Source organism: Streptomyces sp. NPDC096310, from assembly GCF_044763125.1.
GTDB lineage: Bacteria > Actinomycetota > Actinomycetes > Streptomycetales > Streptomycetaceae > Streptomyces.
Window position 1 is genome coordinate 56952 of record NZ_JBIWFO010000026.1, and the last position, 50223, is coordinate 107174.

Sequence of the window (50223 nt, forward strand, 5' to 3'; positions counted from 1 at the left end):
GCCCCGCGGCGCCCGCACCAGACGCCTCTACGAGCGGCTGAGGCGGGCCTGGGACCGGCCGCTCACCGCCTACTACCTGATCCTCGGCAGCGGACTGCTGATCACCGTGCTGGGCCTGGTGATGGTCTACTCCGCGTCGATGATCTACGCCCTCCAGAACTCGCTGCCGGCGACCTACTTCTTCCGCAAACAGTTCCTCGCGGTGATCCTCGGCGCCGGACTGCTGGTGGCCGCCTCCCGGATGCCCGTCAAACTGCACCGGGCCCTCTCGTACCCCATGCTGGTCTCCAGCGTCTTCCTGATGGTGCTCGTCCAGGTCCCCGGGATAGGGCGGTCCGTCAACGGCAACCAGAACTGGATCTACCTCGGCGGCCCGTTCCAGCTCCAGCCCAGTGAGTTCGCGAAACTCGCCCTCGTCCTGTGGGGCGCCGACCTGCTGGCCCGCAAGAACGACAAACGGCTGCTGACCCAGTGGAAACATCTCCTGGTGCCGCTGGTCCCCGGCGGCTTCCTGCTGCTCGGGCTGATCATGCTCGGCGGCGACATGGGCACCGCGATCATCCTCACGGCGATCCTCTTCGGGCTGCTCTGGCTGGCCGGCGCCCCCACCCGGCTCTTCGCCGGGGTCCTCGGGGTCGCCGGGCTGATCGGCGTCATGCTCATCCAGACCAGCCAGAACCGACTGGACCGGTTCGGCTGCATCGCCGCGAAGGACCTGGGCCCCGAAGGGGAGTGCTGGCAGGCGGTCCATGGAATCTACGCCCTCGCCTCCGGCGGATGGTTCGGTTCCGGCCTCGGCGCGAGTGTGGAAAAGTGGGGTCAACTGCCCGAACCGCACACCGACTTCATTTTCGCCATCACCGGGGAGGAACTGGGGCTGGCGGGGACGCTGTCGGTACTCGCACTGTTCGCGGCTCTAGGCTATGCGGGTATTCGCGTGGCCGGACGCACGGAGGACCCCTTCGTGAGGTATGCCGCGGGAGGTGTGACCACCTGGATCACGGTGCAGGCCGTGATCAACATCGGTGCGGTGCTCGGCCTGCTGCCGATCGCCGGAGTCCCGCTCCCGCTGTTCTCCTACGGAGGGTCGGCCCTGCTGCCGGCGATGTTCGCGGTCGGGCTGCTGATCGCGTTCGCACGGGAGGATCCCGCCGCGAAGGCGGCCCTGGCCATGCGGCAGCCTGTCTTCGGCAGGAAGCGGCCCGGGGTGAGTTGGAAGACGATGAGACGGCGCGTCAAGAAGCGTCCGTCCGGAGAGCGGTGAATTTCGGTGCATGTCGTACTCGCCGGTGGGGGGACCGCCGGCCACATCGAGCCCGCGCTCGCCCTCGCGGATGCCCTGCGCAGGCAGGACCCCACCGTGGGGATCACGGCCCTCGGCACGGAGCGCGGACTGGAGACCAGGCTCGTACCCGAGCGCGGATACGAACTCGGGCTCATCCCCGCCGTACCGCTGCCGCGTAAGCCCACCCCCGAACTGATCACCGTTCCGGGGCGGCTGCGCGGCACCATCAAGGCCGCCGAGCAGATCCTGGAGCGCACCAAGGCGGACTGTGTCGTCGGCTTCGGCGGCTATGTCGCGCTGCCCGGCTACCTCGCCGCCAAACGGCTCGGGGTGCCGATCATCGTCCACGAGGCCAACGCCAGGCCCGGACTCGCCAACAAGATCGGCTCGCGGTACGCGGCCGCGGTGGCCGTCTCCACCCCCGACAGCAAGCTGCGGGACGCCCGCTACATCGGCATCCCGCTGCGCCGTACCATCGCCACCCTCGACCGCGCCCGGGTGCGCCCCGAGGCGCGCGCCGCCTTCGGACTCGACCCCAACCTGCCGACGCTGCTGGTCTCCGGCGGCTCGCAGGGCGCGCGCCGGCTCAACGAGGTGATCCAGCAGATCGCCCCCGTGCTCCAGCGCTCCGGGATCCAGATCCTGCACGCGGTCGGACCGAAGAACGAAATGCCGCGCGTGGACAACATGCCCGGTATGCCGCCCTATATCCCGGTACCGTATGTCGACCGGATGGACCTCGCGTACGCCGCGGCCGACATGATGCTCTGCCGCGCGGGCGCGATGACCGTCGCCGAACTCTCCGCCGTCGGACTGCCCGCCGCCTACGTCCCGCTGCCCATCGGCAACGGTGAACAGCGGCTCAACGCCCAGCCGGTGGTGAAGGCCGGCGGCGGACTGCTGGTCGACGACGCGGAACTGACGCCCGAGTGGATCCAGGGCCAGGTGCTTCCCGTGCTCGCCGATCCGCACCGGCTGTTCGAGATGTCGCGCGCGGCGGCGGAGTTCGGCCGCAGGGACGCCGACGATCTGCTGGTCGGCATGGTGTACGAGGCGATCGCCGCACGCCGGAGGGCGTAGGCGGGAGGCAGGAGGCAGCAGCGTGGCCGGAGGGACGACCGCCGAGCGCGGCGCACGACCGAAGCCGGCCTCCGGCCACCCTGGCGAAGGGGGCGGGGGCGGCCGGTTCCGGCTGCCGCGACCCCGGCTGCTGATCGCGGTGGCCGCCGCCGCGCTGGTGGCCGGCGGGGCCCTGTGGGCGCTCTACGGCTCCCAGTGGCTCCGGGTCGGGAAAGTGACCACCTCCGGCATCGAGGTGCTCTCCCGCGCCGAGGTCGAGTCGGTGGCGGCGGTCCCCCTCGGGGAGCCGCTGGTCTCCGTCGACACGGACGCGGTGCAATCCCGGCTGCGGCAGAAACTCCCCCGGATCGACTCCGTCGATGTCACCCGGTCGTGGCCGGACGGGATCAGTCTGAAAGTGATCGAACGTAAACCCGCGCTGCTCATCGGAAAAGGTGCGAAGTTCATCGAAGTGGACGCCGATGGTGTCCGTTTCGCGACCGTCGACAAGGCGCCCGCCGGAGTTCCCGTACTGAGAATGACGGTCGGTCGATCGGCCGGTTCCGGTCGGTTCGGAACGGAGCGGCTGATGCGTGAGGCGGTGGCCGTCCGCGGCGAACTCCCCGCCCCGGTAGCCAGGGAGACCAGGGCCGTCCAGGTCCGTTCGTACGATTCCGTCTCCCTGGAGCTGACCGGCGGTCGTACGGTGATGTGGGGAAGCGGCGAGGACGGCGCGGCCAAGGCGCGTGCGCTCACCGCCCTCATGAAAGCGGTCCCCAAGGCGGCGCACTTCGATGTGAGCGCGCCCACGGCACCTGCCGCCTCGGGGAGTTGACGGGCATATGCGCTGGCCAGCACCCTGGTTGGTCAGCGCTATGGGTGATCACATAGGGTGAAAAGAAAAACGGGAGGTTCGGCGTGTTCGTTGAACGCGCGCCACTTGTCGACTTAGTGTCCTGTTCGGAAGAGTCCAAGAAGCGGACACACTGGTAACCCTGAACTTCAACGTGAGGGTTTGGGTCGGCGTTTCGGACCGTCCCATCGGCATCAGTCGCCGCGGCGCCACATCAGCGCCGCGACGACACGTAAATCGAGGCGAGAGGCCTTCGACGTGGCAGCACCGCAGAACTACCTCGCAGTCATCAAGGTCATCGGTGTCGGCGGCGGTGGTGTCAATGCCATCAACCGAATGATCGAGGTCGGTCTCAAGGGCGTCGAGTTCATCGCGATCAACACGGACGCGCAAGCCCTGTTGATGAGCGACGCCGACGTCAAGCTCGACGTCGGCCGGGAACTCACCCGTGGCCTCGGCGCCGGCGCCAACCCGGCGGTCGGCCGCAAGGCGGCGGAGGACCACCGCGAGGAGATCGAGGAGGTCCTCAAGGGGGCCGACATGGTCTTCGTCACCGCGGGCGAGGGGGGCGGCACCGGCACCGGCGGCGCGCCCGTCGTGGCCAACATCGCGCGCTCGCTCGGCGCCCTGACGATCGGTGTGGTCACCCGCCCGTTCACCTTCGAGGGCCGGCGCCGCGCCAACCAGGCGGAGGACGGCATCGCCGAACTCCGCGAAGAGGTCGACACCCTCATCGTCATCCCCAACGACCGGCTGCTGTCCATCTCGGACCGCCAGGTCAGCGTGCTCGACGCGTTCAAGTCCGCGGACCAGGTGCTGCTGTCGGGTGTCCAGGGCATCACCGACCTCATCACCACCCCCGGGCTGATCAACCTGGACTTCGCCGACGTGAAGTCCGTGATGTCCGAGGCCGGCTCGGCGCTCATGGGCATCGGGTCCGCCCGCGGCGACGACCGCGCGGTGGCCGCCGCGGAGATGGCGATCTCCTCGCCGCTCCTGGAGGCGTCCATCGACGGCGCCCGCGGGGTCCTGCTCTCCATCTCCGGCGGATCCGACCTCGGTCTCTTCGAGATCAACGAGGCCGCGCAGTTGGTCAGCGAGGCCGCCCACCCCGAGGCCAACATCATCTTCGGCGCCGTCATCGACGACGCCCTGGGCGACGAGGTACGGGTCACCGTCATCGCGGCCGGCTTCGACGGCGGACAGCCGCCGACGCGGCGCGAGACCGTGCTCGGCGCGGGCTCCGGCAAGCGCGACGAGCAGCAGGCCCCGAACCGCTCCGCCGACACCGGCCGCTCCGCGAGCGGGCTCGGTACGGTGCCGCCGCGTGAGGAGAGCCAGATCCGGGTCGACCCCACCCCGGTCGGCGAGAAGCCGCTCTCGACGGTCAACCCGCCGCAGGTTCCCCCGGCCCGTCCGTTCCCGGACAGCCAGGCCGAGGAGCTGGACGTACCGGACTTCCTGAAGTGATACGACAGTACGAAGAACTGAGCGGCGCGCACTTCGCCTTCACCGACCGGTGGGGCGGAGTGAGCGCCGCTCCGTTCGGTGAGCTCAACCTCGGCGGCGCGGTCGGTGACGACTCCGCCGCCGTACGCGCCAACCGCGACCTCGCGGCGAAGTCCCTGGAGATCGACCCCGCCCGGGTCGTCTGGATGAACCAGGTGCACGGCCGCGACGTCGCCGTCACCGAAGGACCGTGGACGGACGGGGAGATCCCGGCCGTCGACGCGGTCGTCACCGTACGGCGCGGCCTCGCCCTCGCCGTACTCACCGCGGACTGTGTCCCCGTCCTGCTGGCCGATCCGGTCGCCGGGGTCGCCGCCGCCGCGCACGCGGGGCGTCCCGGACTGGTCGCGGGCGTCGTCCCCGCCGCCGTCGAGGCGATGGTCTCGCTCGGCGCCGAACCGGCCAGGATCACCGCCCGCACCGGCCCCGCCGTCTGCGGGCGCTGTTACGAAGTCCCGGCGGCGATGCGGGACGAGGTCGCCGCCGTCGTACCGGAGGCCGCGGCCGAGACCGGCTGGGGGACCCCGTCCGTCGATGTCGTCGGCGGAGTCCACGCGCAGCTCGCGTCCCTCGGCGTACGGGACCGGCGCCGCTCGGAGATCTGCACCCGGGAGTCGGACGACCACTACTCGTACCGCCGCGACCGCGTGACCGGCCGGCTCGCCGGCTATGTCTGGCTGGCCTGATGGACAGCACAGACATGACGGATATGAAGGACATGACGGACCGAAGGGTCGAACTCGCCGGAAATCTGGCGACGGTGGAGCGGCGGATCGCCGCCGCCTGCGCCGCCGCGGGCCGCGCGCGGGAGGAGGTGACCCTGATCGTGGTCACCAAGACCTATCCCGCGAGCGATGTCCGGCTGCTCCATGAACTCGGGGTGCGGCAGGTCGCGGAGAACCGCGACCAGGACGCCGCCCCCAAGGCGGCGGCTTGTGAAGATTTGTCGTTGACCTGGCATTTTGTGGGTCAATTGCAGACGAACAAGGTCCGTTCCGTAGCCAGTTACGCCCATGTGGTGCAATCTGTCGATCGTGTCAAGCTTGTCTCCGCGCTCTCCGCCGCGGCGGTACGTACGGAGCGTGAGGTCGGGTGCCTGCTTCAGGTCGCCCTCGACGCCGGTTCCGGTGAGCGTGGGGCGAGGGGCGGTGTGGCGCCCGACGGGATCGAGGAGTTGGCCGCCGCGGTGGCCGGCGCACCGGGGCTGCGGCTGGACGGTCTGATGACCGTGGCGCCGCTCGCCGGTCCGTACGCGGGCCGGCAACGGGCCGCGTTCGACCGGTTGCTGGAATTGGCATCCCGCCTGCGGGCGGACCATCCGGCTGCGAACATGGTCTCGGCGGGGATGAGCGCGGACCTTGAGGACGCGGTAGCGGCGGGAGCGACACATGTACGCGTCGGTACTGCGGTACTCGGAGACCGACCTCGGACCGGGTAACGTCGCGAAGCGAGTCGGACCACAGCAGAAAATATGGTCATTTCCGCCGAAAGGCGGTCAGACCCAGTGGATCGAGGGCACTTGGTGACGAGGCCGATCCACCACAGAGCGGAGGACCCAGAGCATGGCCGGCGCGATGCGCAAGATGGCGGTCTACCTCGGCCTCGTGGAGGACGATGGGTACGACGGCCGGGGCTTCGACCCCGACGATGATTTCGAACCCGAGCCGGAGCCGGAGCGTGAACACCGGCGTCACCAGCCCGTACACCAGCCCGAGCGGGAAGAGCCCGTGCGCGTGCCCCAACCGCCCGCGCAGCGCGAGCGCGAGCCGGTTCCGCTAGCGGCGGAAAGCGGACGTCCGGCACGAATCGCCCCCGTGGCATCCATCACACCTGAACGTCCCAGCCTGGAGAAGAACGCACCCGTGATCATGCCCAAGGTCGTGTCGGAGCGGGAGCCTTACCGCATCACCACGCTGCACCCGAGGACCTACAACGAGGCCCGTACCATCGGGGAACACTTCCGCGAGGGCACTCCGGTGATCATGAATCTCACGGAGATGGACGATACGGACGCGAAGCGACTTGTCGACTTTGCCGCGGGACTCGTCTTCGGTCTCCATGGCAGCATTGAGCGCGTGACGCAGAAGGTGTTCCTGCTCTCTCCTGCTAACGTCGATGTCACGGCGGAGGACAAGGCCCGCATCGCAGAGGGCGGGTTCTTCAACCAGAGCTAGAACACAGCACCGGGAACGACCCGGTCGCACAGCGGGAACGGCCCGCCGGAGCGACCGGAACCAGAGTGAGCCAGGGGAGAGGGAAACAGCGGGATGGGCATCGCACTACAGGTGGTCTACATCGCGCTGATGTGCTTCCTCATCGTGCTGATTTTCCGGTTGGTCATGGACTACGTCTTCCAGTTCGCGCGCTCATGGCAGCCCGGCAAGGCGATGGTGGTCATTCTGGAGGCCACCTACACTGTCACCGATCCACCGCTCAAGCTTCTGCGGCGGTTCATCCCGCCGCTGCGTCTCGGGGGCGTGGCACTCGACCTGTCCTTCTTCGTTCTGATGATCATCGTTTACATCCTCATCGCGGTTGTCAGCAACCTTGCGAGGGGAATGTGAACGAAACGGTCTTGCCGACTGCCGACGACTACGTAGAGGTGAAGAAGAGATGCCGCTGACCCCCGAGGACGTGCGGAACAAGCAGTTCACAACCGTCCGCCTCCGAGAAGGCTACGACGAGGACGAGGTCGATGCCTTTCTCGACGAGGTCGAGGCCGAACTGACCCGCCTGCTCCGCGAGAACGAGGACCTGCGGGCCAAACTGGCCGCGGCGACGCGTGCCGCCGCGCAGAACCAGCAGCAGCAGTCCATGCGCAAGCCGCCCGAGCAGCAGGACCGACCCGGGGCCCCGGTACCCGCCGCCATATCAGGTCCGCCGCAGCAGCAGCAGCCCCCGCAGATGGGCCCGCCCCAACTGCCCGGTGGCGCACCGCAGCTCCCCGCCGGGCCGAGCGCCCACGGCCAGGGCCCGCAGGGCCACGACCCGCGCGGCCAGCAGCAGCACGGCCAGGGCCCGATGGGCCAGGGCGGTCCGATGCAGCAGGGCGGCCCGATGGGCCAGGGCGGACCCATGCAGCAGGGTGGCCCCATGCAGGGCGGACCCATGGGCCAGGGCGGTCCGATGGGCCAGGGTGGCCCGATGCAGCAGGGCGGCCCGATGGGCCAGGGCGGACCCATGCAGCAGCAGGGCGGCCCCATGGGCGGTCCGATGGGCGGCCCCATGGGCGGTCACGGTCCGCAGATGGGCCAGCCCGGTCAGGGGCCCGGCGGTGACAGCGCCGCGCGTGTTCTGTCGCTCGCCCAGCAGACCGCCGACCAGGCGATCGCCGAGGCGCGTTCCGAGGCCAACAAGATCGTGGGCGAGGCCCGTAGCCGCGCCGAGGGCCTGGAGCGCGACGCGCGCGCCAAGGCGGACGCGCTGGAGCGGGACGCGCAGGAGAAGCACCGCGTGGCGATGGGCTCCCTGGAGTCCGCGCGCGCGACGCTGGAGCGCAAGGTCGAGGACCTGCGGGGCTTCGAGCGCGAGTACCGTACGCGGCTGAAGTCCTACCTGGAGAGCCAGCTCCGGCAGTTGGAGACCCAGGCGGACGACTCGCTGGCCCCGCCGCGCACCCCGGCGACCGCCTCGCTGCCGCCGTCGCCCTCGATGGCTCCGGCCGGCGCGGGCGCGATGGGGCACAGCATGAGCGGGGGCCCGTCCATGGGCGGCCCCTCGATGGGTGGCCCGTCGCAGGGCCCGTCGTACGGTGGCCAGCAGCAGATGTCGCCCGCGATGACGCAGCCGATGGCACCGGTACGGCCGCAGGCGCCGCAGCCGATGCAGCAGGCGCCGTCGCCGATGCGGGGCTTCCTGATCGACGAGGACGACAACTGACGGGTTCACGCGTGCGGAACGCGTAGCCGTCGGCAGAACGAAGGGCCGGGCCCGGGACATGTGTCCCGGGCCCGGCCCTTTTCCGTGCGGGTGTCTGTGCGGGTGCCTGTGCCTGTGGCGTTCGGGCGCCCCTTCCCGAACCGGAGCTCCGCCCCGGGCCCCGGTCCTCAAGCGCCGGACGGGCTTGAGGGCCGGGGGCGGGACAGGCCGCGCGGGTGTTACGCCTTGCGGAGGTGGAACGTGAGGGTCAGGCCCTCGTCCTCGAAGGGAGGGCCGTACGTGTCGTCCGGCTCGCCCGCGGTGAAGTCCGTGGCCAGGACCTCGTCCGCGATCAGAGGCGTGTGTGCCGTCAGCGCTTTCGCCGTCGCCTCGTCCGGCGACGCCCAGCGCACCGCGATCCGGTCCGCCACGTCCAGGCCGCTGTTCTTGCGGGCCTCCTGGATCAGGCGGATCGCGTCACGGGCCAGGCCCGCCAGGCGGAGTTCCGGGGTGATCTCCAGGTCCAGGGCGACCGTCGCGCCGGAGTCGGAGGCGACCGACCAGCCCTCGCGAGGGGTCTCCGTGATGATCACCTCGTCCGGGGCGAGCGGGACGCTCTCGCCGTCCACGGTCACCGACGCCGTACCGTCGCGCAGCGCCTCGGAGAGCGCCGCCGCGTCGGCGTCGGCGACCGCCTTCGCCACGGCCTGGACACCCTTGCCGAAGCGCCTGCCCAGCGCGCGGAAGTTCGCCTTCGCCGTCGTGTCGACCAGCGAGCCGCCCACCTCGGAGAGGGTCGCCAGCGTGGAGACGTTCAGCTCCTCCGTGATCTGGGCGCGCAGCTCCGGCGACAGCGCTTCGAAGCCCGTCGCGGCGATCAGCGCCCGCGACAGCGGCTGGCGGGTCTTCACCCCCGACTCGGCACGGGTCGCGCGGCCCAGCTCCACCAGCCGCCGTACCAGCGCCATCTGACGGGAGAGCGCCGGGTCGATCACCGACAGGTCCGCCTGCGGCCAGGACGTCAGGTGCACCGACTCGGGCGCGTCCTGGGTGACGGTGACGACCATGTCCTGCCAGACCCGCTCCGTGATGAACGGGGTCAGCGGGGCCATCAGCCGGGTCACCGTCTCGACCACGTTGTGCAGCGTGCGCAGCGCCGCCTTGTCGCCCTGCCAGAAGCGGCGGCGCGAGCGGCGCACGTACCAGTTGGACAGATCGTCGACGAAGGCCGAGAGCAGCTTGCCGGCCCGCTGCGTGTCGTACGACTCCATCGCCTGCGTGGTCTGGTCGACCAGCGCGTGCAGCTCGCTCAGCAGCCAGCGGTCGAGCAGCGGCCGGTCGGCCGGGGCCGGGTCGGCGGCGCTCGGCGCCCAGCCGGAGGTACGGGCGTACAGCGCCTGGAAGGCGACCGTGTTCCAGTACGTGAGGAGGGTCTTGCGCACGACCTCCTGGATCGTGCCGTGGCCCACCCGCCGCGCCGACCAGGGGGAGCCGCCGGCCGCCATGAACCAGCGGACCGCGTCGGCGCCGTGCTGCTCCATGAGCGGGATCGGCTGGAGGATGTTGCCCAGGTGCTTGGACATCTTCCTGCCGTCCTCGGCGAGGATGTGGCCGAGGCAGACGACGTTCTCGTAGCTCGACTTGTCGAAGACGAGGGTGCCGACGGCCATCAGCGTGTAGAACCAGCCGCGCGTCTGGTCGATCGCCTCCGAGATGAACTGCGCCGGGTAGCGCTTCTCGAAGAGGTCCTTGTTCCGGTACGGGTAGCCCCACTGCGCGAACGGCATGGAACCCGAGTCGTACCAGGCGTCGATGACCTCGGGGACGCGGACGGCGGTCAGCCGGCAGCCGTCCTGCGGGCAGGTGAAGGTCACCGCGTCGATGAACGGGCGGTGCGGGTCGAGGCCGCTCTGGTCGGTGCCGGTCAGCTCCGTCAGCTCGGCGCGGGAGCCGACGCAGGTGAGGTGGTCGTCCTCGCAGCGCCAGATCGGCAGCGGGGTGCCCCAGTAGCGGTTGCGGGAGAGCGCCCAGTCGACGTTGTTGTTCAGCCAGTCGCCGTACCGGCCGTGCTTGACCGAGTCAGGGAACCAGTTCGTCCGCTCGTTCTCCTCCAGCAGGCGGTCCTTGACGGCCGTCGTACGGATGTACCAGGACGGCTGCGCGTAGTAGAGGAGCGCGGTGTGGCAGCGCCAGCAGTGCGGGTAGCTGTGCTCGTACGGCACATGGCGGAAGAGCCGGCCGCGCTCCTTCAGGTCCGCGGTCAGCACCTCGTCGGCCTTCTTGAAGAAGACCCCGCCGACCAGCGGGAGATCCGCCTCGAACGTGCCGTCCGGGCGGACCGGGTTCACGACCGGGAGGCCGTAGGCGCGGCAGACCTTGAGGTCGTCCTCACCGAAGGCGGGGGACTGGTGGACCAGTCCCGTACCGTCCTCCGTCGTCACGTACTCGGCGTTGACGACGTAGTGCGCCTCCGCAGGGAACTCCACGAGGCCGAAGGGACGGTCGTACGTCCAGCGTTCCATCTCGTGGCCCGTGAAGGACGCGCCGGTGGTCTCCCACCCCTCGCCCAGCGCCTTGCCGACCAGCGGTTCGGCGACGACGAGCCGCTCCGCGCCGTCCGTCGCGACCACGTAGCGGACGTCGGGATGCGCGGCGACCGCGGTGTTCGACACCAGCGTCCACGGGGTCGTCGTCCAGACCAGCAGGGACGCCTCGCCGGCGAGCGGACCCGAGGTGAGCGGGAAGCGGACGAAGACCGAGGGGTCGACGACCGTCTCGTACCCCTGGGCCAGCTCGTGGTCGGACAGCCCGGTCTGGTCGCGCGGGCACCAGGGGGCGACCCGGTAGTCCTGGACGAGCAGGCCCTTGCCGAAGATCTCCTTGAGCGACCACCAGACGGAGTCCACGTACTCGGGGTCCATGGTCCGGTACGCGTTGTCGAGATCGGTCCAGTACCCCATGCGCGTCGTCAGCTCGGCGAACGCGTCGGTGTGCCGGGTGACGGACTCGCGGCACTTGGCGTTGAACTCGGCGATGCCGTACGCCTCGATGTCCTTCTTGCCGGTGAAGCCCAGTTCCTTCTCGACCGCCAGCTCCACGGGCAGGCCGTGGCAGTCCCAGCCGGCCTTGCGGGCGACGTGGTAGCCGCGCATGGTGCGGAAGCGCGGGAAGACGTCCTTGAAGACGCGGGCCTCGATGTGGTGCGCGCCGGGCATGCCGTTGGCGGTGGGCGGGCCCTCGTAGAAGACCCACTCCGGGCGGCCCTCCGACTGTTCGAGGGTCTTTTCGAATACCTTGTTCTCGCGCCACAGGTCGAGCACGGCGTGCTCCAGCGCGGGCAGGTCGACCTGGGCGGGCACCTGGCGGTACCGGGGGGCGGTCGCGGGCGTCGGCGAGGGTTCTGGTGTCATGGGGCGCTTCCTCCGGCGGGACTGCGGCATCTCCGTCGAAGGGACGAGAGCTGGGCTCCCGCGGTACCACCCTCCTTGGCCCCGGACGTCACCGCCCGTGGCCCCCTCATTGGGGTCGCGCTGCCGGTTCTACTCGCCCTGCGGTGACCTGGGCTTTCTTCCGGCGGCTCCGGGGTGATGCTTCACATCGCGCTCTGCCCCCGGGCTCTCACCGTCCCCGGGTCGCTCATGGCCGCGTACGACGCTACTGGTCCCCATCCACGCCTCTCGCTGGGCCCAGTGTACGGGGCGGCGCCCGGCCCGGCCGACCGGTTTCCGCGGCGGGGGCGGTGGGGCGCGCGGGAGGTGGGGAGGGGAGCGCCGTACGGCCGAGCGTATGACCCGAACGGTTATACCGGCGCGCGTGTACGGCGTGGCGCACCCGGCGGCGGATTACCCGGCGGGGAGCTGGGCACAACGGATGGAGGCCGGTCTTCTCGCGCCATGGGAGGGGCCGGAGAGGCGGCGTGCCCCGTTGCCGCGGGGCTGGTGTCGATTTATCGTCCCAGCACGATTCGCGAGCAAGATCGCGCTATGTGAAGGGGCCGCGGCCATGGTGGCGAAGAAGACCGCCGCGAAGAAGACGGCGGCGAAGAAGGCGGCCGCCAGTTCGAGCGCCAAGGAGACGCCGGCCAAGAAGACGGCGGCGAAGAAGACCACCGCCAAGAAGGCCGCGGCCAAGAAGGCGGCGGCGAAGAAGGCGGAGGCGAAGAGCACACCGGACACGAAGGCGCCGGCGAAGAAGGCTCCGGGCAGGAAGGCGGCCGCCAGGAAGACGGCCGCGAAGAAGGCACCTGCGAGGAAGACGCCGGCGAGCAAGGCACCTGCGAAGCAGGCCGCGTCCGCGGCCGAGGGGGCGGCCCAGGCCGCGGAACAGACGGGAGCCAACACGGTGGGAGCTAAGAAGACTGCGGGCGGCACGGGCGCGGCCGGCGCCGCGGTGTCCACGGCGCAGGTCGCCGCGGCACCGCCCGGGGAACTCGCGGTACGGCCCGGCGAGGACCCCTGGACGCCGGAGGAGGTCGCCGAGGCGCGTACGGGTCTGGAGAGCGAGATCGCCCGGCTGAGCGCCGAGATCACCTCGTCGGAGGCGGCACTGGCCGGGCTGATGCGGGACTCCGGGGACGGCGCCGGTGACGACGACGCGGACACCGGCACGAAGAACATCACGCGGGAACACGAGATGTCCCTCGCCGCCAACGCCCGCGAGATGCTGGAGCAGACCGAGCGGGCCCTGCTGCGGCTCGACTCGGGCACGTACGGACTCTGCGAGGTCTGCGGCAAGCCGATCGGCAAGGCCAGGATGCAGGCGTTCCCCCGGGCCACCCTCTGCGTGGAGGACAAGCAGAAGCAGGAACGGCGGGGCTGACACGTCCCGCGAGGTCGGGGCGGCCGGGTGCCTGGTGTGACGGCAGGTCGAGGTTAGGGGACGGGGGTACCGGGGTGACGTACCCTCGTCCTCAGTCAGGCACCCAGTACTCCAGCAGTTGAGGGACTCACGTGGCAGAGGCGGAGCACATCATCGGTACGCCGTCCGGTGACCGTGGCAGTGACGAGGACGCCGCGGTCCCGGCCGAGCAGCCGAAGGGCAAGCGCAAGATCGTCGCGCTCTTCGTCGTCGCCGTACTGGCGTACCTGCTCGACCTCGGAAGCAAGATGCTGGTGGTCGCCGAGCTGGAGCACCACGAGCCGATCGAGGTCATCGGCGATCTGCTGAAGTTCGAGGTGATCAGGAACGCGGGCGCCGCCTTCGGCATCGGCGAGGCGTTCACCGTCATCTTCACGATTATCGCGGCGACGGTGATCGTGGTGATCGCCCGGCTCGCGCGCAAGCTCTACAGCCTGCCCTGGGCCATCGCGCTGGGGCTGCTGCTCGGCGGCGCGCTCGGTAACCTCACCGACCGGATCTTCCGTTCCCCCGGGGTCTTCCAGGGCGCCGTGGTCGACTTCATCGCACCCGCGCACTTCGCGGTCTTCAACCTCGCGGACTCCGCGATCGTCTGCGGCGGCATCCTGATCGTGCTGCTCTCCTTCCGCGGGCTCGACCCCGACGGGACCGTCCACAAGGACTGAGCACCCGGGAGCGGAGGGCGTGCGGTCGGGGCTGTCGTAGCCACAAGGCATACTCGACAGGTGAGCTTTCCCGAGATCAGAACCCTGCCCGTGCCCGACGGCCTGGAGGGCGAGCGCGTCGACGCCGCCATAGCCCGTATGTTCGGCTTCTCCCGTACGAAGGCGGCCGAGCTGGCCGCCTCCGGGAAGGTCCAGGTCGACGGCGCCGTGGTCGGGAAGTCCGAGCGCGTGAACGGCGGGGCCTGGCTGGAGGTCGAGATGCCCGCGGCGCCCGCGCCCGTACAGATCGTCGCCGAGCCCGTTGAGGGCATGGAGATCGTGCACGACGACGACGACATCGTCGTGATCGTCAAGCCCGTCGGCGTCGCCGCGCACCCCAGCCCCGGCTGGTCCGGCACCACCGTCATCGGCGGTCTGGCCGCCGCCGGCTACCGCATCTCGACCTCCGGCGCGGCCGAACGCCAGGGCATCGTGCACCGGCTGGACGTCGGCACCTCCGGGCTGATGGTCGTCGCCAAGTCGGAGCGCGCGTACACGCTGCTCAAGGCGCAGTTCAAGGAGCGCGTCGTCGACAAGCGCTACCACGCGCTGGTGCAGGGGCACCCGGACCCGATGAGCGGCACGATCGACGCGCCCATCGGCCGCCACCCGAACCACGACTACAAGTGGGCCGTCACCGCCGAGGGCAAGCCGTCGGTCACGCACTACGACCTGATCGAGGCGTTCCGGTCCGCCTCGCTGCTCGACATCAAGCTGGAGACGGGCCGTACGCACCAGATCCGGGTGCACATGTCCGCCCACCGCCACCCCTGCGTGGGCGATCTGACCTACGGCGCCGACCCGACGCTCGCCAAGCGGCTCGGGCTGACCCGGCAGTGGCTGCACGCCGTACGCCTCGGCTTCGAGCACCCGTCGGACGGGCGCTGGGTGGAGTACGCGAGCACCTACCCCGACGACCTCCAGGGCGCGCTGGACAAGGTCAGGGCGGAGAGCAACGCGTGACCGCGCCCGGCTACACGCTGCGGGTCGCGCGGGACCCGGCGGACGTCGAGGCGTGCTTCGCGGTCCGCAAGGAGGTCTTCGTCGTCGAGCAGCGCGTGCCCGAGGAACTGGAGTACGACGGCCGGGACGGCGACGCGGTGCAGGTGCTGGCCGTACGCGACGACGGGACGCCGCTGGGCACCGGACGGCTGCTGTACGGGCCCGGCGCGGCCGACCGTACCGGCGGCGACCCGGACACCGGCTCCCTCGGACGGCTCGCGGTCTCCCCGGCGGCCCGGGGTCTCGGTATCGGCGCCGCGCTCGTACGGGCCATCGAGGACGCGGCGCGCGATCGGGGCCTGCGGGTGGTGGACCTGCACGCGCAGACACATGCGCTCGGCTTCTACGAGCGGCTCGGATACGAGGCGTACGGACCCGAGTTCCCGGACGCGGGCATTGCGCACCGGTCCATGCGCCGGGTGCTCCCGGGCAAGGGGCTCTAGCCGCTCCGGCCGGTCGCGGGACGAGGACGTACGGGGCGGGACGAGGGCGGGGTTCCGGTTGCTCCGGCCCCCTGGCCTGCGGCGTGGGAGGGCCGTGACAGGCTTGAGGCCTTGATCGCCCATTGATCACCCTTGTCTGCCGTCAAGGCTTTCGACCACCGGAGGGCCCACCGTGGACCAGTTGGCACTGCTGATCGTCCTGCTCCTCGGGGCGGTGCTCACCGTTCCGCTCGGGGACAAACTGGGGCTGCCCTCACCGGTGCTGATGACGATCGTCGGCGTCGTCCTGGCGCTGCTGTCGTTCGTACCGAATGTGCAGGTGCCACCGGACTTCATCCTTCCGCTCCTGCTGCCACCGCTGCTGTACGCGGCCGTGCAACGCACCTCCTGGCGGCAGTTCACGGCGAACCTCCGGCCCATCTTCCTGCTCGCGGTCGCCCTGGTCTTCGTGACCACGGCGGCCGTGGCGGCGGTCGCCCACTCGATCGTGCCCGGCCTGCCCCTCGCCGCCGCGGTCGTGCTCGGCGCGCTCGTCGCCCCGCCCGACCCGGTGGCCGCGACCGCCGTCGCCGGATCGCTCGGGCTGCCCCGGCGGCTGGTCTCCATCCTGGAGGGCGAAGGTCTCTTCAACGACGTCACCGCGATCGTGCTCTACCACGTGGCGATCGCGGCGGCCATCAGCGGCACCTTCTCCTGGCCGAGCGCCGTCGGCTCCCTGGTCCTCTCCGCGGTGGTGGCCGTGGCGGTGGGGCTCGGGCTCGGCTGGCTCACCAACAAGCTGATGTCGCTGCTCGGCGACGCGACCCTCCAGATCGGCCTGTCGCTGCTGGTGCCGTTCGTCAGCTACGTACTGGCGGAGGAACTGCACGGCTCCGGGGTGCTCGCCGTCCTCACCACCGCGCTCTTCCTCGCCACGCACACGGCGGACGCCGACGACGTCATGGGACGGCTGGCGGGCAACTCCTTCTGGCAGGTCGTCGACACGCTCGTCACCGGGGTGGCCTTCGGACTCATCGGGCTTGAGCTGCACAACGCGTTCGGGGCGGCCGAGAGCCGGACGTTGGAGATGCTCCGCTGGGGCGCGGTGGTCGTCGGGGTCGTCGTGTTCGTCAGGCTGCTGTGGCTGCTGCCCGCGACCTGGCTGGCCAAGCGGATGCACAAGCTCCGTGACTACGACGAGGAGATCCCGACGAGCTGGCGCGAGACCGTCGTCATGTGGTGGGCCGGGATGCGCGGGGTGGCCTCGGTCGCGCTGGCGCTGGCGATCCCGCTGGAGACGGAGAGCGGTGAGCCGTTCCCGGGCCGCGAGGAGATCATCTTCATCGCGTTCGCGGTCATCATGGCGACCCTGGTGGTCCAGGGGCTGACGCTGCCCTGGCTGGTGAAGAAGCTCGGGGTACGGGCGGACACCAAGGCGGAGCACGAACTGGAGCACATGCTCGCGCTCCGGGCCGCGAAGGCGGCGAAGGGCCGGCTCAAGGAGATCGAGACGGTGGAGGAGGTCCCGGAGGAGATCAGCGAGCGGCTGGCGCGCGTGGCCATCGACATCGGGCTGCGGATCAGCCCCGACCTGGCGGACGACGAGCGCCGCGAGTGGGCCGCGCAGCGGGTCGCCCGCGGCCGGGCCGTACAGCGCATCCAGCGCGAGATGATGTCGGCGGCCCGCCACGAGGTCCTGTCGGCCAGGAACGAGCCGGGCGCGAACCCGGAGATCGTGGACCGGGTCCTGCGCCAGCTTGACGTGCGCAGCATGCACTGACGCGCTGACGTGGGTGGCGCGATGACGCGCTGACGCCGGTGGCGCGGGCGCCGGCGTACGCGGGCAGACGCGCCCCGGCGTACGGCCCGGGAGCGTCGTCAGCCGCGCCCGGTGTCGGCGTCCCCGCCCGTCCTGACCTGCCGGTCGTCCCCGGCGGAGCCGTCGTCGTCCTCGGTGTTCTCCCTGGGCGCGGCGACCCGGCCGCGCGCGGGCGGCGCGGCGACCTCGCCCACGATCCTCGGCAGCGCGTACGGATGGTGCGCGGCCAGCCAGGCCACCATCTCCTCCCGTACCGCGCAGCGCACCTTCCAGATGTCGTCCGCGTCCTTGGCCGTGACCACCGCGCGCACCTCGATCGTGGTCGGCGTGGTGTCCGTGACCGCCAGGCTCCAGTCCCGGCCGTCCCAGGACGGGCACCCCGCCAGGATCTCCTGGAGCTTCTCGCGCATCAGCGGCACCGGCGCGGTGTGGTCGAGCTGGAGGAAGACCGTGCCGGTCATCTGGACCCCGCCGCGCGACCAGTTCTCGAAGGGCTGGGAGGTGAAGTACGAGACGGGCATGGTGATGCGCCGCTCGTCCCAGGTCCGTACGGCGAGGAAGGTGAGCGTGACCTCCTCGACCACGCCCCACTCGCCGTCGACCACCACCGTGTCCCCGATGCGCACCATGTCGCCGAAGGCGATCTGGAACCCGGCGAAGAGATTGCTCAGCGTGGACTGCGCGGCGACACCGGCGACGATGCCGATGATGCCCGCGGAGGCCAGCATCGACGTACCGATGCTGCGCAGATCGGGGAAGGTCAGCAGCATCGCCGCGACCGCGACCACCACGACGACGGCGATCACGATGCGCATCATCAGCGTCACCTGGGTCCGTACGCGGCGCACCCGGGCCGGGTCGCGTGTCGAGGTCGCGTAGCGGGCGTACGACGACTCGACGACCACGGAGACGACCCGTACGACCAGCCAGGCACCCGAGCCGATCACCACCAGGGAGAGCACCCGGCCGATCTCGGCCTGGTAGTGCGAGATGAGGGACCAGCCGGTCTCGCGGTACGTACCGCGCAGCAGTGACGCCATCACCAGCACCTGGAGCGGCACGCCGCAGCGGCGCAGGAGCCCCCACAGCGGGGTCTCGGGGTGACGCTGGTCCGCGCGGCGGAGCACCAGGTCCACCACCCAGCCGAGCGCCAGGGTGAGCAGGACCGTGCCGCCGAGCACGATCAGTGGGCGCAGTGCGTTCTCCATGACTCCCTTTTGTCCCTCTCGTGCGGGGCGGGCGTGGGCGGACTGGCAGGATGTCCGGATGGACATCATGCTCTTCCACTCCGTCTACGGTCTCCGCCCGGCGGTGCACGCCGCCGCCGACCGGCTGCGCGCCGCGGGGCACGAGGTGCGCGTGCCCGACCTCTTCGAGGGGGAAACGGTCTCGACCGCGGAGGAGGGGATGAAGCTGAAGGACCGGATCGGCAAGGAGGAACTGCTGCGCCGGGCGGTGCTGGCCGCGGCACCCTACTCCGAGCGCGGTCTGGTGTACGTGGGGCTCTCGCTCGGCGGTTCCATCGCGCAGAACCTGGCGCTGGGCGACGCGAAGGCGCGTGGGCTGCTCCTGCTGCACGGTACGTCCGACATCGCGGAGAACGCGTCCGTGGACGAGCTGCCCGTACAGCTCCATGTGGCGGACCCCGACCCGTTCGAGCCGCACGACTGGCAGACCGCCTGGTACCTGCGGATGCGGCAGGCGGGGGCCGACGTGGAGGTCTACCGCTATCCCGGGGCCGGCCACCTGTTCACCGACCCGGAACTGCCCGACTACGACGAGCGGGCCGCCGAGGAGACCTGGCGGACCGCGCTCGCCTTCATCGGCTCGCTGTGAGCCCCCGGCTCAGCCCTTGAGCGCCTTGGTGATCGCGGCGTTGAAGTCCGCCACGGTCATGGGCGGGTTGTCGCTGCCCTCGGCCGTGAGCTTCTTGCCGTCCATCTTCAGGGTGGGCGTGCCCTGCACACCGCTCTTGTCGAAGGCGGCGGACATCTTCATCGCCCAGGCGTCGTACGTACCGTTCTCGACGTCCTTCTTGAAGGTCGCGTCGCCCTTGAGCGCGCTCACGGAGTCGGCCACTTCGAGGAGGTAGCTGTCCTTGGCGAACTTGTCCTGCGACTCCTCGGGGTGGTACTTCGCCGAGTAGAGCGCGGTCTTGTACTCCAGGAACGCCTCGGGGCTCACATTGAGCGCCGCGCCCAGCGCCGACAGGGCGTTCTTGGAGCCCTCGCCGTTGTCGGAGTTGTCGATGAAGGTCGCGCCGACATACTTGATCTTGAACTTGCCGGCGTTGACGTCGTTGTGGACGGTCTCACCGACGGCCTGCTCGAAGGTGGCGCAGACGGGGCAGCGGGAGTCCTCGTACAGTTCGAGCGTCTTCTTGGCGTCCTTCTTGCCGATGACGACCGTGGTGCCGTTCGTGCCCTCGGTGTTCTTGGGGGCGACGACGGTCTTCTCGTCCTTCATCGTCTCCCAGTGGGAGGGCTTGTTGGACTGGACGACGGCGTAGCCGACGCCGCCGGCTATCGCGAGGACGGCGACGGCCGAGCCGATGACGACGAGCTGGCGGCGTACCCTGTCCTTCTTCGCCTGCCGCTCGCGCTCGGCGCGCAGCCGCTCGCGGGCGGCTGCCTTGTTGGCCTGGTTGTTGCGTGCGCTCATGATGGTTCGCTCCGTGGGGATGACGTGATGCCGCTGAGGGCGGGGAGGGATGCCGGGCCGGGACGCGGCGCGGGCCGGTGCTCCGGGCTCGGGCCCGTGCTCGGGAAGAGCCTCAGGCGACGAGGCCGAGCGCCGGTCCCGGCGGGCCCCGCCGTCCCACGGAGTGGACGAGGAGCCGGTGGCGGGAGGGGCGCGGGCGGTCCGCGGGGCGCGGGGCGCGCCGTACCGCGCGGGCGGCCGTGGAGACCACGGCGACCGCGATCAGCAGCGGCCGGAACGCACTCACGGCCGCGGCCCGGATCAGCCGGGACAGCGCCTTCTCGCCGTGCCGCAGCCAGGCCGCGGCGAGCAGCCCGACCGCCACATGGACGGCCAGCAGCAGCCAGGGCAGGGCCGGGTCGGGGGAGTCCAGCAGCGCGGCGGCTGTGGACCGCGGCGAGGCCACCCCGGGCAGCGGCGCGCCGAGGCCGCCGCCGCACAGCACGTCGAAGCCGACGGAGCGCAGCGACCCGGCCACCGGGCCGCCCGAGGGGCCGTAACAGACGCGCTGGCCGCTGGTGAAGACCGTGTCGGCGGCCAGTTCGAGCGGGACGAGCAGGGCGGCGATCCGCCAGAAGCCGCGCTCGCGGCCCGCCGCCGCGTAGGTGAGCGCGAACACGGCGGCGCCGAGCCCGGCGACCAGGGAGAGCGGCAGCGGGGTGCGGGACAGCAGCACGTGCGAGCCCGCGGACAGCGTCACGACCAGTGCCGTGAAGAGTGCTGCCCGCGCCGCTCTGAGCCGCGTCCCGGATATGTCCATCGTCGCCGAGTGTGCCATGGGTCCCTGTAAACGATCCCTAAAGCATCACGGAATCCGCCGCCGGGCGGCCCGTGCGACCTACGCCAGCCGGCCGTTGCGGAACAGGTCCACGAAGATCTGGTGGTCGGCCCTGGCCCGTGCCCCGTACATGTGTGCGAAGTCCACCAGCAGGGCGGCGAAGCCGTCCTCGTCGGCCGCGATCGCCGCGTCGATGGCACGTTCCGTGGAGAACGGCACCAGGGAGTGCCCGCTCTCGTCGTCCGCCGCCGCGTGCATCGTCGCCGTCGCCCGGCCGAGGTCGGCGACGACCGCCGCTATCTCCTCCGGGTCGTCCAGATCCGACCAGTCCAGGTCCACCGCGTACGGCGAGACCTCCGCGACGAGCTGACCCGCCCCGTCCAGCTCCGTCCAGCCCAGCCACGGGTCCGCGTGCGCCTGGAGCGCCCGCTGCGAGATCACCGTGCGGTGGCCCTCGTGCTGGAAGTAGTCGCGGACGGCCCCGTCGGTGATGTGCCGGGAGACCGCCGGTGTCTGCGCCTGCTTGAGGTAGATCACGACATCGTTCTCCAGGGCGTCGCTGTTGCCCTCCAGCAGGATGTTGTACGAGGGCAGCCCGGCCGAGCCGATGCCGATGCCCCGACGGCCCACGACGTCCTTGACGCGGTACGAGTCGGGGCGGGTCAGGCTGGACTCCGGAAGCGTCTCCAGATAGCCGTCGAACGCGGCGAGGATCTTGTACCGGGTGGCCGCGTCCAGCTCGATGGAGCCGCCGCCCGCCGCGAAGCGCCGCTCGTACTCCCGGATCTCCGTCATCGAGTCCAGCAGCGAGAAGCGCGTCAGCGAGCGGGCCGAGCGCAGCGCGGTCAGCAGCGGGCCCTGGGCCGTGTCCAGGGTGAAGGGCGGCACCTCGTCGTTCTTCGCGCCGGTCGCCAGCGCGTGGATCCGCTCGCGGTAGGCGCCCGCGTAGATCTCCACCAGCTCGGTGATCTGCGGGTCGCTGAGCGCCTTCGTGTAGCCGATCAGCGCGAGCGAGGCGGCGAACCGCTTCAGGTCCCAGGTGAACGGGCCGATGTACGCCTCGTCGTACTTTTCGTAGAGACGTTGGTCTTCGCTCGGGAGGATGCCCCCGCTCCGCTGCCTTACTCGCGGCCACCAAGCGGGGGCACACGGGGCGCTACACGCGCTTCACAGACTCCGGGGGGACCAACCACTCACGACCCCCGCCGTCAGGCCACAAGAAGGCTGTGGGGCGCTTGCGGCGCTCCCCGGGCGACTCGGCAGGGTCCTCATAGTCCCGGATCACGGCTCGTAGGACGCCGACCCGTCCCGTCGCGTCCTCCACCCGGTAGCCAACGTCTTCCACTGTGATCACTGGTGACCCTCCGGATGGCGTCGCAAGTAGACGTTGCAGTCGGACACCGTGGTCATGTCACCACCCGTACGCGCACGGTCCCGCACGTTGGCGAGTTCGACACAGCCAGGACACCCCTCAACCGGGGTCGGCTCCAACTCCATACGCAACGGCAACTCAACCGGAGCGGTCTGATACCTCGTGGGTTCGGTCATTCCGTCAGCTTCCGACCGAAGTCGATCTACGACTAGCGGCCCTGTGTCGGCCAACTGTCGGCCAGACTTGACCCATGACAGGCAGCATCGGGGCCAACATCCGGCGCCTACGCGAACAGCGCGGGTGGAGTCAGGCACGACTGGCGCGGGAAACATGCCGCGCCGCCGACGTCCAGGGCGACCCAATCGGGCGGCAGGAAGTCAGCCGGTACGAGACAGGTAAGCGCACCCCCCGCGAGTGGCTGCCGTTCATTGCAGCCGCTCTCGGCGTACCGGTGGATGCGCTCAGAGCGTCACCAGAGCCCACGGAGCCGCCTCGACCGGCACTGGCCGACTACTTGCCCGATGGTGATCCGCTCGCCCCGATCAGCGCCCGTACGGGGCGACGTGTCGGCATGGACGCTGTGAATGACCTACAGCAACGCGTACATGGGCTGAGACTTGCCGACGACGTGATTGCGGGAGGCGACTTGCTACGCCCCGCACTGCGCGAACTCCGTTCCGCCATAAGGCTGTTCAGGGAAGGAAGCCACTCGGAAGCCGTTGGCCTGTCGCTCCTCCAAGCCATCGGGGAGTTGGCGCAGATCGCGGGATGGATCGCCAGCGACGCGGGACAGCGCGAGGAAGCCGAACGTATCTACCGACTGGGACTGTCGGCGGCGCACTCTGCGGGAGACACGACCCTGGCGGGCAATCTTCTGGGCTCACTGGCCTACCAACGGACGAACACCGGGGACGTGCGCGCGGGTCTCGCCATGGCTCAAGCCGCAATGGAGAGCGCCACGGGAGCACCACCACGGGCGCGCGCCCTGTACCTCGACCGGGTGGCATGGGCCCACACTCAGGCCGGGGAAACTCAATCCGCGATGCGTGCACTCAGCGAGGCGAGCGATGCCCTGACAGAGCACGGCGAAGAGGAAGAACCCGCGTACCTCTATTGGGTGGACGCCGGAGAACTCCAAGTCATGGAATCGCGCGTCTACACAGAACTGCGCCGTCCACTCCGTGCCGTTCCTCTCCTTCGTGACGTGCTCAGCCGATACGACGCGACACACACACGGGAACTCGCGCTCTACCTGTCATGGCTTGCCGTCGCCCTGGCGGACGCCAACGAACCGGAGGAAGCGGCGGCAACGGCGGAGCGCGTCATCACGTTGTCCGCCGACGTGGCCAGCGGGCGCACGGCGGAGCGAGTAAGGGTTGTACTTGCGCGACTGGACGAGTTCCGCAATGTGCCCGAGGTACGCGCCCTACTGGAGCACGTCGCCTGAGACGGCACCGACCCTGAAACCCGTACACGGGCAGTGCTGCCATCACGTAGCGGTCCCGGTGGGTACGTTAAGGGGCAACTCCCCACCCCTTAACTGCGCCTTTCTCGTCCGCATCAGAGCACGTTTCCGCAGTTCAGCGCCGCATGGGGGCGGGAAACGGCATCACACCCAGGGCGCGCGTGTCGTGCTTGAGCCGGGATCGCCAGGCAAGGTTTCGCCTGAACTTTGATCACCCCCGCCCCAGGGGCCAGACGCGAGAAAGACCGTTCACCACCACGGGCAGACGGTCTCTCAGGTCGAGTCGGATCACTCCGTGTCCGCAAGCGCCCGATACAGCGTCGCGCGGGACACCTTCAGCGCCTTGGCGATCGCCGTCACGCTCTCCCCCTCAGCCTTACGCGCCTTGGCAGCAGCGAGCTTGTCAGCGTCCATCACGACCGGGCGCCCGCCCGTACGCCCCTGAGCCTTGGCAGCGTCCAGGCCCGCACGAGTCCGCTCAACGATCATGTCTCGCTCAAGCTCTGCAAAGGCAACCATCATCGTGAAGAAGAACTTCCCCTCCCCCTTGGGCGAGTAGCTACCGGCCAGCGTCCCCGTCAGAATCCGCAGGCTGATACCCCGCGCGTGCAAGTCCTCAGCGATCGTGAGCACGTCCTTGGTGGAGCGCCCCAACCGGTCCAGCTTCCACACGCACAGGGTGTCACCCTCCCGCATGTAGTCGAGAGCAGCCACCAGGCCCGCACGGTCGGCGTTCTTCCCGCTCGCCTTGTCCTCAAAGACGCGGGCGCATCCCGCATCGCTCAGCGCGTCCGCTTGAAGCTGCGCATCCTGTGCGTTGGTGCTGACTCGCTTGTAGCCGATCAGGGTTCCGGTGTTCGTGTTCGTCGTCATGCATCGATCGTCTCAAAACTCGTCTCAGAAAACCAGGGGTTTCCGGCATGTTTTGAGACGGGTTTTGAACGCCTCTCGGGGTCGATTCGAGCGGTCGGCGCGGGTGTCTCGCAAACCATCGTTTCTGAGACGCCCCACACTCGTCACGCTGCGCCACAGTCACTTGGTGGCAATCGCCAGACCCGTACGGACCTAGGGGGGCAGACACCTGACGGTCACTCGGGACGCGCCGACGGGTTCACCCCCCTGCCCCGCAAAAAAGACTCCAGTTGCCGTGCGAGAGTTTCCCCTACCACACGTTCAGGATGCAGCAGGGAAGGGGGTCCCTGCCTGGGGGTCACGCAGGCAGGGCGACGCCCCGCCAACCCTCGTACCCCGACAGCTTCCGGCGCGCGCCAAAGCGCTTGTCCATGGCTGCGAACAAAGCGCGCTTGCCTGTGACTGTGCCCAGTGAGCGGGCCAAGACGGGTTCAGCCGTGACGAACGCCTCCCACACCACAGAGGTACGCACATGCGTGCCGTGAGGCGCAGCACCGAGGTTCCGCACCCACGCTGCCGGATCACTCAACGACGCCCGGAAAGCATCGAACTGTGAAGCCAGCGACAGGAGTTGAGTCGCCCGCCCGTCGGAGGCCGACTCGATCTCCGACGCCACGTCACGCATGCGATGGATCATGCCGGGCGCAACGCCGGCAGGGGCGGGGATGGAGTCCAGTTGCTGACGCAGTGCCCCCAGGGAGACCAAGAGGCGTTCCTCCTCCTCTTCGGTGGCCGCATCGGGCAGCGCGTCTAGAGCTGCTTCCAAGCGGTCACGCAGCGCCCTACGACGTTCCTCGTTCGCCTCTCCGGAGTCCAGCGCATCGGCCAGACCGCGCAGCCACCCACCCATGCCGCGCCGAATCAGCGGCCAGTCCCGCCACTCTCCACCCGGCGTCGTCCACTGCGCCCCCGACCACACGAACGGCACCGGTCCACTCGCCCTGTTGGCGTACCGTGCCGCCGCTTCCAGCGCATCGCGTGCCAACGTGTCAGCTATGTATTTACTCAAAACTCCTAAACCCCCTACAGAGAGACATTGAAGCCACATCATCCCCGCTGTCCGACCGATCACTGACCAAGACAGGTGACCAAGGTGACCCGGCAACCACCCAAGAGGTGATCCCAGAGACTAACAAAATGCCAGCTCACACGCTGTTTAGGTGAAGAGAGAGCAGCAAAAACAATCCTCTCTGACGTTAGAGCGGAGACCGGATTCCAAACCGTCATTCGTCATTCCGTCACCACCCCGAGCCCCAGCGCCCCCAGGAACACCGAACGGCCCGGCACCGGGGGAATATATCCAGCAACGGGCCGCGAACGGCGCTCAGGCGGGCTTACACGCCCTCTTGCCGGGCGATGTCGCCCAAGAGGTCCTGTCGGATCACTTCATGCTCTTCCGCTGACATGATGCGCCGACGGGGCATCTCCGCAGCCTCAACGGCAGCGATACCGGCAAGCTCAGCGGCTGCGTCCTCAGAGAATTCGCCCAGGTTGATATCACAGCGTTCTGCCAAGGGAACCCGGGCGCGACGCACTTCGGGATTCCGTACGGATACAGTCGCTCCTGTCTCTCGCAGCCAATCCCCGCGTTCGGATTCTGTCCAGCCATTCCAACGGTCACGGAATTTCTCTCCGGTATCGACGGTGACCCAACCGGGGTCGGTTTCCGGTACCGCTTCAAGTTCTGCAATTCGCGTCGCCGTGTCTGCGTACTGTCGCCTGAATCGCTCAAGTGCTTCGGGCGTTGCATACATGCCCGCCTTTCGGTCGTCCTCAAGTTCGGTGAGAAAGGCGCGCATCCTATCAAGGTCGGCCCCCGTCCGATTCCCCTGTTGGTAAACGCGCTCCGTAGCGTTCATGCCTCCAACGCGATTCCGAATGTCATTATTGACGTGCTCGCTCAACTCTTCGGCGCGGACGCTCACATTCGGGTGCGGATTCTGCAACGTGCCACGGCAGCGAAGAATTACCGTGTCTGGCTGGTTCTTCCCGCCGTTGGTCCGCTTCATATTCCCTTTGCAGACACCACAGCGAGCAACGCCGTACAGCCAGTGCCTACCGGCCGTGGGCTTTCGGGGAGTCGGGGGCGCGAGAGCGAGGATGGCCGCTGCCTGTTCCTCTTCGCTGACGATCGGTTCCCAGACCTCAACGGGAAGACCCTCTTCACGGACGAGCCGCTTTGTCAGGGGGTCAATCTGATGACCGATGATTGTAGGAGATCCAACGATCACGCGAATTGCGCGACTTGACCAGGCCGCCGCTTTCGGTTCCTTCTTGCCGCTGTTATGGACCCGAGGGGAAGCGACTTTCCGAGACTGTAGGTCAGCGGCAATAGCTGTCATTGCGTCGCCTTCATTGATTCGATCTACGATTTCTCGAACGACCTTTGCCGCTATGTCATCCCGGATGAGAATCTTTCCGGCGCCATCCGGATGGGGAGCGGGTGTCAATCCGTAGGGAACGCGTCCCCCCGTCCAGCGTCCGACCTTTTGAAGGTAGCGGCGTGCATTTCGTACACGGGTTCGGATGTTCTCGCGTTCCCATTCGGCAACTGTGGCGAGAATGGACGCCTGCAACCGTCCGGCCGGAGTGCTGAGGTCGAATGCATCGTGAATGGACACGAGCACCGTTCCCGCCTTCTCGGCGGCGCGGACCATATCCATGAAGCCGAAGAGACTTCGGGCGAGTCGGTCAATCTTCCACACGATCACAACGTCGTTCCGCTGCCACTCTTCCAGAAGGCGGGAAAGCCCCGGGCGCTTCGTCGGCTCAAGAGCCCCGCTCACTCCGTCATCCACGTAGACGACTACGGGCACGCCCGCCCAACGCTGCGCCGCTAGGGCTCTTCCGTCAGCTTCCTGGCGCTCAACTGACGTGCTGTCATCGGTAGTTCGGCTCAGTCGGACGTACAGCCGGATCGTTCCTGGTTGTGTGGTCACGTGAGGACTCTATCGATAAGAGCCTCCTGGAACGTACGCCTCGTCGAAGTCGTTCACATTGAAGATCAGCCGGCCGTTGGCGTCCATGTACGTGCCGAAGTTCTCCGCGTGCAGATCGCCGTGGATCCACACCCGGCTCGTCCGCTCGTCGAGGAACGCCGCCTCCGTCCCGGCGGGCTCCCCGGCCGCCGGGTCCTCCCGCGCCAGATCCTGGTAGAAGAGGCACGCCGTACCCTGGTAGAAGGCGAACGCGGAGGCCGCCATCTTCCGGAACTTCACCCGGAAGGCCGCTGGATCAGCCGCCAGAAGTTCACCGAACGCGGTGTCGAAGACGGCGAGGATCTCCTCGGCTCGCTGCTGCTCGGCTGCTTCGACGGGTCGCGGGACCGACATCGCGGGGTGCCTCCTGGTGGCGGTGGGTGGGCGGGCCACGGAGGCGGCAACGCCCCCGAAGGGCACGGCCGTGCCCTCGCAGGGGCAACGCGCGACGCCATCCGCGAGTGCCCGCCGGGACGCCCCCGATCGCCCGCCGGGCCGACCCGGGTGCCCGCCCGTTGTCGGTCGCGCGACGTAGACTTCGGGGCTGTCTCCCCGGACTGTCCGCAGCGCCGGGAGACCCCTGGGCCCGCCCCCGGGAAACCACCGTGTCGCCCGCTCACTGGAGGCCCCCGCCGTGACCAAGCCGCCGTTCACGCACCTGCATGTCCACACCCAGTACTCGCTGCTGGACGGTGCCGCGCGGCTCGGGGACATGTTCACGGCGTGCAAAGAGATGGGCATGTCCCATATCGCGATGACCGACCACGGGAATCTCCACGGGGCGTACGACTTCTTCCATCAGGCGAAGAAGGCGGGCGTGACACCCATCATCGGGATCGAGGCGTACGTGGCGCCCGAGTCCCGGCGGCTGAAGCGGAAGGTGCAGTGGGGCCAGCCGCACCAGAAGCGGGACGACGTGTCCGGTTCGGGTGGTTACACCCACAAGACGATCTGGGCGGCGAACAGCACCGGGCTGCACAACCTCTTCCGGCTCTCCTCGGACGCGTACAAGGAGGGCTGGCTCCAGAAGTGGCCCCGGATGGACAAGGAGACCATCGCGAAGTGGTCCGAGGGCCTGATCGCCTCGACCGGCTGCCCCTCCGGTGAGCTCCAGACCCGGCTGCGGCTCGGCCAGTTCGACGAGGCGCTGAAGGCGGCCTCCGAGTACCAGGACATCTTCGGCAAGGACCGGTACTTCCTGGAGCTGATGGACCACGGCATCGAGATCGAACGCCGGGTGCGGGACGGGCTGCTGGAGGTCGGCAAGAAGCTCGGCATCCCGCCGCTGGTCACCAACGACTCCCACTACACGTACGCGAACGAGGCCACCGCCCACGACGCGCTGCTCTGCATCCAGACCGGCAAGAACCTCTCCGACCCGGACCGCTTCCGCTTCGACGGCACCGGCTACTACCTCAAGTCGACCGACGAGATGTACGCCGTCGACCTCTCCGACGCCTGGCAGGAGGGGTGCGCCAACACCCGCCGGGTCGCGGACCAGATCGACACCGAGGGCTGGTTCCAGGAGCGGAACCTGATGCCCAAGTTCGAGGTGCCCGAGGGCTTCACCGAAGTCTCCTGGTTCCGCGAGGAGACCATGCGCGGCATGGCCCGCCGGTTCCCGAACGGCATCCCGGAAGACCGTATGCGCCAGGTCGAGTACGAGATGGGCATCATCATCGACATGGGCTTCCCGGGGTACTTCCTCGTGGTCGCCGACTTCATCATGTGGGCGAAGAACAACGGCATCGCGGTCGGCCCCGGCCGTGGCTCCGCCGCCGGTTCGATCGTCTCGTACGCCATGGGCATCACCGACCTCGACCCGATCGAGCACGGACTGATCTTCGAGCGGTTCCTCAACCCCGAGCGCATCTCCATGCCCGATGTCGACATCGACTTCGACGAGCGCCGGCGCGGCGAGGTCATCCGGTACGTGACCGAGAAGTACGGCGCCGACAAGGTCGCCATGATCGGCACGTACGGCAAGATCAAGGCGAAGAACGCCATCAAGGACTCCGCCCGCGTGCTGGGCTACCCGTACGCGATGGGCGACCGGCTCACCAAGGCCATGCCCGCCGATGTCCTCGGCAAGGGCATCGACCTCAACGGCATCACCGACCCCTCGCACCCCCGCTACAGCGAGGCGGGCGAGATCCGCGGGATGTACGAGAACGAGCCGGACGTCAAGAAGGTCATCGACACCGCGAAGGGTGTGGAGGGCCTGGTCCGGCAGATGGGTGTGCACGCGGCCGGCGTGATCATGTCCAGCGAGACGATCACCGACCACGTCCCCGTCTGGGTCCGGCACACCGACGGCGTGACCATCACCCAGTGGGACTACCCGCAGTGCGAGTCGCTCGGCCTGCTGAAGATGGACTTCCTCGGCCTGCGCAACCTGACGATCATGGACGACGCCGTCAAGATGGTGAAGTCCAACAAGGGCATCGACCTGGAGATGCTCTCCCTCCCGCTGGACGACCCCAAGACGTACGAACTGCTCTGCCGCGGCGACACGCTCGGCGTCTTCCAGTTCGACGGCGGCCCCATGCGCTCGCTGCTGCGCCAGATGCAGCCCGACAACTTCGAGGACATCTCCGCCGTCTCGGCCCTCTACCGGCCGGGCCCGATGGGCATGAACTCGCACACGAACTACGCGGAGCGCAAGAACGCCCGCCAGGAGATCACCCCGATCCACCCGGAGCTGGAGGAGCCCCTCAAGGAGGTGCTCGGCCTCACCTACGGTCTGATCGTCTACCAGGAGCAGGTGCAGAAGGCCGCCCAGATCGTCGCCGGGTACTCGCTCGGCGAGGCCGACATCCTGCGCCGCGTGATGGGCAAGAAGAAGGCCGACGAGCTGGCGAAGAACTTCGTCCTCTTCGAGGCCGGCGCCAAGAAGAACGGCTTTTCCGACGCGGCGATCAAGGCGCTGTGGGACGTGCTGGTGCCGTTCGCCGGATACGCCTTCAACAAGGCGCACTCCTCCGCGTACGGACTGGTCACCTACTGGACCGCCTACCTCAAGGCGAACTATCCCGCCGAGTACATGGCCGCCCTGCTGACCTCGGTCAAGGACGACAAGGACAAGTCGGCGGTCTACCTCAACGAATGCCGCCGCATGGGCATCAAGGTGCTGCCGCCCAACGTCAACGAGTCGCTGTCCAACTTCGCGGCCCAGGGTGACGACGTCATCCTGTTCGGCCTGACCGCCGTCCGTAACGTCGGCCAGAACGTCGTCGACTCGATCATCCGGTCCCGCAAGGCCAAGGGGAAGTACGCGACCTTCCCCGACTTCCTCGACAAGGTCGAGGCGGTCGTCTGCAACAAGCGCACCGTCGAATCGCTGATCAAGGCCGGCGCCTTCGACGAGATGGGCCACACCCGCAAGGGCCTGGTCGCCCACCACGAACCGATGATCGACAACGTCGTCCAGGTCAAGCGCAAGGAGGCCGAGGGCCAGTTCGACCTCTTCGGCGGCGGCGACGAGGAGACGAGCGAACCGGGGTTCGGGCTCGACGTCGAGTTCTCCGACATCGAGTGGGACAAGACGTACCTCCTCGCGCAGGAGCGCGAGATGCTCGGCCTCTACGTCTCCGACCACCCGCTCTTCGGCCTGGAGCATGTGCTCTCCGACAAGGCCGACGCGTCGATCTCCCAGCTCACCGGCGGGGAACACGGCGACGGCGCGGTCGTCACCGTCGGCGGCATCATCTCCGGCCTCCAGCGCAAGATGACCAAGCAGGGCAACGCCTGGGCGATCGCCACCGTCGAGGACCTGGCCGGCTCCATCGAGTGCATGTTCTTCCCCGCGACCTATCAGCTCGTCTCCACCCAGCTCGTTGAGGACACGGTCGTCTTCGTCAAGGGACGGCTCGACAAGCGCGAGGACGTCCCCCGGCTCGTCGCCATGGAACTCCAGGTCCCCGACGTCTCCTCCGCCGGCACCGACGCGCCCGTCACCATCACCATCCCCACGGTGAAGCTCACCCCGCCCATGGTCAGCAGGCTCGGCGAGATCCTCAGCCACCACCGGGGCAACTCCGAGGTCCGGATCAAGCTCCAGGGCGCCAGGAAGACCACCGTGCTCCGCCTCGACCGGCACCGGGTCCAGCCCGACCCGGCGCTCTTCGGCGATCTGAAGGTCCTGCTCGGCCCGTCCTGCCTGGCCGGGTAGCGGCGACCCGTACGGCGGGGGGACCGGTTCCGTACACACGCAAGGAGGGGCGCGCCCGGAAACCGGGCGCGCCCCTCCTTGCGTGTGCTGACGCGCGTACGGGTGTCAGTTGTGGCCGAAGCGCTTCTGCCGCTTGTGGGCGACGTCCGACGGCGTGATCCTCTGCTCCACCTGGTCGGAACGGTCCTCCATCGACGAGGACCTCGACTCCTGGGTGCCGCGCTCCGACTCCGAGCGGGCGTGCTGTTTGTTGCCGCGATCCCGGTTCTTGTTCTTCGACATGGCGCTGCCTCCTGCGGTTCTGTGCGGACCAGGGGCCTCGTTCAGACTCACATAGGCCGTAAAACGCCGCATTTTGGATCATCGCCGTGTGTAGCGGGTGGCCTGCCGTCGGCCTCCGCCGTGGAGTCCGTCACCGATCCGCCACGCCGATGATCGAGTTCCGGACGTTAAGCCTCTTGCCGTCGGGCAGACTCGAAGCAAACCCGCAGTAACTCCCGATCTCCCGATCCCGAGGTTCCCGAAAGAGGGTGGAACGCGTGGACCGCTGCGTCGTCCTGGTGGACGCCGGCTACCTGCTGGGCGCCGCCGCGAGCCTGCTGGCCGGAGAGCCGGCCCGATCCCGCATCACCGTCGACCACGCGGCCCTGATCCAAGGCCTCAGGGAGCGCGCCGAGGCCGATACGGAACAGCCGCTGCTCCGGATCTACTGGTTCGACGGCGCCCCCGACCGGGTCCCGCAGCCCGAGCACCGACGGCTGCGCGTGATGCCCCGCGTCACCGTACGCCTCGGCGCCCTCACGAGAAGCGACGGCCGCTGGGCGCAGAAAGGCGTCGACGCGGCGATGCATGCAGAACTCACCGAACTGGCCAGAAACCGCGCCTGCTCCGACGTGGTGCTGGTCACCGGCGACGGCGATCTTCTCCCCGGCCTGATGTCGGCCAAGGAACACGGCGTCGCGGTCCACCTCTGGGCGGTCCAGGCCGCCGACGGTGACTACAACCAGTCCGAGGACCTGGTCGCCGAGGCCGACGAGCGCCGGGTACTGGACCGTGCCTGGATCACCAAAGCCGTACGCGCCAAGGACCTGGGCGGCGTCTGCGCGCCGCCCCCCGCCCCGCGCCCGGAGATCGCGGCGATCCTCTCCGCACCGCTGCCGGAATCGGCGCTCGCGGCCTCCGCGGAACGCGCGGCCCAGGCCCGCACCCAGGCGCCCACCGGCCGCAACGGCTCCACGGCACCGCCCGCCGACAACGGCGCCGAGCCCCACCCGGCACCCCCTGGCACCAAGACCGTCCCCACCCCCAAGGACCTCGCGGGCCTGCGCGCCCCCGGCACCGACCGGCAGCCCGCACCCTCCCAGCCCCCGGGGGGCGCGACGCTCCGCTGGTCCTCCGACAAGGGCTGGGTGGAACGCCCGGGCGGCGGCCCGTCCGGCGAACCCCCCGAGACGGCGTCCCTGCCCACACTGGCCCAGCTCACCAGCGCGGAACAGCGGTGGGCGGACCGGGAGGAGGACATCACCACGGTCGGCGGTGACCCGTTCGAGGTGGGACAGGTCTTCGCCCGACGCTGGATGGAACGGCTGCCGGAAGCCGGCCACGTACAGAAACTCTCCGTGATGTACCCACGCGTCCCGCACCGCATCGACGGCGAACTGCTCCGGTACGCGGCCCGCTTCGGGCTGCTGGCACACAAGGACGACCAGATCGACGAGCACGACCGGTACGCGATCCGGGCGGGCTTCTGGCGCGAGATCGACGTACGTGCCGCCGAATCGGCGTGATTTTTGGGGCTCGGTTCGCCTCCGGGGCGCTGGCCGCACCCATCAGCGGCCTCAGGCCGCGGGCGGCGCCGAAGTCTTCGGCCTGCCTCCTCGCCTGGCCGGCGAGTGAGCCGAAGGGGCGCGTCGGCGCCGTAAGGGAGGCTGTGCTCGATATGCGGCTCCGCCGCGTGGGCGCAGGTTCGTGAGGAACGAGCGAACCGAGCACGGTCGACCGTCGGCGCCGACTTGCAGCGCCCCGGAGGCGAACCGAGCCCCCAGAACAAGGCGCCATGGGCGCGCAACGTATGGTCGTTTCTCGTGAGTACGGTGTGTGTGGTGCGCGACTTGGTCAAGACGTACCCCGCCGCGCGCGGCAGGCGTGGGAGCCCTGGGACGCCCGAGGTGCGGGCCACCGACGGGATCTCGCTCGATGTGCGGCGTGGTGAGATCTTCGGCCTGCTCGGGCCGAACGGGGCCGGCAAGTCCACGCTCGTACGGCAGATCACCGGATTGATGCGGCCCGATTCGGGGGCCGTGGAGGTCCTCGGGCACGATCTTGTGCGCCATCCGGAGCGTGCCTCGCGGCTCATCGGTTATCTGGGCCAGGAGTCGAGCGCGCTCGACGAGTTGACGGTGGCGCTCGCCGCCGAGACGACGGGGCGGCTGCGCGGGCTCACGCTCCGGACTGCGCGGGCCGAGCGGGACCGGGTGCTCGCGGAGCTGGGGCTCACGGAGATCGCCGGGCGGGCGTTGAAGAAGCTCTCCGGCGGGCAGCGGCGTCTGGCGTGTTTCGCCGCCGCGCTGGTGGGGGAGCGGCCCGTACTCGTCCTGGACGAGCCGACCACCGGCATGGACCCTGTCGCGCGGCGCGCGGTGTGGGCGGCGGTGGACCGGCGGCGCGCCGAGCACGGGGTGACGGTTCTGCTCGTCACCCACAACGTCATCGAGGCCGAGACGGTTCTCGACCGGGTCGCCGTGCTGGAGCGCGGCAAGGTCATCGCCTGCGACACGCCGGCGGGGCTGAAGGAGCAGGTCGCCGGGGACGTCCGCGTGGAGCTGGTGTGGCGGGAGCGCGCGCCGCTCGACGTTCCCGAGGTCGCCGCGTTGCGCGGGTCCGCGCAGGAGTCCGGGCGCCGCTGGGTGCTGCGGCTCGCGCCGGACGAGGCGCGTGCCGCCGTCGCCGCGGTGACCGGGGGCGCGGCCTTCGCGGCGCTGGACGACTTCACGCTGGCGACGCCGAGCCTGGAGGATGTCTATCTTGCGCTCGGCGGCCGGGCGCAGGGGCTGGTGAAGGCATGAGCGCCAGGGGCTTTTCCGGGACGTGTCCCGTGACCGCGCGGCCCGTGGCAGGGTGGGGCCCTGCGGTGGCGCGGGGCGCCGACCGCAGCCGGCAGCCGTACGTCCGCGACCAGGCCCCGGCGGACCCGAACGTACCGAACAGGAGCAGCGCCAGGTGAGCATCGTGCCCGCGGAGGCCGTGTCCGCGAGGATCCGGGCGGCGAAGGACACCTCCACCGAGGCGGCCGGGGGCGCGCCCGCGCCTCTCGCGCCCCGGGCGCGGCTGCTGCCCTCGCTCGCCGCGGTCTACCGTGCCCAGCTCTCCCGGGCGCGGGTGGCCCGGATCCCGCTGCTCTTCGTGGCGACGTTCCAGTCCGTCGGGATCATGATCCTGATGCGGGGTGTGGTGGAGGGCGGTGCGGAGGCGCGGGCCGTCGTCGCCGGTTCGAGCGTGCTCGTCGTGGCGTTCGTGGCGCTGAATCTGCTCGCCCAGTACTTCGGCCAGTTGCGGGCGAGCGGCGGCCTGGACCATTACGCCACCCTGCCGGTGCCGCCCGCCGCCGTGGTGCTGGGCGCGGCCGGGGCGTACGCCTCGTTCACGGTGCCGGGCACGGCGGTCACGGCGGTCGCCGGCAGTGTGCTCTTTCAGCTTCCGCTCACCCATCTGTGGGTGCTCGCCGCGGTCATCCCGCTCTCCGGGGCGGCCCTCGCGGGGCTCGGCGCGGCGCTCGGGCTGCTCGCGCCGCGTCAGGAACTGGCCACCCTGCTGGGCCAGCTCGGGATGTCCGCGGCGCTGCTGCTCGGGGTGTTGCCGGCGGACCGGCTGCCGGGGCCGATCGGGTACGCGCGTGATCTTCTGCCGTCCACGTACGGGGTGGAGGCGCTGGCCCGTACGTTCGACGCGCGTCCCGACTGGGCGGCCGTCGCGTTCGACCTGGGGGTCTGCGCGGCCGTCGGGGTCGTCTCGCTGGCCGTGGCGACCTGGGCGTACCGGCGGGCCGCGGTCCGCTGAGCGTGGCCGTACGGTGTCCGGTCCCCGGCCCCCGCGACGGTCCGATGCGGCGCACACCGCCGGGGCCTGGCACGATGGCACCGTGACCGCACCTCTGACACCTCCCCACCAACCGCAGCACGACGATCCCTGGCAGACACCGCCGGCCGGGGTGTCGCCCGATTCCGCGGCCGGCGCGGAGAAGGGGCCCGACATGAAGACCGAGGTGCGGCAGGCGGCCGTGGTGCTGGTGGTCGTCACGGTGTCGGGGCTGCTGCTGGGGCTGCTGTGGATGTGGCTGGCGCCGCGCGTTCCGCTGGTCTCCGACGCGACGGCCGTCTTCCTGAAGGACACGGAGGGCGAGGAGGCCATCGCCGCCGACGGTACGTTCCTTCTGCTGGCGCTCGCCTTCGGAGTGGTCAGCGCGTGTCTGGTCTTCCTCTTCCACCGGCGCGGCGGGATCGCGCTGGTCCTCGGTCTGGCGCTGGGCGGGCTGCTGGGCGCGGTGCTTGCGTGGCGGTTCGGCACGATGCTCGGCCCGACGTCGGACGTCGTGGCGCACGCCAAGCAGGCCGGCAAGGGCGTCACCTTCGACGCGCCGCTCGAACTCCACGCGAAGGGCGCGCTGCTGGCGTGGCCGGTCGCCGCGATGGTGGTGCATCTCGCGTTGACGGCCCTGTTCGGCCCGCGCGACCCGGAACCGGAGTGGGAGTGGAACACGGCGTACGGGGGCGCGCCCCGGCCGGGTGACGACAACGCGTCGTGGGGCGCCGCGGAGAAGTGACCCGCCGGGCCACGGGTGCCCGGACGGTGACGGCACCACCGCGGCGTACGCGGGGGCTCAGGCGCGGCCGATGGGGGCCACGACCGCCGCGGTGAGCGCGGCCAGGTCCCCCGGGGCGAGTTCGACCTCCAGGCCGCGGCGGCCCGCCGAGACGCACACGGTCGGATGGGCCTCGGCCGAGGCGTCCAGAACGGTACGGAGCCGCTTGCGCTGGCCCAGCGGGGAGATCCCGCCCCGTACGTACCCGGTGGTCCGCTCGGCCGCCGCCGGGTCGGCCATGGCGGCGCGCTTGCCGCCGACCGCCGCCGCCAGGGCCTTGAGGTCCAGCGAGCCGGCGACGGGGACGACGGCGACGGTGAGTTCGCCGTCCACGTCGGCGACGAGCGTCTTGAAGACCCGGTCGGGGGAGACACCCAGCGCCTGCGCGGCTTCCTCGCCGTAGGACGGGGAGGCCGGGTCGTGCTCGTACGCGTGCAGTGTGTACGCCGTGCCCGACGCGGTCAGCGCGACCGTCGCCGGGGTGCCGCCGGACTGCTGCTGCTTCCTGGACTTCTTCGCCATGGCACGGATCCCCCGGGGCGGTGCGGTCGCGTGGTCAGTTTCAGTTGAGGGCGGTCGGCGCCTGCGTCAGCGTCACGGCGGGCAGCGAGGGGAAATGGCGGATCACGGCGGTCTCCGCGCGCAGCAGCTTCAACTCGTCGCGCAGCCGGGCCGCGATGTCCGCGGCCTCCAGCAGCCGCTGTTTCGTCGGTACGTCCAGTACGGCGGCGGCGGCCACCAGGTACGACACCACCGAGGGCTCGTCCGGCAGATCCTCGATCCGGGAGAGCGAGCGCTCGCGCGCCCCGGCCAGCCGCTTCTGGTAGTTCTGGAAGGCGCGCAGGACCCCCGCGGCGAGCGTGGCCGCGCCGTCGCCGGGTTCCTCGGGCAGCTCTTCGAGCTCCGCCGTCAGATAGGGGCCGCTCGCCTCGACGGAGAGCAGCCGGACCCGGGTGGTGCCCGTGGCGACCACCTCGAAGGTGCCGTCGGGGCGTTCCCGGATCGTCGCCGCGTCCGCGACGCAGCCGACCGGGTGGAAGGCGTCGAGTGGATCGGGGCCGAAGCCGTCTGCGGGCCGGCGCTCGGGCGGCGACGCGCCCTCCGGCATGCCCGGGGCGGTCACCGCCACTTCGTGCCCGTCGCGGATGGCGACCACGGCGAAGAGGCGCGGTTCGGACTCGTCCGTCTTCAGCAGCTCACGCATGATCGCGCGATAACGCTCCTCGAAGACGTTCAGGGGCAGGACGAGGCCCGGGAACAGCACCGCGTTCAGCGGGAAGAGAGGGAGGCGTGCGGTGGTCACAACGGTCAAGCGTAATGGCCGCCGGGCCCCGACCGGTCGGTCCTGTTGCGCAAAGGCATGGTCGAGGCCACGTGGATCCGTACGGCGTCACGTGTTTCGAGGAACCGGCCGAGCGGATCGTCGGTGAAACTGGTCCACGGGAAGGACGTGGCGTACGGCCCGATCAGCCGGAACTGCTCCAGCGCCGCGGCCCAGCGGCCCCGCTCCACCAGGACGTACGCGAGGAGGTTGCGCACCTCGGCCGGCCAGGGGTCGCCCGCCTCGTACCGTTCGGAAACGGTGATCGCGAGATCGGCGGCGTCGTCGATACGGTCCCCGTGTACGGCGCCGGGCGTGCCGCTCAGCAGCCGGCTGAAGGCCGCGCGCACCGGCAGCGCCCGTACGAGCGAACCGGGCAGCGCGTCGCGCGCGGCGTCCTCGGCGAAGTCGAAGCACTCCTGGTGCGAGCCGTACCAGTGGGCCGAGAGGTACTGGAGGGCCGCGACATGGCAGCCGTAGTGGTGCGAGGAGCGGCGTACGGCCTGCGCCCACAGCGACTCGAACGCGGTGTGCGGGGCGTGCGTGCCCCGCGCGTGGTCCAGCGCCACGCGCCAGGGCACCGGGTCGCGCGGGTCGCCCTCGGCGGCGGCGTCGATCAGCGGCCCCGTCTCGCGCAGCAGTTCGGCGCGGGCCGGGGACTGCCAGGCCCTGCGGACGGCCAGTTCGGCCCGGACGAGCAGGGCGTCGGGGTCGTGCGGCGCGGCGTGCAGCCAGGCGGCGAGCCAGCCGTCCCGGCCCTGCGCGAACGCGGCCAGCCGCATGACATAGCGGTCCCGGTCCTCCCACGCGGCGGCCTCGCGTGTCGCCGTGAGCACCTTCGCGGCCTGCTCGTACTCGCCGAGTGCGGCGGCGACCAGGGCGGGCGCGAGCCGGTCGTCGGGGGAGTCGAGCAGCACCTCGTCGTCCGGCGGCAGCCCGGCGGCGAGCAGCGGGGTGTGCCGGACCATACGCGCGGTGCTGATCAGGGCGCGAAGCAATGACATGGTGCGGACCATTGAAAACCGCAGGTGGCGGGGGCGCCAGAGGGTTGCTGTGAAGCTTTGGTGGCGGGGGAAAGGTTGTCCTGGCAGAGGTCAAGGGAGAGTAAAGAAACGGCGGTGACCTCCCCCGCTGGTGCGCAACCGGTGCGACCGCCCGGGGCGGAAACGGGCTCCTCGGGACTCAGGGGACCCAGGGGGCCCGGTTCACCGCGGCCGCCCCGGGGATCCCCCTGAGCGGCCCCCGCATCACCCCCGCCGCAGGACCCGTGTCGCCCCCGTCGCCACCGTCGTCGCCAGGATCCACCCCAGTACCACCAGCCCGGCCGCCGTCCACTGCCAGGTGCCCTCCGGCAGCCAGTAGCCGTCCTGGCCCAGGTCGATCACCGGGATCAGCAGGTCCAGTGCGTAGAGCGCCGGATTCCACATCGGGTGCTCGTCCGCCCGGAGCGGGGGCGGCGGGTGGCGGGCGAACGCGATCGTGCCCGCGCCCCACAGCATCGCCATCCACAGCGCCGCCCGGCCGGGGCGGTAGCCGTACGCGACCGTCCAGTCCTGGAGGTAGCCCCAGAGCTTCGCGGCCAGCGGCAGCGTCTCGCGCCGCCGCCGCTGCTTCGCCAGCAGCACCTCGCGCGCGTCCGCGTCCTCGCCGCTGTTGCGCAGCACCTGCGCGAGCCGTTCGTACGGTTCGGGGGAGTACTCCGGGGTCGCCGCCGACAGCCACTCCAGCCGCCGCAGCAGCGGGAAGTGGCCGAACGGGACGATGTTCTCGTAGACGAAGCCGCCCATGGCGAGACCGCCGGGCCCCGGCCAGCTCGTCGACATGTCGATGAGCGTGACGATCCGCGCGCCGCTCAGTACGACCCGGCCCTCCTCCACGCGCTCGCATTTGAACCGCAGCTCCGGTGTGCTGATCCGGCGCAGCGACAGCTCCTCCGTGGGCGCCAGGAAGAACCGCGCCCCGTCCACGTCGAGCGCGTCACCGAACCTGCCGTCGTCCAGCCGGACCCCGCCCCGGCACTCGAACCGCTGTAATCGCGTACCCAGCAGCGGCGCGGCGACCTGTCCGACGCCGTACGGGGGAGTGACCGCGGTGATGTCGGGGGAGCCGAGCAGGTCGGCGGAGTCGCCGATCCACGCGCCCGCCATGTACAGCGACCGTTCCACCGTGAGCTGCGGGGCGTTGAGCGCCCGCCGCTCCTCCGCCGCGCGCAGCCGGCTGCCGCGCAGGCTCAGCGACACGCCGACCTTCGCGCCGCGCAGGCTGACCTCGCCGAACGTCTCGATCTGATCGGCTGTGAAGTCCTGCGCCACGGACAGCCCGTCGGCGGCGATCGCCCGGCCGAGCCGGTCGGGGCCCACGTCGATCTGACTGATCAGCAGATCCGTACCGATCTGCGCGTCGGTCAGCCGGATCCCCCGCTCCACCCGGCAGCGCGGCAGATGCAGATCGCCCTGGGTGCGCAGCCGGGCGGCCTCCAGCCGGGGGATCGCGCAGGCCACCATCCGCAAGGTGGTGAAGTGCGACTCGGGCAGGATCACCTCGTTCTCGAACCGGCACCGGTCCAGCTCGACGTACGGTGCGATCTCGCCGCCCGCGAGATTGAGCGTCCCGGTGATCTGCAGGCCGCGCAGTTTGAGCGCCGCGACCCGGCCCGGCAGCGCGGCGGGCCCGCTGAGCAGAAGCAGGGCCATCACCCGGGCGCGCACGCTGCGCTCCGTGCCCCAGGGGCGGGGTGAGAAGGGATCGTTCAGGAGCGGGTCCGACGTACTCAGGTCGTACACGCTGCCGTTGCGGAACGACTGCCACATGCCGACCTCCGCGGCACTGAGCCAGTCGGGACATTCGTCGTACTGCGGCTCGGTCACGGCCGCTCCTCCGCTTCCCCGTGTGCGTACAGGGTGTGAGTGTTGATCATGGATGTGTGGAGCGATGAAGGGAGAGGTGTGGTGCGATGTACAGAGGGGTGTACAGACCAGAGAGGCGAAACGGTCCTTACCCTCGTTGTGCCCGCTCGGTGACGAACTGAACACTAGTAGTGAGGAGTGGTCTCCGGGGCATGTATCAGCCAGTGATACGGGCGTCCGGCGGCCTGATCCGGTCTGCGAGAATTGACCCCGTGATCTCACGAATCGATCTGCGCGGCGAAGCCCTCCCCGAGGGCGTCGCTCTGCGTGACCTGCTGCCCCGGGCCGAGTTCGACGTCGCCGCCGCACTGGAGAAGGTGCGGCCCCTGTGCGAGGACGTCCGCCATCGGGGCACGGCGGCGCTGATCGAGGCCGCGGAGAAGTTCGACGGCGTCCGGCTGGAGCACGTACGGGTCCCCGCCGACGCCCTCGCCGACGCCCTCGCGAGGCTCGACCCCGCCGTACGGGCCGCGCTGGAGGAGTCGATCAGGCGCGCCCGGCTGGTCCACCGCGCGCAGCGCCGTACCGCGCACACCACCCAGGTCGTCCCCGGCGGCTCCGTCACCGAGAAGTGGGTGCCGGTGGAGCGCGTGGGGCTCTACGCGCCCGGCGGCCGGTCCGTCTACCCCTCGTCCGTGATCATGAACGTGGTGCCGGCCCAGGAGGCGGGCGTCCCGTCCATCGCGCTGGCCTCCCCCGCGCAGAAGGAGTTCGACGGTCTGCCCCACCCGACGATCCTCGCCGCCTGCGCGCTGCTCGGCGTCGACGAGGTGTACGCGGCGGGCGGCGCCTCCGCGGTCGCGATGTTCGCGTACGGCACCACGGGCCCCGACGGCTGCCCGCCCGCGAACATGGTCACAGGCCCCGGCAACATCTGGGTCGCCGCCGCCAAGCGCTACTTCACCGGCCGGATCGGCATCGACGCCGAGGCCGGACCCACCGAGATCGCGATCCTCGCGGACGCGACCGCCGACCCGGTGCATGTCGCCGCCGACCTGATCAGCCAGGCCGAGCACGACCCGCTCGCCGCCGCCGTCCTCGTCACCGATTCGACCGAGCTGGCCGACGCCGTCGCCAAGGAGCTGGAACCGCAGGTCGCGGCCACCAAGCACATCGAGGACCGGGTACGGCCCGCGCTCACCGGACGCCAGTCGGCCATCGTGCTCGTCGACTCCGTCGAGGACGGCCTGCGCGTCGTCGACGCGTACGGCGCCGAGCACCTGGAGATCCAGACCGCCGACGCCGCCGCCGTGGCCGAGCGGGTCCGCAACGCGGGCGCGATCTTCGTCGGCCCCTACGCCCCCGTCTCGCTCGGCGACTACTGCGCCGGCTCCAACCACGTCCTGCCGACCGGTGGCTGCGCCTGCCACTCCTCGGGCCTGTCCGTCCAGTCCTTCCTGCGCGGCATCCACATCGTCGACTACAGCGAGGACGCCCTCGCCGAGGTCGCCCACCATGTGGTGACGCTGGCGGAGGCGGAGGATCTGCCCGCGCACGGCGCGGCGCTGAAGGCACGGTTCGGATGGAAGGTACCCGGCAAGTGAGCACCACCGACGCGTTCCCGCAGCCCCTCGGCATCGACGACCTGCCCGTACGGGACGAACTGCGCGGCAAGTCCCCGTACGGCGCGCCCCAGCTCGACGTCCCCGTGCGGCTCAACACCAACGAGAACCCGTACCCGCTGCCCGAGCCGCTGGTCGAGCGGATCGCCGAGCGCGTCCGGGAGGCCGCCCGCGGGCTCAACCGCTACCCCGACCGGGACGCGGTCGAGCTGCGCACCGAGCTCGCCGCGTATCTCACCCGTACCGGAAAGCACCCGCTGACCGCTGCGAACGTCTGGGCCGCCAACGGCTCCAACGAGGTCATCCAGCAGCTCCTCCAGACCTTCGGCGGCCCCGGCCGTACCGCCATCGGCTTCGAGCCCTCGTACTCGATGCACGGCCTCATCGCGCGGGGCACCGGCACCGGCTGGATCTCCGGGCCGCGCAACGAGGACTTCACCATCGACGTGGCCGCGGCCCGCGAGGCGATCGCCGCGCACCGCCCCGACGTCGTCTTCATCACCTCGCCCAACAACCCCACGGGCACCTCGGTCGCCGACGACACCGTCCTCGCGCTGTACGAGTCCGCCCAGGCGGTCCGCCCGACGCTGGTCGTCGTGGACGAGGCGTACGTCGAGTTCAGCCACCGCCCCTCCCTGCTGCCCCTCGTCGAGGGCCGCCCGCTCCTCGTCGTCTCCCGCACGATGTCCAAGGCGTTCGGCGCGGCCGGACTGCGCCTCGGCTACCTCGCCGCGCACCCCGCCGTGGTCGACGCCGTCCAGTTGGTGCGCCTGCCGTACCACCTCTCGGCCGTCACCCAGGCCACCGCGCTCGCCGCGCTGGAGCACACCGATACGCTGCTCGGGTACGTCGAGACGCTCAAGGCCGAGCGGGACCGCCTCGTCACCGGGCTGCGGACCCTCGGGTTCGACGTCACCGACTCGGACGCGAACTTCGTCCAGTTCGGCCGCTTCGAGGACTCCCACACCGCCTGGCGGCGGATCCTCGACCGCGGGGTCCTCATCCGTGACAACGGCGTACCGGGCCGGCTGCGGGTGACCGCGGGCACCCCGTCCGAGAACGACGCGTTCCTCGACGCGGTACGTGATCTCAAGAAGGAGCAGAGCGCATGAGCCGCATCGGCCGCGTGGAACGCACGACGAAGGAGACCTCCGTCGTCGTCGAGATCGATCTCGACGGCACCGGCAAGGTCGACGTGTCGACCGGGGTCGGCTTCTACGACCACATGCTCGACCAGCTCGGCCGGCACGGCCTGTTCGACCTCACGGTGAAGACCGAGGGCGACCTCCACATCGACTCGCACCACACCATCGAGGACACCGCCCTCGCCCTCGGCGCCGCCTTCAAGCAGGCCCTCGGCGACAAGGTCGGCATCTACCGCTTCGGCAACTGCACCGTGCCGCTGGACGAGTCGCTCGCGCAGGTCACCGTGGACCTCTCGGGCCGCCCGTACCTCGTACACACCGAGCCCGAGAAGATGGCGCCGATGATCGGCGAGTACGACACGACGATGACCCGGCACATCCTGGAGTCCTTCGTCGCCCAGGCCCAGATCGCGCTGCACGTCCACGTCCCGTACGGGCGCAACGCGCACCACATCGTGGAGTGCCAGTTCAAGGCGCTCGCCCGCGCCCTGCGGTACGCCTCCGAGCGCGACCCGCGCGCCGCCGGAATCCTTCCTTCGACCAAGGGTGCCCTGTGACCGGTCTGTCGACCATCCTGATCGTCGTGGGGCTCTTCCTCGCCGGCGGTGTGTACTCCTTCCACAAGCAGAAGCTGCCCATCGGCGTGATCGTGCTGCTGGGGCTCTGCTCCGTGCTGTGCCTGGTCGCGGGCGTCCTGCGGATCCAGGGACTCTGGGGATGACCAAGAGCGCAAGGAAAGTGGTCGTCTTCGACTACGGGTTCGGCAATGTCCGCTCCGCCGAGCGCGCCCTCGCCCGCGCCGGGGCCGACGTCGAGATCACCCGCGACTTCGACCAGGCCATGAACGCCGACGGGCTGCTCGTCCCCGGCGTCGGCGCCTTCTCCGCCTGCATGAAGGGGCTCACGGCCGCGCGCGGCGACTGGATCATCGGGCGCAGGCTGGCCGGCGGCCGGCCCGTCATGGGGATCTGCGTCGGCATGCAGATCCTCTTCGACCGGGGCATCGAGCACGGCGTGGAGACCGAGGGACTCGGCGAGTGGCCGGGTACGGTCGGGCCGCTGGAGGCCTCCGTCGTCCCGCACATGGGGTGGAACACCGTCGAGGCGCCGGAGGACAGTCAGTTGTTCGCCGGGCTCGACCCCGACGCCCGGTTCTACTTCGTGCACTCGTACGCCGCGCGGGAGTGGAGCCTGGAGGTCACCAACGCCAAGATCCGCGCCCCCCGGGTCACCTGGGCCGCCCACGGCGAGCCGTTCGTCGCCGCCGTGGAGAACGGTGCGCTGTGGGCCACCCAGTTCCACCCCGAGAAGTCCGGCGACGCCGGCGCCGAGCTGCTGACCAACTGGATCGGAACCCTCTGAATGGATTCTGGAATGCCTTCCGTGCCGAAGTCCGATGTGCCGAAGCTGGAACTCCTCCCCGCCGTCGACGTCCGTGACGGCCAGGCCGTACGCCTCGTCCACGGCGAGTCCGGCTCGGAGACCTCGTACGGCTCCCCCCTCGAAGCGGCCCTGGCCTGGCAGCGCGCCGGCGCCGAGTGGCTGCACCTCGTCGACCTCGACGCGGCCTTCGGCACCGGTGACAACCGGAAGCTGATCGCCGAGGTCACCGACGCCATGGACCTGAAGGTCGAGCTGTCGGGCGGCATCCGCGACGACGCCTCGCTCGCCGCGGCCCTCGCCACCGGCTGCACCCGCGTCAACCTCGGTACGGCCGCGCTGGAGACCCCGGAGTGGGTCGCCCGGGTCATCACCCAGCACGGCGACAAGATCGCGGTCGGCCTCGACGTACGGGGCACGACCCTGCGCGGCCGGGGCTGGACCCGCGACGGCGGCGACCTCTACGAGACGCTGGCCCGGCTGGACTCCGAGGGGTGCGCGCGGTACGTCGTCACCGACATCGCCAAGGACGGCACCCTCCAGGGCCCCAACCTGGAGCTGCTGAAGAACGTCTGCGCCGCCACCGACAAGCCCGTCGTCGCCTCCGGCGGGGTCTCCTCGCTGGACGACCTGCGGGCCATCGCCGGGCTGGTGCCGGTGGGCGTCGAGGGCGCGATCGTCGGCAAGGCGCTGTACGCCGAGGCGTTCACCCTGGAAGAGGCGCTCGCGGCGGTGTCCGGATGAGCGGCGGCCCCGAGGCCGTACGGAAGATCTCGTCCGGCGGCCCCTGGGAGGAGAGCTTCGGCTACTCCCGCGCGGTGGAGCTGCCGAACGGGCTCGTCCTGGTCTCCGGCTGTACGTCGGTGGTCGGCGGCCGGATCGCCGAGGGCGGCCCGTACGAGCAGACCGTCACCGCGTTCGGCGTCGCCGTCAAGGCGCTGGAGGAGCTGGGGCTCGGCGCGGAACATGTCGTACGGACGCGGATGTATCTCACGCACGTAAGGGACGCGGACGAGGTGGGCCGCGCCCACAAGGAACTCTTCGACGCGGTACGGCCCGCCGCCTCCATGATCGTGGTCGCGGGTCTCATCGACCCGAGCCTGGTGGTGGAGGTCGAGGTGGAGGCGTACCGGGGTGCCGAGGAGCCGCGGGGAGGCGGAGCATGACGCTGGCCGTACGGGTGATCCCCTGTCTGGACGTCGACAACGGCCGGGTCGTCAAGGGCGTCAACTTCCAGAATCTGCGCGACGCGGGCGACCCGGTCGAGATGGCCAAGCTGTACGACGCGGAGGGCGCCGACGAGCTGACCTTCCTCGACATCACGGCCTCGTCCGGCGACCGCGAGACGACCTACGACGTGGTGCGCCGCACGGCCGAGCAGGTCTTCATCCCGCTCACGGTCGGCGGCGGCGTACGCACCGCCGAGGACGTGGACAAGCTGCTGCGGGCGGGCGCGGACAAGGTCGGCGTCAACACGGCGGCCATCGCGCGCCCCGAGCTGATCCGCGAGATCGCCGAGCGCTTCGGACGCCAGGTCCTGGTGCTCTCGGTCGACGCGCGCCGGACCCCGTCGGGCTCCTTCGAGGTCACCACCCACGGCGGCCGCAGGAGCGCGGGACGCGACGCCGTCGAATGGGCCCACGAGGCGGCGGAGCTGGGCGCGGGCGAGATCCTGCTCAACTCGATGGACGCCGACGGCACGAAGGACGGTTACGACACGGAGATGATCGTGGCCGTACGCGCGCATGTCACGGTCCCGGTCATCGCCTCGGGCGGCGCGGGGCGGCTGCACCACTTCGCCCCGGCGATCGAGGCGGGCGCCGACGCCGTCCTGGCGGCATCGGTCTTCCACTTCGGCGACCTGCGCATCGGCGAGGTCAAGGACGCGCTGCGACGGGCGGGGCATCCCGTGCGCTGAGGACGGGTTCACCTGAGTACGGGCCGAGGGGCAGCCGGGGAGGCTGCCCCTCGGCCCGTTTCCGTCGCTGGGTCCGTGCCCAGTCCAGGCAGAATCGAGGCCGAATCCGCAAGAATTATTGTGCAACGAACATTGCGCAACTTTTCTTTTCCATCTACGGTCGGGGCCATGGCAGACCAGGAACGGCGCAGGATCACCGATCTCGCCACCCTCAAGGCACTCGGCCACCCGCTGCGGCTCAGCCTCTACCGGGCGCTCTTCGTCGCCCGTAAGGCCACCGCCTCACACCTCGCCGACCAGGTCGACGAGGCGGTCTCGCTCGTCAGCTACCACCTGCGCAAACTCGCCGAGCACGGGCTCATCGTGGAGGCCGAGCAGCAGGGGACGGACGGGCGCGAGCGGTGGTGGCGGGTCGCCTCCGAGGGGGTGAGCTGGGGGCACGAGGACTTCAGCGGCGCGCCCGAGGAAGTCGCCGCGTACAGCGCCGTCGGCCGACTCGTCTTCGAACAGCGCGTCGGCCAGTACCGCGCCTTCCTCGACAGCCAGAGCGCCTGGCCCTCCGAGTGGCGCACCGCCTCCCTCAGCAGCGAGTACCTGGCTCCGCTCACCGCGCCGGAGCTGGAGGAGTTCAACCGTGAGCTGCACGAACTGGCGATGAGATACCAGAACAGCGGGCGCGCCGCCGAGGACGCGGGGGACACCGAAGGGCGCGAGACCGTCGCGCTCCATCTGTACGGCTTCCCCTTCCGCAGGTGAGAGTCGCGGGCCCTGAGAGTCGCGGGCCCTGAGAGTCGCGGGCCCTGAGAGTCCCCTGGGCCTGAGAGCCCCTGAGCCCTGAGAGAGGACGGCACCGCTGTGAGCGCACCCCTCAGACCCACGCCCGCCCCTTCGCCCCCTTCCGCCGCTCCCCCCGCTCCCGCCGTCGGGCGCCCCGCCCACCGGGACGCCAACGTGCTGCGCTGGCTCGGTGCCTACACCGCCTCGACGGTCGGCGACAGCGTGTACTACATGGCGCTGTCCTGGGCCGCCGTCCGGGGCGGCAGCCCCGCGCAGGCCGGGCTCGTCCTCGCCGTCGGCGCCGTACCCCGCGCCCTGCTGATGCTCGGCGGGGGAGTGATCGCCGACCGCTTCGGGCCGCGCCGGGTCGTCATCGGCGGGGACGCAGTCCGCTGCGCCGTCATCCTGGGCGTCGCCCTCGCGCTGCTGTTCACCACCCCGGCGCTCTGGATACTCCTCGCCGTCGCCCTGGTCTTCGGCGCCGTCGACGCGCTCTTCCTGCCCGCCGTCGGCGCCCTGCCGCCCCGGATCACCACCCCCGGCCAGCTCGCCCGTGTCCAGGGGCTGCGCGGTCTCGCCCAGCGCCTCGCCGGGGTGACCGGGGCGCCGCTCGGCGGGCTCGCGGTGGCGCTCGGCGGGCCGGCGGCCGCGTTCGCCGTCGCCGGGGCGCTGTTCGCCGTGTCGCTGCCGCTGCTCATCGCCGTACGCATGACGCCAGGACCGGTCGAGGAGCCGGCGGACGGCCACCCGGACACCGGGTCCGGGGCCTGGGGCGAGCTGCGGGACGGGCTGCGTCATCTCCGCCGCCACCCGGTGCTCGCCCCGCTCATGGCCACCGTCGCCGTCGGCGAGCTGGGCTTCGTCGGACCGCTCAACATCGGGCTCACACTTCTCGTCCAGGAACGCGGCTGGGGCGCCGGCGGCATGGGGTGGATCGTCGCGTCCTTCGGCGCGGGCGCCGGTCTCAGCGCGCTGCTGCTGACCGTACGGGGCCGCGTACCGCGCGCCGGGCTCGTGCTGTCCGTCGTCCTGTGCGGCGGCGCCGTCTGCGTCGCGGCCGTCGGATACGCGCCGTCCGTTCCGTACGCCGTGGCCGCGGGCGCCCTGATCGGACTGCTCGCGGGGCTGGGCGGCGCGCTGTGCGCGGCGCTCCTCCAGACCACCGCCGACCCGGCCTATCTGGGCCGGGTCACCTCCGTCTCGACGCTCCTCACCCTCGGGATCGCGCCCCTGTGCTACCCGGTCGTCGGCGCGGCGGTCGGCCTGTGGGGCGCGGGCCCGGTCTTCCTCGCCTGCGCCGCGGTCTGCGCGTCCGGAGGTGTCATCGGGCTCTGCTCGACATCACTGCGCCGGGCCGAGCTGCCGCACTGAGACCGCCGCGCCCCGCCCGTACACCCCCGTACGTACGTGCTACGCGATGCCCAGCCTCGCGTCCCGGACCCGTTCGACCGCCTCCTTGTCGCCCGCCAGCTCCACCCGCGCCGCCTCCTGCCGCCCCGACACGAACAGCAGGAGCTCGCCCGGCTCACCCGTCGCCGTCACCACCGGGGTGCCCCGGTGCGCCACCGCCGTCTGACCGTCCGGGCGGCGCAGGACCAGGCCCACCGGCGACTTGCGGCCCATCATCCGGCCGCCCTTCTCCAGCCGCGACCACAGGGTGTCCCCGAAGACCCGGTCCACCTCCCGGGGCGTCCAGTCCGGCTGCGCCCGGCGGACGTCCTCGGTGTGGATGTAGAACTCCACCGTGTTCGCCACCTCGTCGAGCTGCTTGATGCCGAGCGGCGACATCCGTGGCGGGCCCGACCGGATGAGCTGGATCAGCTCCTCGTACGGCTTCGCGACATACTCGGCCTGCACCCGCTCCAGCCGGCTCCTGAGCGCGGACAGCATCATCCCGCCCGCCGCGTCGGGGCGGCGTTCGCGCACCACCACATGGGCCGCCAGATCGCGGGTCAGCCAGCCGTCGCAGAGCGTCGGGGCCTCGGGGCCCGCCGCCTCCAACAGGTCGGCGAGCAGAAGTCGTTCACGCTTGGCATGGGTCGACATGCCTCCAGCGTACGGCGGCCCCCACCCGTCCGCCCAGTGGACGCCGGGCCCGGCGTCCACGGCGGGCGCGGCACAATGGCCGTATGACCAGCACGACCGGGGCCCCGTCCCCGACCGGAGGGCTCGACCCCGCGATCGCCGACCGTCTCAAGCGCAGCGCCGACGGCCTGGTCCCGGCGATCGCCCAGCAGTACGACACCGGCGAGGTACTGATGCTCGGCTGGATGGACGACGAGGCCCTGCACCGCACCCTGACCACCGGCCGCTGCACCTACTGGTCCCGCAGCCGCCGGGAGTACTGGGTGAAGGGGGACACGTCCGGCCACGTCCAGCATGTGAAGTCCGTCGCCCTGGACTGCGACGCGGACACCGTCCTCGTCCAGGTCGACCAGGTGGGCGCCGCCTGCCACACCGGCGCGCGCACCTGCTTCGACGCCGACGTCCTGCCCCTCGGGCCGGTCGACGAGCGGGCCTAGACGCAATACCGGTGTTTTAGGGCTTCGTCCGTGGGGTTGGGGCTGTTTTGGTGGGCTTGACGAGGGTGACGACGGGGCTGTCCGGGCGAG

46 protein-coding genes and 2 pseudogenes (1 of these 48 cut by a window edge) are annotated in these 50223 nt (G+C 70.3%); 32 read left to right on the forward strand and 16 right to left on the reverse strand.

The features are described from left to right. The 9 genes from ftsW to ACIQ7D_RS32165 form a co-directional block, all read left to right on the forward strand. A protein-coding gene (gene ftsW, locus ACIQ7D_RS32125) for a putative lipid II flippase FtsW (protein ID WP_403943710.1) crosses the window boundary here: on the forward strand, positions 1-1264 show its 3' portion. 173 nt of this gene lie to the left of the window's left edge; the window shows 1264 of its 1437 coding nt (coding positions 174-1437); the start codon falls outside the window, past its left edge; its stop codon occupies positions 1262-1264. 6 nt (positions 1265-1270) lie between these two features. Further along, the gene (gene murG / locus ACIQ7D_RS32130; RefSeq protein WP_385003047.1) at positions 1271-2365 is read left to right on the forward strand and encodes an undecaprenyldiphospho-muramoylpentapeptide beta-N-acetylglucosaminyltransferase; all 1095 of its coding nucleotides are present in this window, start codon (positions 1271-1273) and stop codon (positions 2363-2365) included. Between the two features lie 22 nt (positions 2366-2387). Further along, positions 2388-3179 (forward strand): cell division protein FtsQ/DivIB, encoded by a 792-nt coding sequence (locus ACIQ7D_RS32135; protein WP_403943712.1) that lies wholly within the window; start codon positions 2388-2390, stop codon positions 3177-3179. Between the two features lie 276 nt (positions 3180-3455). Next, a complete protein-coding gene (gene ftsZ, locus ACIQ7D_RS32140; RefSeq protein WP_403943714.1) occupies positions 3456-4667 on the forward strand; it encodes a cell division protein FtsZ in 1212 nt (403 codons plus the stop codon). After that, positions 4664-5392 (forward strand): peptidoglycan editing factor PgeF, encoded by a 729-nt coding sequence (pgeF, locus tag ACIQ7D_RS32145; protein WP_403943716.1) that lies wholly within the window; start codon positions 4664-4666, stop codon positions 5390-5392. Before ftsZ ends, pgeF begins: the two co-directional genes overlap by 4 nt. Before the next feature lie 32 nt (positions 5393-5424). Next, positions 5425-6144, forward strand: a complete 720-nt coding sequence (locus ACIQ7D_RS32150; protein WP_403943800.1) for a YggS family pyridoxal phosphate-dependent enzyme — start codon at positions 5425-5427, stop codon at positions 6142-6144. Positions 6145-6268: 124 nt separating this feature from the next. After that, positions 6269-6880 (forward strand): cell division protein SepF, encoded by a 612-nt coding sequence (locus ACIQ7D_RS32155; RefSeq protein WP_329826037.1) that lies wholly within the window; start codon positions 6269-6271, stop codon positions 6878-6880. A gap of 93 nt (positions 6881-6973) precedes the next feature. After that, positions 6974-7270 (forward strand): YggT family protein, encoded by a 297-nt coding sequence (locus ACIQ7D_RS32160; protein ID WP_365806590.1) that lies wholly within the window; start codon positions 6974-6976, stop codon positions 7268-7270. Positions 7271-7319: 49 nt separating this feature from the next. Further along, positions 7320-8585, forward strand: coding sequence for a DivIVA domain-containing protein (locus tag ACIQ7D_RS32165; RefSeq protein ID WP_403943721.1), 1266 nt, complete (start codon positions 7320-7322; stop codon positions 8583-8585). A gap of 218 nt (positions 8586-8803) precedes the next feature. Here ACIQ7D_RS32165 and ileS read toward each other — a convergent pair whose 3' ends face one another. Beyond that, positions 8804-11974 carry an isoleucine--tRNA ligase gene (gene ileS / locus ACIQ7D_RS32170; RefSeq protein WP_403943723.1) on the reverse strand — a complete coding sequence of 1057 codons (3171 nt, stop codon included), beginning with the start codon at positions 11972-11974 and terminating at the stop codon, positions 8804-8806. A gap of 592 nt (positions 11975-12566) precedes the next feature. Here ileS and ACIQ7D_RS32175 point away from each other — a divergent pair. The 5 genes from ACIQ7D_RS32175 (at position 12567) to ACIQ7D_RS32195 (ending at position 17329) form a co-directional block, all read left to right on the forward strand. Next, positions 12567-13382 carry a TraR/DksA family transcriptional regulator gene (locus tag ACIQ7D_RS32175; protein WP_403943725.1) on the forward strand — a complete coding sequence of 272 codons (816 nt, stop codon included), beginning with the start codon at positions 12567-12569 and terminating at the stop codon, positions 13380-13382. A 131-nt stretch (positions 13383-13513) separates the two neighbouring features. Continuing rightward, a complete protein-coding gene (gene lspA / locus ACIQ7D_RS32180; protein WP_403943728.1) occupies positions 13514-14086 on the forward strand; it encodes a signal peptidase II in 573 nt (190 codons plus the stop codon). Between the two features lie 60 nt (positions 14087-14146). Then, a complete protein-coding gene (locus ACIQ7D_RS32185; protein ID WP_329826042.1) occupies positions 14147-15088 on the forward strand; it encodes an RluA family pseudouridine synthase in 942 nt (313 codons plus the stop codon). Then, entirely contained in the window at positions 15085-15570 is a 486-nt protein-coding gene (locus ACIQ7D_RS32190; RefSeq protein WP_403943730.1) for a GNAT family N-acetyltransferase, read from the forward strand. Before ACIQ7D_RS32185 ends, ACIQ7D_RS32190 begins: the two co-directional genes overlap by 4 nt. A 172-nt stretch (positions 15571-15742) precedes the next feature. Beyond that, positions 15743-17329, forward strand: a complete 1587-nt coding sequence (locus ACIQ7D_RS32195; RefSeq protein WP_403943733.1) for a Na+/H+ antiporter — start codon at positions 15743-15745, stop codon at positions 17327-17329. Positions 17330-17427: 98 nt separating this feature from the next. Here ACIQ7D_RS32195 and ACIQ7D_RS32200 read toward each other — a convergent pair whose 3' ends face one another. Then, entirely contained in the window at positions 17428-18576 is a 1149-nt protein-coding gene (locus ACIQ7D_RS32200; RefSeq protein WP_403943735.1) for a mechanosensitive ion channel family protein, read from the reverse strand. Between the two features lie 58 nt (positions 18577-18634). Between ACIQ7D_RS32200 and ACIQ7D_RS32205 the strand changes: the two genes are divergently transcribed. Then, on the forward strand, positions 18635-19204 hold the full coding sequence (locus tag ACIQ7D_RS32205; protein ID WP_403943737.1) for a dienelactone hydrolase family protein: 570 nt from the start codon (positions 18635-18637) through the stop codon (positions 19202-19204). 9 nt (positions 19205-19213) lie between these two features. On the opposite strand, the gene ACIQ7D_RS32210 is transcribed toward ACIQ7D_RS32205, so the two are convergent. From ACIQ7D_RS32210 to ACIQ7D_RS32225, 4 genes and pseudogenes are all read right to left on the reverse strand, one after another. Beyond that, positions 19214-20029, reverse strand: coding sequence for a DsbA family protein (locus ACIQ7D_RS32210; RefSeq protein ID WP_403943739.1), 816 nt, complete (start codon positions 20027-20029; stop codon positions 19214-19216). Positions 20030-20141: 112 nt separating this feature from the next. After that, complete coding sequence (locus ACIQ7D_RS32215; protein WP_403943742.1) at positions 20142-20828, reverse strand: hypothetical protein; 687 nt, start codon at positions 20826-20828, stop codon at positions 20142-20144. 78 nt (positions 20829-20906) lie between these two features. Continuing rightward, positions 20907-21914 (reverse strand): annotated as a pseudogene (locus ACIQ7D_RS32220) (DUF2252 family protein); the annotation flags it as partial. Between the two features lie 282 nt (positions 21915-22196). After that, positions 22197-22394 (reverse strand): hypothetical protein, encoded by a 198-nt coding sequence (locus ACIQ7D_RS32225; RefSeq protein ID WP_403943744.1) that lies wholly within the window; start codon positions 22392-22394, stop codon positions 22197-22199. A gap of 74 nt (positions 22395-22468) precedes the next feature. Between ACIQ7D_RS32225 and ACIQ7D_RS32230 the strand changes: the two genes are divergently transcribed. Further along, entirely contained in the window at positions 22469-23665 is a 1197-nt protein-coding gene (locus tag ACIQ7D_RS32230) for a helix-turn-helix transcriptional regulator (RefSeq protein ID WP_403943746.1), read from the forward strand. Between the two features lie 306 nt (positions 23666-23971). Here ACIQ7D_RS32230 and ACIQ7D_RS32235 read toward each other — a convergent pair whose 3' ends face one another. From ACIQ7D_RS32235 to ACIQ7D_RS32250, 4 genes and pseudogenes are all read right to left on the reverse strand, one after another. Next, positions 23972-24556, reverse strand: a complete 585-nt coding sequence (locus tag ACIQ7D_RS32235; protein WP_403943749.1) for a recombinase family protein — start codon at positions 24554-24556, stop codon at positions 23972-23974. Positions 24557-24893: 337 nt separating this feature from the next. Continuing rightward, a complete protein-coding gene (locus ACIQ7D_RS32240) occupies positions 24894-25604 on the reverse strand; it encodes a hypothetical protein (RefSeq protein ID WP_403943751.1) in 711 nt (236 codons plus the stop codon). A 325-nt stretch (positions 25605-25929) separates the two neighbouring features. Next, the gene (locus ACIQ7D_RS32245) at positions 25930-27534 is read right to left on the reverse strand and encodes a recombinase family protein (protein WP_403943753.1); all 1605 of its coding nucleotides are present in this window, start codon (positions 27532-27534) and stop codon (positions 25930-25932) included. Positions 27535-27564: 30 nt separating this feature from the next. Beyond that, positions 27565-27927: pseudogene (locus tag ACIQ7D_RS32250) on the reverse strand (DUF2252 family protein); the annotation flags it as partial. A 280-nt stretch (positions 27928-28207) separates the two neighbouring features. Between ACIQ7D_RS32250 and dnaE the strand changes: the two are divergent. Next, positions 28208-31744 (forward strand): DNA polymerase III subunit alpha, encoded by a 3537-nt coding sequence (gene dnaE / locus ACIQ7D_RS32255; RefSeq protein WP_403943755.1) that lies wholly within the window; start codon positions 28208-28210, stop codon positions 31742-31744. Between the two features lie 105 nt (positions 31745-31849). On the opposite strand, the gene ACIQ7D_RS32260 is transcribed toward dnaE, so the two are convergent. Beyond that, entirely contained in the window at positions 31850-32026 is a 177-nt protein-coding gene (locus ACIQ7D_RS32260) for a hypothetical protein (protein ID WP_329826051.1), read from the reverse strand. A gap of 248 nt (positions 32027-32274) precedes the next feature. Between ACIQ7D_RS32260 and ACIQ7D_RS32265 the strand changes: the two genes are divergently transcribed. From ACIQ7D_RS32265 to ACIQ7D_RS32280, 4 genes are all read left to right on the forward strand, one after another. Continuing rightward, positions 32275-33531 carry an NYN domain-containing protein gene (locus tag ACIQ7D_RS32265; RefSeq protein WP_403943758.1) on the forward strand — a complete coding sequence of 419 codons (1257 nt, stop codon included), beginning with the start codon at positions 32275-32277 and terminating at the stop codon, positions 33529-33531. A 306-nt stretch (positions 33532-33837) separates the two neighbouring features. After that, on the forward strand, positions 33838-34809 hold the full coding sequence (locus ACIQ7D_RS32270; RefSeq protein ID WP_403943803.1) for an ABC transporter ATP-binding protein: 972 nt from the start codon (positions 33838-33840) through the stop codon (positions 34807-34809). Positions 34810-34963: 154 nt separating this feature from the next. Further along, positions 34964-35800 carry an ABC transporter permease gene (locus ACIQ7D_RS32275; protein ID WP_403943760.1) on the forward strand — a complete coding sequence of 279 codons (837 nt, stop codon included), beginning with the start codon at positions 34964-34966 and terminating at the stop codon, positions 35798-35800. A gap of 82 nt (positions 35801-35882) precedes the next feature. Beyond that, positions 35883-36563: a DUF2567 domain-containing protein gene (locus ACIQ7D_RS32280; protein ID WP_403943762.1), complete on the forward strand. Its 681-nt coding sequence runs from the start codon at positions 35883-35885 to the stop codon at positions 36561-36563. A 57-nt stretch (positions 36564-36620) separates the two neighbouring features. On the opposite strand, the gene ybaK is transcribed toward ACIQ7D_RS32280, so the two are convergent. The 4 genes from ybaK to ACIQ7D_RS32300 form a co-directional block, all read right to left on the reverse strand. Beyond that, positions 36621-37124: a Cys-tRNA(Pro) deacylase gene (gene ybaK / locus ACIQ7D_RS32285; RefSeq protein WP_329826054.1), complete on the reverse strand. Its 504-nt coding sequence runs from the start codon at positions 37122-37124 to the stop codon at positions 36621-36623. Positions 37125-37164: 40 nt separating this feature from the next. Then, positions 37165-37905 (reverse strand): LON peptidase substrate-binding domain-containing protein, encoded by a 741-nt coding sequence (locus ACIQ7D_RS32290; RefSeq protein ID WP_403943765.1) that lies wholly within the window; start codon positions 37903-37905, stop codon positions 37165-37167. A gap of 5 nt (positions 37906-37910) precedes the next feature. Continuing rightward, entirely contained in the window at positions 37911-38939 is a 1029-nt protein-coding gene (locus ACIQ7D_RS32295; protein ID WP_403943767.1) for a hypothetical protein, read from the reverse strand. A gap of 231 nt (positions 38940-39170) precedes the next feature. Next, the gene (locus tag ACIQ7D_RS32300) at positions 39171-40790 is read right to left on the reverse strand and encodes an oxidoreductase (protein WP_403943770.1); all 1620 of its coding nucleotides are present in this window, start codon (positions 40788-40790) and stop codon (positions 39171-39173) included. A gap of 251 nt (positions 40791-41041) precedes the next feature. On the opposite strand from ACIQ7D_RS32300, the gene hisD reads away from it, so the two are divergent. From hisD to ACIQ7D_RS32350, 10 genes are all read left to right on the forward strand, one after another. Beyond that, positions 41042-42373: a histidinol dehydrogenase gene (gene hisD / locus ACIQ7D_RS32305; RefSeq protein ID WP_403943772.1), complete on the forward strand. Its 1332-nt coding sequence runs from the start codon at positions 41042-41044 to the stop codon at positions 42371-42373. Beyond that, complete coding sequence (locus tag ACIQ7D_RS32310; protein WP_403943774.1) at positions 42370-43503, forward strand: histidinol-phosphate transaminase; 1134 nt, start codon at positions 42370-42372, stop codon at positions 43501-43503. The genes hisD and ACIQ7D_RS32310 overlap by 4 nt, the downstream gene beginning before the upstream one ends. Further along, positions 43500-44093, forward strand: a complete 594-nt coding sequence (gene hisB, locus ACIQ7D_RS32315) for an imidazoleglycerol-phosphate dehydratase HisB (RefSeq protein WP_384998014.1) — start codon at positions 43500-43502, stop codon at positions 44091-44093. The genes ACIQ7D_RS32310 and hisB overlap by 4 nt, the downstream gene beginning before the upstream one ends. Next, positions 44090-44257, forward strand: coding sequence for a hypothetical protein (locus ACIQ7D_RS32320; protein ID WP_403943776.1), 168 nt, complete (start codon positions 44090-44092; stop codon positions 44255-44257). The genes hisB and ACIQ7D_RS32320 overlap by 4 nt, the downstream gene beginning before the upstream one ends. Further along, complete coding sequence (hisH, locus tag ACIQ7D_RS32325) at positions 44254-44898, forward strand: imidazole glycerol phosphate synthase subunit HisH (RefSeq protein ID WP_403943778.1); 645 nt, start codon at positions 44254-44256, stop codon at positions 44896-44898. The genes ACIQ7D_RS32320 and hisH overlap by 4 nt, the downstream gene beginning before the upstream one ends. A 36-nt stretch (positions 44899-44934) precedes the next feature. After that, a complete protein-coding gene (gene priA, locus ACIQ7D_RS32330) occupies positions 44935-45660 on the forward strand; it encodes a bifunctional 1-(5-phosphoribosyl)-5-((5-phosphoribosylamino)methylideneamino)imidazole-4-carboxamide isomerase/phosphoribosylanthranilate isomerase PriA (RefSeq protein WP_403943805.1) in 726 nt (241 codons plus the stop codon). Beyond that, positions 45657-46082, forward strand: a complete 426-nt coding sequence (locus ACIQ7D_RS32335) for a RidA family protein (RefSeq protein WP_403943780.1) — start codon at positions 45657-45659, stop codon at positions 46080-46082. The genes priA and ACIQ7D_RS32335 overlap by 4 nt, the downstream gene beginning before the upstream one ends. Further along, on the forward strand, positions 46079-46834 hold the full coding sequence (hisF, locus tag ACIQ7D_RS32340; RefSeq protein ID WP_403943782.1) for an imidazole glycerol phosphate synthase subunit HisF: 756 nt from the start codon (positions 46079-46081) through the stop codon (positions 46832-46834). Before ACIQ7D_RS32335 ends, hisF begins: the two co-directional genes overlap by 4 nt. Positions 46835-47002: 168 nt before the next feature. Further along, positions 47003-47590 carry an ArsR/SmtB family transcription factor gene (locus ACIQ7D_RS32345; protein ID WP_403943785.1) on the forward strand — a complete coding sequence of 196 codons (588 nt, stop codon included), beginning with the start codon at positions 47003-47005 and terminating at the stop codon, positions 47588-47590. 99 nt (positions 47591-47689) lie between these two features. Next, positions 47690-48982: an MFS transporter gene (locus ACIQ7D_RS32350; RefSeq protein WP_403943786.1), complete on the forward strand. Its 1293-nt coding sequence runs from the start codon at positions 47690-47692 to the stop codon at positions 48980-48982. Positions 48983-49021: 39 nt separating this feature from the next. Here the strand turns inward: ACIQ7D_RS32350 and ACIQ7D_RS32355 are convergent, their stop codons facing one another. After that, entirely contained in the window at positions 49022-49657 is a 636-nt protein-coding gene (locus tag ACIQ7D_RS32355; protein WP_403943788.1) for a TIGR03085 family metal-binding protein, read from the reverse strand. Between the two features lie 83 nt (positions 49658-49740). Between ACIQ7D_RS32355 and hisI the strand changes: the two genes are divergently transcribed. Continuing rightward, positions 49741-50133 (forward strand): phosphoribosyl-AMP cyclohydrolase, encoded by a 393-nt coding sequence (gene hisI, locus ACIQ7D_RS32360; RefSeq protein WP_403943790.1) that lies wholly within the window; start codon positions 49741-49743, stop codon positions 50131-50133. The last annotated feature ends 90 nt before the right edge of the window (positions 50134-50223 follow it).

What these genes read in the sequence shown, in the direction of transcription:
- ACIQ7D_RS32150 (WP_403943800.1), top strand. Translation starts at nt 5,425, where the DNA reads ATGACGGACCGAAGGGTCGAACTCGCCGGAAATCTGGCGACGGTGGAG.
- ACIQ7D_RS32155 (WP_329826037.1), top strand. Translation starts at nt 6,269, where the DNA reads ATGGCCGGCGCGATGCGCAAGATGGCGGTCTACCTCGGCCTCGTGGAG.
- ACIQ7D_RS32160 (WP_365806590.1), top strand. Translation starts at nt 6,974, where the DNA reads ATGGGCATCGCACTACAGGTGGTCTACATCGCGCTGATGTGCTTCCTC.
- ACIQ7D_RS32165 (WP_403943721.1), top strand. Translation starts at nt 7,320, where the DNA reads ATGCCGCTGACCCCCGAGGACGTGCGGAACAAGCAGTTCACAACCGTC.
- ileS (WP_403943723.1), bottom strand. Translation starts at nt 11,974, where the DNA reads ATGACACCAGAACCCTCGCCGACGCCCGCGACCGCCCCCCGGTACCGC.
- ACIQ7D_RS32175 (WP_403943725.1), top strand. Translation starts at nt 12,567, where the DNA reads ATGGTGGCGAAGAAGACCGCCGCGAAGAAGACGGCGGCGAAGAAGGCG.
- ACIQ7D_RS32200 (WP_403943735.1), bottom strand. Translation starts at nt 18,576, where the DNA reads ATGGAGAACGCACTGCGCCCACTGATCGTGCTCGGCGGCACGGTCCTG.
- ACIQ7D_RS32205 (WP_403943737.1), top strand. Translation starts at nt 18,635, where the DNA reads ATGGACATCATGCTCTTCCACTCCGTCTACGGTCTCCGCCCGGCGGTG.
- ACIQ7D_RS32210 (WP_403943739.1), bottom strand. Translation starts at nt 20,029, where the DNA reads ATGAGCGCACGCAACAACCAGGCCAACAAGGCAGCCGCCCGCGAGCGG.
- ACIQ7D_RS32215 (WP_403943742.1), bottom strand. Translation starts at nt 20,828, where the DNA reads ATGGACATATCCGGGACGCGGCTCAGAGCGGCGCGGGCAGCACTCTTC.
- ACIQ7D_RS32225 (WP_403943744.1), bottom strand. Translation starts at nt 22,394, where the DNA reads ATGACCGAACCCACGAGGTATCAGACCGCTCCGGTTGAGTTGCCGTTG.
- ACIQ7D_RS32230 (WP_403943746.1), top strand. Translation starts at nt 22,469, where the DNA reads ATGACAGGCAGCATCGGGGCCAACATCCGGCGCCTACGCGAACAGCGC.
- ACIQ7D_RS32235 (WP_403943749.1), bottom strand. Translation starts at nt 24,556, where the DNA reads ATGACGACGAACACGAACACCGGAACCCTGATCGGCTACAAGCGAGTC.
- ACIQ7D_RS32260 (WP_329826051.1), bottom strand. Translation starts at nt 32,026, where the DNA reads ATGTCGAAGAACAAGAACCGGGATCGCGGCAACAAACAGCACGCCCGC.
- ybaK (WP_329826054.1), bottom strand. Translation starts at nt 37,124, where the DNA reads ATGGCGAAGAAGTCCAGGAAGCAGCAGCAGTCCGGCGGCACCCCGGCG.
- ACIQ7D_RS32295 (WP_403943767.1), bottom strand. Translation starts at nt 38,939, where the DNA reads ATGGTCCGCACCATGTCATTGCTTCGCGCCCTGATCAGCACCGCGCGT.
- hisB (WP_384998014.1), top strand. Translation starts at nt 43,500, where the DNA reads ATGAGCCGCATCGGCCGCGTGGAACGCACGACGAAGGAGACCTCCGTC.
- hisH (WP_403943778.1), top strand. Translation starts at nt 44,254, where the DNA reads ATGACCAAGAGCGCAAGGAAAGTGGTCGTCTTCGACTACGGGTTCGGC.
- ACIQ7D_RS32335 (WP_403943780.1), top strand. Translation starts at nt 45,657, where the DNA reads ATGAGCGGCGGCCCCGAGGCCGTACGGAAGATCTCGTCCGGCGGCCCC.
- hisF (WP_403943782.1), top strand. Translation starts at nt 46,079, where the DNA reads ATGACGCTGGCCGTACGGGTGATCCCCTGTCTGGACGTCGACAACGGC.
- ACIQ7D_RS32345 (WP_403943785.1), top strand. Translation starts at nt 47,003, where the DNA reads ATGGCAGACCAGGAACGGCGCAGGATCACCGATCTCGCCACCCTCAAG.
- ACIQ7D_RS32355 (WP_403943788.1), bottom strand. Translation starts at nt 49,657, where the DNA reads ATGTCGACCCATGCCAAGCGTGAACGACTTCTGCTCGCCGACCTGTTG.
- hisI (WP_403943790.1), top strand. Translation starts at nt 49,741, where the DNA reads ATGACCAGCACGACCGGGGCCCCGTCCCCGACCGGAGGGCTCGACCCC.